The 57,671-nt window shown below is 69.4% G+C and carries 46 protein-coding genes and 1 pseudogene (2 of these 47 cut by a window edge); 22 read left to right on the top strand and 25 right to left on the bottom strand.

Annotated elements, in window-relative coordinates:
- Positions 1–548, bottom strand: partial view of a Crp/Fnr family transcriptional regulator gene (locus tag DS837_RS25450; protein ID WP_149167285.1) — the 5' portion only. 151 nt of this gene lie to the left of the window's left edge; only the first 548 of its 699 coding nucleotides appear in the window; the start codon lies at positions 546–548; the stop codon falls past the left edge of the window.
- A 145-nt stretch (positions 549–693) separates the two neighbouring features.
- Between DS837_RS25450 and DS837_RS25445 the strand changes: the two genes are divergently transcribed.
- Positions 694–2,394: an adenylate/guanylate cyclase domain-containing protein gene (locus DS837_RS25445; RefSeq protein ID WP_149167284.1), complete on the top strand. Its 1,701-nt coding sequence runs from the start codon at positions 694–696 to the stop codon at positions 2,392–2,394.
- Positions 2,395–2,450: 56 nt separating this feature from the next.
- Here the strand turns inward: DS837_RS25445 and DS837_RS25440 are convergent, their stop codons facing one another.
- The 9 genes from DS837_RS25440 to aptA form a co-directional block, all read right to left on the bottom strand.
- Positions 2,451–3,104, bottom strand: coding sequence for a TerC family protein (locus DS837_RS25440; RefSeq protein ID WP_149167283.1), 654 nt, complete (start codon positions 3,102–3,104; stop codon positions 2,451–2,453).
- 170 nt (positions 3,105–3,274) lie between these two features.
- Entirely contained in the window at positions 3,275–3,973 is a 699-nt protein-coding gene (locus tag DS837_RS25435) for a response regulator transcription factor (RefSeq protein WP_149167282.1), read from the bottom strand.
- The gene (locus DS837_RS25430; protein WP_149167281.1) at positions 3,970–6,726 is read right to left on the bottom strand and encodes a sensor histidine kinase; all 2,757 of its coding nucleotides are present in this window, start codon (positions 6,724–6,726) and stop codon (positions 3,970–3,972) included. Before DS837_RS25430 ends, DS837_RS25435 begins: the two co-directional genes overlap by 4 nt.
- Positions 6,727–6,826: 100 nt before the next feature.
- Entirely contained in the window at positions 6,827–7,435 is a 609-nt protein-coding gene (locus DS837_RS25425; RefSeq protein ID WP_149167280.1) for a K(+)-transporting ATPase subunit C, read from the bottom strand.
- A gap of 10 nt (positions 7,436–7,445) precedes the next feature.
- Positions 7,446–9,575: a potassium-transporting ATPase subunit KdpB gene (kdpB, locus tag DS837_RS25420; RefSeq protein ID WP_149167279.1), complete on the bottom strand. Its 2,130-nt coding sequence runs from the start codon at positions 9,573–9,575 to the stop codon at positions 7,446–7,448.
- Positions 9,576–9,587: 12 nt separating this feature from the next.
- A complete protein-coding gene (gene kdpA / locus DS837_RS25415) occupies positions 9,588–11,297 on the bottom strand; it encodes a potassium-transporting ATPase subunit KdpA (protein WP_149167278.1) in 1,710 nt (569 codons plus the stop codon).
- Between the two features lie 10 nt (positions 11,298–11,307).
- Positions 11,308–11,397, bottom strand: a complete 90-nt coding sequence (locus DS837_RS25410; protein WP_035680142.1) for a K(+)-transporting ATPase subunit F — start codon at positions 11,395–11,397, stop codon at positions 11,308–11,310.
- Positions 11,398–11,714: 317 nt separating this feature from the next.
- On the bottom strand, positions 11,715–13,214 hold the full coding sequence (locus DS837_RS25405; protein ID WP_149167277.1) for a CoA-acylating methylmalonate-semialdehyde dehydrogenase: 1,500 nt from the start codon (positions 13,212–13,214) through the stop codon (positions 11,715–11,717).
- 14 nt (positions 13,215–13,228) lie between these two features.
- The gene (gene aptA, locus DS837_RS25400; RefSeq protein WP_149167276.1) at positions 13,229–14,590 is read right to left on the bottom strand and encodes an omega-aminotransferase AptA; all 1,362 of its coding nucleotides are present in this window, start codon (positions 14,588–14,590) and stop codon (positions 13,229–13,231) included.
- 124 nt (positions 14,591–14,714) lie between these two features.
- Here aptA and DS837_RS25395 point away from each other — a divergent pair, with 124 nt between their 5' ends.
- The 3 genes from DS837_RS25395 (at position 14,715) to DS837_RS25385 (ending at position 16,995) form a co-directional block, all read left to right on the top strand.
- Positions 14,715–15,653, top strand: coding sequence for a LysR family transcriptional regulator (locus tag DS837_RS25395; protein ID WP_149167275.1), 939 nt, complete (start codon positions 14,715–14,717; stop codon positions 15,651–15,653).
- 102 nt (positions 15,654–15,755) lie between these two features.
- On the top strand, positions 15,756–16,316 hold the full coding sequence (locus tag DS837_RS25390) for a hypothetical protein (RefSeq protein WP_149167274.1): 561 nt from the start codon (positions 15,756–15,758) through the stop codon (positions 16,314–16,316).
- A 196-nt stretch (positions 16,317–16,512) separates the two neighbouring features.
- Positions 16,513–16,995: a DUF4112 domain-containing protein gene (locus DS837_RS25385; RefSeq protein WP_149167273.1), complete on the top strand. Its 483-nt coding sequence runs from the start codon at positions 16,513–16,515 to the stop codon at positions 16,993–16,995.
- Between the two features lie 24 nt (positions 16,996–17,019).
- On the opposite strand, the gene DS837_RS25380 is transcribed toward DS837_RS25385, so the two are convergent.
- Positions 17,020–17,745, bottom strand: coding sequence for a pyridoxamine 5'-phosphate oxidase family protein (locus tag DS837_RS25380; RefSeq protein ID WP_149167272.1), 726 nt, complete (start codon positions 17,743–17,745; stop codon positions 17,020–17,022).
- Between the two features lie 100 nt (positions 17,746–17,845).
- On the opposite strand from DS837_RS25380, the gene pdxR reads away from it, so the two are divergent.
- The 4 genes from pdxR (at position 17,846) to DS837_RS25360 (ending at position 24,327) form a co-directional block, all read left to right on the top strand.
- Complete coding sequence (gene pdxR, locus DS837_RS25375; RefSeq protein WP_149167271.1) at positions 17,846–19,288, top strand: MocR-like pyridoxine biosynthesis transcription factor PdxR; 1,443 nt, start codon at positions 17,846–17,848, stop codon at positions 19,286–19,288.
- A 313-nt stretch (positions 19,289–19,601) separates the two neighbouring features.
- On the top strand, positions 19,602–21,377 hold the full coding sequence (locus DS837_RS25370; protein ID WP_149167270.1) for an N-acetylglutaminylglutamine amidotransferase: 1,776 nt from the start codon (positions 19,602–19,604) through the stop codon (positions 21,375–21,377).
- Between the two features lie 7 nt (positions 21,378–21,384).
- Entirely contained in the window at positions 21,385–23,151 is a 1,767-nt protein-coding gene (gene ngg / locus DS837_RS25365) for an N-acetylglutaminylglutamine synthetase (protein ID WP_149167269.1), read from the top strand.
- A 30-nt stretch (positions 23,152–23,181) separates the two neighbouring features.
- The gene (locus DS837_RS25360; protein WP_425599274.1) at positions 23,182–24,327 is read left to right on the top strand and encodes an osmoprotectant NAGGN system M42 family peptidase; all 1,146 of its coding nucleotides are present in this window, start codon (positions 23,182–23,184) and stop codon (positions 24,325–24,327) included.
- Between the two features lie 166 nt (positions 24,328–24,493).
- Here DS837_RS25360 and DS837_RS25355 read toward each other — a convergent pair whose 3' ends face one another.
- The 9 genes and pseudogenes from DS837_RS25355 to DS837_RS25315 form a co-directional block, all read right to left on the bottom strand.
- Positions 24,494–25,747: an MFS transporter gene (locus DS837_RS25355; RefSeq protein WP_149167268.1), complete on the bottom strand. Its 1,254-nt coding sequence runs from the start codon at positions 25,745–25,747 to the stop codon at positions 24,494–24,496.
- 228 nt (positions 25,748–25,975) lie between these two features.
- The gene (locus DS837_RS25350; RefSeq protein ID WP_035679491.1) at positions 25,976–27,787 is read right to left on the bottom strand and encodes a carbon starvation CstA family protein; all 1,812 of its coding nucleotides are present in this window, start codon (positions 27,785–27,787) and stop codon (positions 25,976–25,978) included.
- Positions 27,788–27,914: 127 nt separating this feature from the next.
- On the bottom strand, positions 27,915–29,330 hold the full coding sequence (locus DS837_RS25345) for an amidase (RefSeq protein ID WP_149167267.1): 1,416 nt from the start codon (positions 29,328–29,330) through the stop codon (positions 27,915–27,917).
- Between the two features lie 31 nt (positions 29,331–29,361).
- Positions 29,362–30,840, bottom strand: a pseudogene (gene hydA, locus DS837_RS25340) (dihydropyrimidinase); the annotation flags it as partial.
- 160 nt (positions 30,841–31,000) lie between these two features.
- Positions 31,001–31,732, bottom strand: coding sequence for a maleate cis-trans isomerase family protein (locus DS837_RS25335; RefSeq protein ID WP_149167265.1), 732 nt, complete (start codon positions 31,730–31,732; stop codon positions 31,001–31,003).
- Positions 31,733–31,749: 17 nt separating this feature from the next.
- Positions 31,750–33,093, bottom strand: coding sequence for an amidohydrolase family protein (locus tag DS837_RS25330; protein ID WP_149167264.1), 1,344 nt, complete (start codon positions 33,091–33,093; stop codon positions 31,750–31,752).
- Positions 33,090–33,872 (bottom strand): ABC transporter ATP-binding protein, encoded by a 783-nt coding sequence (locus DS837_RS25325; protein WP_149167263.1) that lies wholly within the window; start codon positions 33,870–33,872, stop codon positions 33,090–33,092. The genes DS837_RS25330 and DS837_RS25325 overlap by 4 nt, the downstream gene beginning before the upstream one ends.
- A 3-nt stretch (positions 33,873–33,875) precedes the next feature.
- Entirely contained in the window at positions 33,876–34,682 is an 807-nt protein-coding gene (locus DS837_RS25320) for an ABC transporter permease (RefSeq protein WP_119507235.1), read from the bottom strand.
- A 98-nt stretch (positions 34,683–34,780) separates the two neighbouring features.
- Positions 34,781–35,794, bottom strand: coding sequence for an ABC transporter substrate-binding protein (locus DS837_RS25315; RefSeq protein ID WP_149167262.1), 1,014 nt, complete (start codon positions 35,792–35,794; stop codon positions 34,781–34,783).
- Between the two features lie 224 nt (positions 35,795–36,018).
- Between DS837_RS25315 and DS837_RS25310 the strand changes: the two genes are divergently transcribed.
- The 7 genes from DS837_RS25310 (at position 36,019) to DS837_RS25285 (ending at position 42,908) form a co-directional block, all read left to right on the top strand.
- Positions 36,019–36,753: a GntR family transcriptional regulator gene (locus DS837_RS25310; RefSeq protein ID WP_247890129.1), complete on the top strand. Its 735-nt coding sequence runs from the start codon at positions 36,019–36,021 to the stop codon at positions 36,751–36,753.
- Positions 36,754–37,336: 583 nt separating this feature from the next.
- Entirely contained in the window at positions 37,337–37,504 is a 168-nt protein-coding gene (locus DS837_RS32185; protein WP_170295972.1) for a hypothetical protein, read from the top strand.
- Between the two features lie 150 nt (positions 37,505–37,654).
- Complete coding sequence (locus tag DS837_RS25305) at positions 37,655–38,389, top strand: proteasome-type protease (protein WP_149167261.1); 735 nt, start codon at positions 37,655–37,657, stop codon at positions 38,387–38,389.
- Positions 38,390–38,614: 225 nt separating this feature from the next.
- Positions 38,615–39,787, top strand: a complete 1,173-nt coding sequence (locus DS837_RS25300; protein WP_149167260.1) for an ABC transporter ATP-binding protein — start codon at positions 38,615–38,617, stop codon at positions 39,785–39,787.
- Between the two features lie 181 nt (positions 39,788–39,968).
- Complete coding sequence (locus DS837_RS25295; protein WP_149167259.1) at positions 39,969–41,015, top strand: ABC transporter substrate-binding protein; 1,047 nt, start codon at positions 39,969–39,971, stop codon at positions 41,013–41,015.
- Positions 41,016–41,209: 194 nt separating this feature from the next.
- Positions 41,210–42,100 carry an ABC transporter permease gene (locus DS837_RS25290; RefSeq protein WP_149167258.1) on the top strand — a complete coding sequence of 297 codons (891 nt, stop codon included), beginning with the start codon at positions 41,210–41,212 and terminating at the stop codon, positions 42,098–42,100.
- On the top strand, positions 42,093–42,908 hold the full coding sequence (locus tag DS837_RS25285; RefSeq protein WP_040136197.1) for an ABC transporter permease: 816 nt from the start codon (positions 42,093–42,095) through the stop codon (positions 42,906–42,908). Before DS837_RS25290 ends, DS837_RS25285 begins: the two co-directional genes overlap by 8 nt.
- Before the next feature lie 112 nt (positions 42,909–43,020).
- Here the strand turns inward: DS837_RS25285 and DS837_RS25280 are convergent, their stop codons facing one another.
- Positions 43,021–43,377 carry a hydroxyisourate hydrolase gene (locus DS837_RS25280; RefSeq protein ID WP_149167257.1) on the bottom strand — a complete coding sequence of 119 codons (357 nt, stop codon included), beginning with the start codon at positions 43,375–43,377 and terminating at the stop codon, positions 43,021–43,023.
- Positions 43,378–43,406: 29 nt separating this feature from the next.
- Between DS837_RS25280 and DS837_RS25275 the strand changes: the two genes are divergently transcribed.
- From DS837_RS25275 to DS837_RS25255, 5 genes are all read left to right on the top strand, one after another.
- Complete coding sequence (locus DS837_RS25275; RefSeq protein WP_149167256.1) at positions 43,407–44,636, top strand: MFS transporter; 1,230 nt, start codon at positions 43,407–43,409, stop codon at positions 44,634–44,636.
- Positions 44,627–46,027, top strand: a complete 1,401-nt coding sequence (locus DS837_RS25270; protein WP_149167255.1) for an amidase — start codon at positions 44,627–44,629, stop codon at positions 46,025–46,027. The genes DS837_RS25275 and DS837_RS25270 overlap by 10 nt, the downstream gene beginning before the upstream one ends.
- Positions 46,028–46,294: 267 nt before the next feature.
- Entirely contained in the window at positions 46,295–49,360 is a 3,066-nt protein-coding gene (locus DS837_RS25265) for a PAS domain-containing protein (protein ID WP_149167254.1), read from the top strand.
- Positions 49,361–49,518: 158 nt separating this feature from the next.
- Complete coding sequence (locus DS837_RS25260; RefSeq protein ID WP_149167253.1) at positions 49,519–49,707, top strand: hypothetical protein; 189 nt, start codon at positions 49,519–49,521, stop codon at positions 49,705–49,707.
- 157 nt (positions 49,708–49,864) lie between these two features.
- Positions 49,865–50,830 (top strand): hypothetical protein, encoded by a 966-nt coding sequence (locus DS837_RS25255; RefSeq protein ID WP_149167252.1) that lies wholly within the window; start codon positions 49,865–49,867, stop codon positions 50,828–50,830.
- A gap of 25 nt (positions 50,831–50,855) precedes the next feature.
- Here the strand turns inward: DS837_RS25255 and DS837_RS25250 are convergent, their stop codons facing one another.
- Positions 50,856–51,470 (bottom strand): class I SAM-dependent methyltransferase, encoded by a 615-nt coding sequence (locus DS837_RS25250; protein WP_149167251.1) that lies wholly within the window; start codon positions 51,468–51,470, stop codon positions 50,856–50,858.
- Positions 51,471–51,617: 147 nt separating this feature from the next.
- Between DS837_RS25250 and DS837_RS25245 the strand changes: the two genes are divergently transcribed.
- Positions 51,618–51,947 (top strand): hypothetical protein, encoded by a 330-nt coding sequence (locus tag DS837_RS25245; RefSeq protein ID WP_149167250.1) that lies wholly within the window; start codon positions 51,618–51,620, stop codon positions 51,945–51,947.
- A 27-nt stretch (positions 51,948–51,974) separates the two neighbouring features.
- Here DS837_RS25245 and DS837_RS25240 read toward each other — a convergent pair whose 3' ends face one another.
- On the bottom strand, positions 51,975–52,304 hold the full coding sequence (locus DS837_RS25240; protein ID WP_149167249.1) for a hypothetical protein: 330 nt from the start codon (positions 52,302–52,304) through the stop codon (positions 51,975–51,977).
- A gap of 125 nt (positions 52,305–52,429) precedes the next feature.
- A complete protein-coding gene (locus DS837_RS25235; RefSeq protein ID WP_247890128.1) occupies positions 52,430–54,040 on the bottom strand; it encodes a ribonuclease J in 1,611 nt (536 codons plus the stop codon).
- Positions 54,041–54,584: 544 nt separating this feature from the next.
- Here DS837_RS25235 and DS837_RS25230 point away from each other — a divergent pair.
- On the top strand, positions 54,585–55,850 hold the full coding sequence (locus DS837_RS25230) for a BON domain-containing protein (RefSeq protein WP_149167248.1): 1,266 nt from the start codon (positions 54,585–54,587) through the stop codon (positions 55,848–55,850).
- Positions 55,851–55,908: 58 nt separating this feature from the next.
- Here the strand turns inward: DS837_RS25230 and DS837_RS25225 are convergent, their stop codons facing one another.
- Positions 55,909–57,671: the 3' portion of a glycoside hydrolase family 15 protein gene (locus tag DS837_RS25225; protein WP_149167247.1), read on the bottom strand. It continues 34 nt past the right edge of the window; the window shows 1,763 of its 1,797 coding nt (coding positions 35–1,797); the start codon falls outside the window, past its right edge — the gene reads right to left on this strand; its stop codon occupies positions 55,909–55,911.

The raw sequence follows: 57,671 nt of genomic DNA, 5'->3' as shown, positions 1-57,671 counted from the left end.
GCGAGGTCGGCATGGGGCGGCGGCGGGGAGATGGTCGCGCTGTGCTCCCCCCGCCCGTCCGGCCGGGCCAGCCGCAACAGCTCGGCGTAGATGCGGTGGCGCACGTCCAGCGTGTTGAACTCGTTCACCCGCGTGGCGAGCTTGCGGATCTCTCCGGCCAGCAGGACCATCACCTGATCGCAGACGTCGGGGTGGCGGTGGACGCAGTCGCGGAACAGCGGGGCGGGCATGCAGGCGACCGTGGCGTTGGTCACGGCGACGATGCCGGCGGAGCGCGCCTTCCCGTCGATGGCCGCCAACTCCCCGAAGAATTCCCCGGCGGGAATGTCGCGCAGGATCACCGTCCGCCCGGAGATCGCGCGGATCGTCACCCGGACCAGACCGGCGGCGACGACGAAGACGTCGGTGCCCTCATCCTCGAAATCGATGATCCATTGCCCGGCCTCCACCCGGCGCCAGAGGCAGCGGTCCTCCAGCGCCCGCAGCTCGTCGGGGGACAGGGAGCGGAACAGCGCCGCCCCGGCCAGCGTTTCGCTCCGGCGCCTCATGAACGGGAATGGGTGTCCGGCTGTGGCATGGCGTGGGATGATCTCATAGGATGCCGGTGGACGCCACGAACAAGCCGAGCCCGCCGACCGACATGGACGCCCGTCCCATCCGCCGCCCGGCCCCGTTCATGATCCGGAATCGTTCATGAAACGCCGGATCGAACGCCCGTTGCGCCTGTTCACCGGCCTGACGCTGTTCACCTTCGTCATCACCCACTTCCTCGCCCACGCCGCCGGTCTGCTGCTGCTGCCGGGGATGGAGGTGGCGCGGCGCACCCTGCTGTGGGTCTGGGACACGCCGCCGGGGCAGGCGCTGCTCGCCGGTTCCTTCGTGACCCACGCCGGGCTGGGTCTGTGGGCGCTGTACCGCCGCCGCCACCTGCGCATGCCCGCCGGGGAGGCGTGGCAGCTGGGGCTCGGCCTGTGCATCCCGCTCCTGCTGATCTCCCACGGCATGACGGGGATGCTGTCGGACGACCTCTACAACGACCCACTGACCTACCCGCGGGCGATCGTCCTCTACTGGATCACCGCGCCGGAAACCCTGCTGTGGCGCCAGCTCCTGCTGCTGGTCATCGTGTGGATTCACGGCTGCATCGGGGTGCGCGGCTGGCTGATGACGAAGCCCTGGTACCGGAGCCGGGCCGCGCTGCTCGGCGCCTTTGCCATGCTGCTGCCCCTGCTGGCGCTGGCCGGGATCGTCAACGCCGGCTGGGACGCCGAGCGCCGTGCCGCCGCCGACCCCGCCTATCTGGAGCCGTTCCGCCCGCCCGCCCCCGGCACGCCGGAAGCGGAGAACCGCGCCGCGCTGGCGGCGATCAGCGGCGGCGTGTTCAACACCTACGTCCTGCTGCTGGTCGGCACGCTGGGGCTGCGGCAGGTTCGCAACTGGCGGGCACGGGCGACCAGCCCGGTCCGCATCGCCTATCCCGGCGGGCGCACGGTGACCGTCCCGCGCGGCACCTCCGTGCTGGAGGCCAGCCGGGCCAACGGCGTCCCGCACACCGCGCTGTGCGGCGGGAGGGGGCGTTGCTCCACCTGCCGCATCCGGGTGACCGAGGGGGCGGACGCCCTGCCGCCGCCCAACGCCACGGAACGGGCGGTGCTGGAGCGGATGAAGGCGCCGCGTGCCGTCCGCCTCGCCTGCCAGCTTCGCCCGGTGGCACCGCTGTCGGTGACGCCGCTGCTGTCGGCGCGGGACAATGGGCGAACCTTTGCCGTCACCGCCCCCATGGACAGCGGGCGGGAACTGGCGATCACCGCGCTGTTCGTGGATTTGCGGGGATCGACCTCGCTGGCGGCGGAGCGGCTGCCCTTCGACGCGCTGTTCATCGTCACCCGCTACGTCCAGGTCGTCACCGACGCGATCCGGCGGCACGGCGGCTACGTCATCGCCATCGCCGGCGACGGGGTGATGGGCATGTTCGCCAACGAGCAGGACCCCGCGGTGGCGGCGGCGAGCGCGTTGCGCGCCACCGCCGACCTGTGGCGCGACATCGAGGTGCTGAGCCGCGACCTCGCGGAGGAGCTGGACCAGCCGCTGGCCTTCGGGGCCGGGGTGCATTCCGGCCTCGCCGTGGTCGGGGCGGTGGCCTGCTCGGAGGACGGATCGCTGCAGTTCATCGGCGACACCGGCAACGTCGCGGCGCGGCTGGAGGAGATGACCAAGACGCTGGGCGCCACCGTGGTCTTCTCCGACGCGGCCGCCGAACTGGCGGGGCTCCGGCGTCTGGAGCATCTGGAGCGCCAGGAGGTGGCGATCCGGGGCCGCGACGGCACGCTGGGGGTGCGGACGGTCCAGCGCCAGGAGGATTTGCGGGCGGTGCTGGAGGGCACGGGCGCCTGAAGAAAAAACCCCCGCCCGAAGGCGGGGGTTTTTCGATTGTCAGAGCAGATGGGACATCAGATCAGGTGGGCCTGGGCCAGAACCTCGTTGCCGCCGCGCCAGATCATGTCGAGCGCCACGTAGGTGATGATGGCGAGGCCGATCCAGCCGATCCAGCGATGCTTGTGCAGGACATGCGCGATCATGTTGGCCGCCGCCCCCATCAGGACGACGGAGAGCAGCAGGCCGATGACCAGGACCGTCGGATGGTCCTTGGCCGCACCGGCCACCGCCAGCACGTTGTCGAGCGACATCGACACGTCCGCCACCACGATCTGCCAGACCGCCGCGCCGAAGGTGGTCGTCGCCACCGCCGCGCCGACCGCGGCGTCGCCGGAGCCGTTCGCGGCCAGCGCCTCGTCGGGCGTCACCTCGTCCTCCCCATGGGAGCGCAGCTCGCGGAACATCTTCCAGCACACCCACAGCAGCAGGATGCCGCCGGCCAGGGTCAGCCCGATGATGGCGAGGAGCTGGGTGGTGATCAGCGCGAAGAAGATGCGCAGCATGATGGCGGCGCCGATGCCCCAGACGATCACCTTGCGGCGCTGCTCCTTGGGAACGGCGGCGGCGGCCATGCCGACGACGATGGCGTTGTCGCCGGCCAGAACGAGGTCGATGGCGACCACCTGCCCGAGGGCGGTGAGCTGCGACCAGAGATCGACGCTTTCCATATGAAAATCTCTTCGAAGGCTGCGGTTGGGCTCAATGGCGGTGTGCGGTCATCTTTTTTGTTGGGGCTTGCGCTTGAAACAGCGGCCCTGGGGCTTCTGTCGCACGAATCGAAGCATGGCGCAGCAGGTTTAGCGTGCAGCGGTGGGTTGCAACGGATGTGGGGGCGGGATCAGTCGGGCGAGCGCAGCCGGTAGCCGACGCCGGTTTCCGTCAGGATGTGCAGGGGGCGCTCCGGCTCCGCTTCGATCTTCTGGCGGAGCTGACGGATGTAGATTCGCAGATACTGCACGTCCGTGTCGGCGCCCCAGACCTCCTTCAGGATGAAGCGGTGGGTCAGCACCTTGCCGGCATGGGCGACCAGCAGGCGCAGCAGGTCGTATTCGCGGGGCGACAGCTTCACCTCGGCGCCGCGGACCGTCACGATCCGCCGGACCAGATCGACGGAAAGGTCGCCGCTGCGGAACAGCGGGCGCTCCCCCTGCTGCTGCAGGCGGTGGCGCAGGGCGGCGCGGATGCGGGCGAGAAGCTCGTCCATGCCGAAGGGTTTGGTCACATAGTCGTCGGCGCCGAGGTCCAGCGCCTCCACCTTGCCCGCCTCGTCGGCGCGGCTGGACAGCACGATGATCGGGGCGGCCACCCCGTCGGCGCGCAGGCGGCGGATCACCTCCAGCCCGCCGATGCCCGGCAGGCCGAGGTCGAGCACCAGCAGGTCCGGCGGGCGCCGCCGCACCGCCTCCAGAGCGCCCGCGCCATCCGCCGCCTCGGCGATGTCGTAGCCCTGGGCGGACAGGGTGGTGCGCAGGAAGCGGCGGATCGGCGGCTCGTCGTCCACCACCAGGACGCGCAGCGGCAGGCTGTCCGACCTCATGGCGTCATCTCCTCAATGCCTGGCTCCTCACGGCCGGGCTCCTCAAGGCCGGGCAGAGCGGCGGCGGCCGGCATGATCAGGGTGAAGACGGCGCCGGAGCGGTCCTTGCGGTTGCCGGCGGCGATGGTGCCGCCCATCGCCTCGACGAAGCCACGGCAGATCGCCAGCCCCAGCCCGGTCCCGGCGCGCTGCCGGTCCTGGGCCTGGACGCGGTAGAATTTGTCGAAGATGCGCTCGACATCCGCCGCCGGGATGCCGTCGCCCTCGTCCCGCACCTCGATGCGCACCCGACCATCCTCCCGCGACGCCCCGACCTGGATCAGCGAGCCTGTTGGCGCGTATTTGGCCGCGTTGTCCAGCAGATTGAAGAGAACCTGTTCGAACAGCACGTCGTCCGCCTCCAGCATCGGCAGGTCGGCGGCCAGATCGACGTCCACCCGGTGCCCGGCCAGGATACGGCCCGCCCGCCCCAGCGCGCTGCCCACCGTCTCGGCCAGATCGACCGGGCCGGTGCGCGGGCGGATCGCCCCCGATTCCAGGCGCGTCATGTCCAGCAGGTTGGCGATGAAGCGGTTCAGCCGCTCCGCCTCCTCCTGGATGGTGGCGGCGAGGTCGCGGCGCGACGCCTCGTCCATCCCGGCGCCGTAGGCGGTCAGGCTGGTCGCCGACCCCAGGATGGAGGCCAGCGGGGTCCGCAGGTCGTGGGAGATCGAGGTCAGCAGGGCCGAGCGCAGCCGCTCCGTCTCGGCGGCCAGACGGGCGCGGTCCACGTCCTCCGCCAGGGTGACGCGCTCGATGGCGAGTGCGGCCTGATCGGTCAGCGCGTCGAGCAGCCGGCGCTGGTCGGGGGTCAGCAGGGCGCCGGGCTTGCCGGTGCGGGCGGTGTCGGTGTCGATGCCGACCACCCCGACCGGGCCGCGCCCGGTGCGCAGGGGAAGGAACAGCCATTTGGCGCCGGGCAGCGTGTCCGAGCCGCGCCCGGCCGGCCGGTTGTTTTCCCACGCCCAGACGGCGGCGGCGAGGTCGGCCTCGCGCAGCTCGTCCTCCGGCGGGTAGCCGGCGCGGACGGACACCGTGTCGCCGTCGGGCAGCAGCAGGACCACATGCACCTTCAGCATCGCCGCGATCTGGTGGGCGGTCGCCCACAGCAGGTCGTCCATGGTGACCACCCCGGCCAGCTTGCGGCTGAAGCCGTAGAGGTCCTCGGTCGTCTTGGCGCGCAGCCGGGCGGTGACCGCCTGGGCGCGCACGCGGGCGGTCAGGTTGCTGGCGATCACCGCCACCACCGCGAAGAAGAACAGCGCGACGATGTTCTCCGGATCGGCGATGGAGAAGGTGTAGAGCGGGTTCAGGAAGAAATAGTTGAAGGCCAGGACGCTGACGACGCAGGCGTAGAGCGACGGCCCCAGCCCGCCGGTCACCGCGCTGGCCAGCACCGCCGTCAGGAACACCAGCGCGACGTTGCCGACGTCCAAGATCAGATGCAGCAGGTGCCCGACGCCCAGCGCCAGGGCGACATAGCCGGTGGCCGCGGCGTAGGGCCACCAGGACAGCGCCGGGCGCCGGGGCACCGCGGTGCGCACCGTCTTGGGCGGGATCGGCTCCTCGGCGTCGTCCGCGATGACGTGCACGCTGATGCCGCCGGCCTGCCGGATCAGCCGGAAGGCGATGGAGCTGCGCAGCAGTTCCGCCCACCGGCCGCGGTGGGACTTGGCGATGACGATGTGCGCGACGTTGTTGGTCCGCGCATACTCGACCACGGTGCCGGCGACGTCGCCGCCGGGGATGGTCACCGCCTCGCCGCCCAGCTTCTCGACCAGCCGCAGCGCGTCGGCGATGCGGTCGCGTTCGGCCTCGCTCAGGCGCAGGCTGCGCGGCGTCTCGACGTGCAGCGCGGTCCAATGGGCGCGCAGCCGCTCCGCCTGACGGCGGGCGTAGCGGACGACGGCGGCGCAGGCCGGGTCCTCGTTCACGCAGACCAGCAGCCGCTCCCCCGCCGCCCAGGGGCCGGCGATGGCGTGGGCCTGCATATGGGTCAGCAATTGCTCGTCCACCCGCTGGGCGGTGCGGCGCAGCGCCAGCTCGCGCAGCGCCGTCAGGTTGCCGGGGGAGAAGTAATGGCGGATCGCCCGCTCGGCGGTGCGCGGGACATAGACCTTGCCGTCCTTCAGCCGCTGGATCAGGTCGTCCGGCGTGATGTCGATGACCTCGATGTCGTCGGCCCGGTCGATGATGGAATCCGGCACCGTCTCGCGCACGCGGACGCGGGTGATCCGGGCGACGACGTCGTTCAGGCTCTCCACATGCTGGATGTTCATCGTCGTGTAGACGTCGATCCCGGCGGCGAGGATCTCCTCCACGTCGAGGTAGCGCTTGGCATGGCGGCTGCCGGGGGCGTTGCTGTGGGCCAGCTCGTCCACCAGCACGATGGCCGGGCGGCGGGTGAGGATGGCGTCGAGGTCCATCTCGTCGAGCCGGCGCTCCTTGTAGTCGATCTTGCGGCGGGGAATGACCTCCAGCCCGGCGAGCAGCGCCTCGGTCTCGCGCCGGCCATGGGTCTCGACCACGCCGACCACCACGTCCACCCCGTCGCGCCGCTTGGCCTGGGCGGTCAGTAGCATCTCGTAGGTTTTGCCGACGCCGGGGGCCGCCCCCAGAAACAGCTTCAGCCGCCCGCGCCCCTCCCGCGCCGCTTCGCGCAGGAGCGCTTCGGGCGAAGGCCGGGTGACGGCGGCGGTTCGGTCGTTCGGCATCGGGGAGCGGCTTTCGGAACGGATCGGCGCCCCCATCCCCTCCCCCGCCAGCAAGGGAGAGCGGACGGGAGAACGGACGGGGCCGCCTGTTGACCTTCAGCTAATGCGTCGCCGTGGCGGCGTCGAGGGCGAGATTGAGCCGCAGCACGTTGACCACCGGCTCCCCCAGCGGTCCCAGAGGCGACGGATCGGTGTTCATGGTGACCAGGGCGCGGAGTTGGGTCTCCGACAGGCCGCGGGCACGGGCGACGCGGGGGACCTGGAAGTCGGCGGCGGCGGGCGACAGATGCGGGTCGAAGCCGCTGGCCGACGTCGTCACTAGCTCCACCGGCACCGGAACGCCGGGATTCTCGGCCTCCAGCCGCTCCGTCTCCGCACGCACCCGGTCGGCCAGCGCCTGGGACGTCGGGCCGAGGTTGGAGCCGCCGGAGGCCGCGGCGTTGTAGGGCGCCGGCACGCTCTTCGACGGGTCGGCCGGGTCCGGCCCCAGCGTGGCGGAGGGCCGCCCGTGGAAATAGCCCGCCCCGGTGAAGCCCTGGCCGATCAGGGCGGAGCCGACGACCGCTCCGTTCCGCTCGATCAGGCTGCCGTTGGCCTGATGCGGGAAGATGGCCTGGGCGATGCCGGTGACGGCCAGCGGGTAGATCAGCCCGGTCACCACGGTCAGCGCGGCGATCATGACGAGGGCGGGACGCAGTTCCTTGAGCATGGCGGGGTCCTCACACGAGTCCGATGGCGGTGACGAGCAGGTCGATCAGCTTGATCCCGACGAAGGGCACGATCAGGCCGCCCAGCCCGTAGATCAGCAGGTTCCGGCGCAGCAGCCGCGCCGCGCCCACCGCGCGGTAGGCGACGCCGCGCAGCGCCAGAGGGATCAGCGCGACGATGATCAGCGCGTTGAAGATGATCGCCGACAGGATGGCGCTCTCCGGGCTGGCCAGCCCCATCACGTTCAGGGCGCCCAGCTGCGGGTAGAAGGCCAGGAACATGGCGGGGATGATGGCGAAATACTTCGCCACGTCGTTGGCGATGGAGAAGGTGGTCAGCGCGCCGCGGGTCATCAGCAGTTGCTTGCCGATCTCCACGATCTCGATCAGCTTGGTCGGGTCGCTGTCCAGGTCGACCATGTTGCCGGCCTCGCGGGCGGCGACGGTGCCGGTGTTCATCGCCACGCCGACGTCGGCCTGGGCCAGCGCCGGGGCGTCGTTGGTGCCGTCGCCGCACATGGCGACCAGCTTGCCCCGCGCCTGCTCGTCGCGGATCAGCTGCAGCTTCATCTCCGGCGTCGCCTGGGCCAGGAAGTCGTCCACCCCGGCCTCCGCCGCGATGGCGGCGGCGGTCATGGCGTTGTCGCCGGTGATCATCACCGTCTTGATGCCCATCTGGCGCAGCGCCGCGAAGCGCTCCCGGATGCCGCCCTTGACGATGTCCTTCAGGTGGATGACGCCGAGCAGTTTCCCATCGCGGGCGACGGCCAGCGGCGTGCCGCCGGACTTGGCGACGCGCTCCGCGATGGCCTGCACCTCGCGCACCGCCGCCTCCAGGGCGGGATCGGGGCGCAGCCCGATCACCGTGTTGCCGGTCACCGTATCGCCCTGGTTGGCGATGCCCTGCCCGAAGGTCCGCACATGGGCCAGCACGGCGTCCACGGCACCCTTGCGGATGGTCACGCCGTCGCTGTCGATGCCGCTCAGCCGCGTCTGGGCGGTGAAGGGCACGAACCGGGCGTGCAGCCCGGCCATGTCGCGGGCGCGGATTCCGTATTTCTCCTTCGCCAGAACGGTGATAGAGCGGCCCTCCGGCGTCTCGTCGGCCAACGAGGCGAGCTGGGCGGCGTCGGCCAAGTCGCGGTCGGCCACGCCAGAGATTGGCAGGAACTCCGCCGCTTGGCGGTTGCCCAGCGTGATGGTGCCGGTCTTGTCGAGCAGCAGCGTGTCCACATCACCCGCCGCCTCCACCGCCCGGCCCGACATGGCCAGCACGTTGAAGCGGACCAGACGGTCCATGCCGGCGATGCCGATGGCCGACAGCAGCGCGCCGATGGTGGTCGGGATCAGCGTGACGAACAGCGCCGCCAGCACCAGCACCCCGACCGAGCCGCCGGCGTAGGCGGCGAAGCTGGGGATGGTCGCCACGGCGATGACGAAGATGACCGTCATGCCGGCCAGCAGGATGTTCAGCGCGATCTCGTTGGGCGTCTTCTGCCGCTGCGCGCCCTCGACCAGCCCGATCATGCGGTCGAGGAAGGTGTTGCCCTGGGCTGCGGTGATCCGCACCTTGATCCAGTCGGAGATCACCTGCGTGCCGCCGGTCACCGCGGAGCGGTCGCCGCCGGACTCGCGGACGACCGGAGCGGATTCGCCGGTGATCGCCGCCTCGTTGACGGACGCCACGCCCTCCACCACCTCGCCGTCGGAGGGGATGAGGTCGCCGGCCTCCACCAGCACGAGGTCGCCGGGCTTCAGGAGGGTGGCCGGAACGCTCTCCCAGCCCTCGCCCGCCAGCCGCTTGGCGGTGGTCTCCGTGCGGGTGCGGCGCAGGCTGGCCGCCTGGGCCTTGCCGCGTCCCTCCGCCACCGCCTCCGCGAAGTTGGCGAAAAGCAGGGTGAACCACAGCCACAGCACGATCTGCAGGGAGAAGCCGAGGCCCCCGGCGCCCGTCAGCAGATCGCGCAGGAACAGCAGCGTGGTCAGCGCCGCCACCACCTCCACGCAGAACATCACCGGGTTGCGGGCCATCAGCCGCGGGTCGAGCTTGCGGACGGAGCCGGCAACGGCGGGCAGCAGGATGGCCGGGTCCAGCAGGGTGGAGGCCGGAGTCCGGGTGGCGGTTTTCGAATGGGTGTCCATGGTGGTCCCCGGTCAGAAGAGGAGGCCGGCGCGCATCGCCAGATGCTCGGCCACCGGGCCGAGGGCGAGCGCCGGGAAGAAGGTCAGGCCGCCGACGATCAGGATGACCCCGGCCAGCAGCCCGACGAACAGGCCGCCGTGGGTCGGGAAGGTGCCGGCCGACGCCGCGCTGCGCGTCTTGGCGGCGAGCGAGCCGGCGACCGCCAGCATCGGCACGATGACCAGGAAGCGGCCCACCAGCATCCCGGCGGCCAGCGTCAGGTTGTACCAGAGCGTGTTGCCCGACAGCCCGCCGAAGGCGCTGCCGTTGTTGGCCGCCGCCGAGACGTAGGCGTAGAGCGCCTCCGAAAAGCCGTGCGGGCCGGCGTTGGCGAGCGCGGCGAGGCCGGTGTCGAGCACCACGGCGAAGGCGGTGCCGCCCAGCATCATCAAGGGCAGGCAGAGCACAGCGAGCATGGTCATCTTGACCTCCTTCGCCTCCAGCTTCTTCCCCAGATACTCCGGCGTGCGCCCGACCATCAGCCCGGCGACGAACATGGTGACGATGGCGAACAGCAGCATGCCGTAGAGGCCGGCCCCGACGCCGCCGACGATGATCTCGCCCAGCATCATGTTGACCATCGGCACCATGCCGCCCAGCGGCATGAAGCTGTCGTGCATGGCGTTGACCGCCCCGCAGGAGGCCGCCGTGGTCACCGCGGCGAACAGGGCGCTCATGGCGATGCCGAAGCGGGTCTCCTTGCCCTCCATGTTGCCGGCGGCGTTGTCCAGGCCGAAGGCGGCGAAGGCCGGGTTGCCCTGGGCCTCCGCCCAATAGACGGCGGCGACGCCGATGACGAACAGCAGGCCCATGGCGGCCAGGATGGCCCAGCCCTGCCGCTCGTCGCCGGCCATGCGCCCGAACAGGTTGGTCAGCCCGGCGCCGATGGCGAAGATCGACAGCATCTGCACCAGATTGGTCAGGGCGTTGGGATTCTCGAAGGGATGGGCGGAGTTGGCGTTGAAGAAGCCGCCACCGTTGGTGCCCAGCATCTTGATCGCCTCCTGCGAGGCGACGGGGCCGAGCGCGATGGTCTGCTTGACACCCTCCAGCGTGGTGGCGTCCACCGTCCCGGCCAGCGTCTGCGGCACGCCCTGCCAGACCAGGAACAGCGCGTAGAGCAGGCTGAGCGGCAACAGCAGGTAGAGCGTGCCGCGGGTCAGGTCGGTCCAGAAATTGCCGACCGTCCGCGCCCCGGCGCGGGTGAAGCCGCGGACCAGAGCCACGGCCAGCGCGATGCCGGTCGCCGCCGACACGAAGTTCTGCACGGTCAGCCCGGCCATCTGCACGAGGTGGCTCATCGTGCTTTCGCCGCCGTAATTCTGCCAGTTCGTGTTGGTGACGAAGCTGGCGGCGGTGTTGAAGGCGAGGTCGGCGGGCACCGCCGCCATGCCCGTGGGGTTCAGGGGCAGGACGCCCTGCAAGCGCTGCAGCGCGTAAAGCAGCAGCAGGCCGGCGACGTTGAACAGCAGCATGGCGACGGCGTAGGTCACCCAATGCTGTTCCGCCTTCGCGTCCACCCCGGCCAAGCGGTAGAGCCCGCGCTCGACAGGGCCGAGCAGCGGCGAGAGCAGCGTGCGCTCCCCGTTGAACAGCCGCGTCATGTAGCCGCCGAGCGGGCGCGCCACGGCGGCCACGAGGGCGGCGAAGAGCAGGATGTGTATCCAGCCGCTGACGGTCATGGGAGTCTCCTCAGAACCGTTCGGGGCGGATCAGGGCGTACACGAGGTAGCCCAGCAGCCCGGCGGCGACGAGGCCGCCGAGCGCGTAATCGACGATCATGGCCCGGCCCCCCCTCACAAGCGGTCGCAGGCGTGCACATAGGCGATGGACGCGGCGAAGAAGGCCGCGGTGATCGCCAGCGCGATGATGTCCAGCATGGTTGCCTCCGGGGCGCACCCGGGAGGAGCCGGGCGCGCGTCAGCGTGTATCGGATGCCGGCACGGCTGTGTCCGGCACGATCAGGCTGCGCCCGATGCGCGTATAGATTCGAGGGGGGCGGAAGAGGGTCTGTCGTATAGACGGCGTATATGCCGGGGGGAAGGGGCGATGGGACCGATCGCCCCTGCTCCGGGGGAGGAGAGCGAGATACGCTCCGCTCACTTCATCGATGGGAAGGAGAACTGCGCGCCTTCGCGCACGCCGCCCGCCGGCCAGCGCTGGGTGATCGTCTTGCGCCGGGTGTAGAAGCGCACGCCGTCCGGCCCGTAGGCCGCCAGATCACCGAACAGCGACCGCTTCCAGCCGCCGAAGCTGTGGTAGGACACCGGCACCGGCAGCGGCACGTTGACGCCGACCATGCCGACCTTGATCGCGTCGGTGAAGTAGCGCGCGGCCTCGCCGTCGCGGGTGAACAGGCAGGTGCCGTTGCCATACTCGTGGGCGTCGATCAGGTCCATGCCCTCCTGCATCGTCGCCACGCGAACGACGCAGAGGACCGGGCCGAAGATTTCCTCCCGATAGACGCTCATGTCCGGCGTCACCCGGTCGAACAGGCAGCCACCGAGGAAGAAGCCGCCCTCGTGCCCCGGCACCACCAGCCCGCGGCCGTCGACCACCAGCTCCGCCCCTTCGGCGACGCCCCGGTCGACGAAACCCTTCACCTTCTCGAAATGGGCGCGGGTGACCAGGGGACCCATGTCGCAACCGGTGCCGGTCCCCGCCCCCACCTTCAGGCCGCGCACCTGCTCCGCCAGCATCGCCACGACGCGGTCGGCGGTCGCGTCGCCCACCGCGACGACCACGGAAATCGCCATGCAGCGCTCGCCGCAGGAGCCGTAGGCCGCACCCATGATCGCGCTGACCGCGTTGTCGAGGTCGGCGTCCGGCATGACGATGGCGTGGTTCTTCGCCCCGCCCAGCGCCTGCACCCGTTTCCCATGGGCGGTGCCGGTGGCGTAGACATACTCGGCGACCGGGGTGGAGCCGACGAAGCTGACCGCCTGGACGCGCGGGTCGGTCAGCAGCGTGTCCACCGCCTCCTTGTCGCCGTGGACGACGTTCAGCACGCCCGGCGGCAGCCCGGCCTCCTGCGCCAGCTGCGCGATGAGCAGGGAAGCGCTCGGGTCGCGCTCCGACGGCTTCAGGATGAAGGCGTTGCCGCAGGCCACGGCGACCGGGAACATCCACAGCGGCACCATCGCCGGGAAGTTGAAGGGTGTGATGCCCGCCACGACGCCCAGCGGCTGGAACTCCGACCAGCTGTCGATGCCCGGCCCGACATTCTTGGAATGCTCGCCCTTCAGCAGGTCGGCGATGCCGCAGGCGTATTCGACGTTCTCGATGCCGCGGGTCAGCTCGCCGCGGGCGTCCTCCAGAGTCTTGCCGTGCTCCCGCGTGATCGCCGCGCAGATGCGGTCGGCGTTGTCCTCCAGCAAGTGCCGGTAGCGGAACATCACCCGCGCCCGCTTGGCCGGCGGCGTCGCCCGCCACGCCGGGAAGGCGGCCTCGGCGGCGGCGATGGCCGATTCCACGGTGGCGCGGCCGGCCAGCGGAACGCGGCCGACGGTCTCGCCGGTGGCCGGGTTCACGATGTCGGCGCTGCGGCTGTCGGCGGGGGCGTCGGCCACGCCACCGATGAGGTGCGGAACGAGGGTCATGGCGTTCTCCATCCTCAAGCGGTTGCCTGGATGGCGTCGGCGACGGCGTTCATCAGCCGGTCGAGGTCGTCACGCTCGCTGATGAAATGCGGGCCGAACTGCAGCGTGTCGCCGCCGAAGCGGACGTAGAAGCCCGCCTTCCAGCAGTGCATGGCGATCTCGTAGGGTCGGCGGGCCGGCTCGCCCGGCAGGGCCGCGATCTGCACCGCGCCGCACAGCCCGTAGTTGCGGATGTCGGTGACGTGCTTCAGCCCCTTCAGCCCGTGCAGCACCGTCTCGAAATGCGGAGCCAGATCCGCCGCCTTCTCGGCCAGCTTGTCCCGCTCGAACAGCTCCAGCGCGGCAAGGCCGGCGGCGCAGGCGACGGGATGGGCGGAGTAGGTGTAGCCGTGCGGGAATTCGACCATGTAGTCGGCGCCGCCGTTGTCCATGAAGGTCTGGTAGATCTCATGGCTGGCGACGACGGCGCCCATCGGCACCGCGCCGTTGGTCAGGCCCTTGGCGACGTTCATGATGTCCGGCACCACCCCGAAGGCATCGGCGCCGAAGGCGGTCCCCATGCGGCCGAAGCCGGTGATGACCTCGTCGAAGATCAGCAGGATGTCGTGCTTGTCGCACAGTTCCCGCAGCCGCTTCAGATAGCCCTTGGGCGGCGGCAGCACGCCGGCGGAGCCGGCCAGCGGCTCGACGATCACCGCGGCGATGTTGGAGGCGTCGTGCAGGGCGACCAATTCCTCCAGCGCGTCGGCCAGTTCGGCGCCCTGCTCCGGCAGGCCCTTGGTGAAGGCGTTCTGCGGCAGCAGCGTGTGCGGCAGATGGTCGGCCTCGACGCCCGAGCCGAACAGCTTGCGGTTGCCGCCGATGCCGCCCAGGCTGATGCCGCCGAAATTGACGCCGTGATAGCCCTTCGACCGGCCGATCAGCTTGGTCTTGGTCGGCTGGCCCTTCAGCCGCCAATAGGCCCGCGCCATCTTCAGCGACGTATCGGTCGCCTCCGACCCGGAATTGACGAAGAACACATGGTCCAGCCCGGCCGGAGTCATCGAGGCCAGCTTGTGCGCCAGCTTGAAGGCGGCGGGGTGGCCGAACTGGAAGGCCGGGCTGTAGTCCAGCTCGGCGATCTGGCGGGCCACCGCCTCACCGATCTCCCGGCGGCTGTGCCCGGCGCCGCAGCACCACAGGCCGGACAGGCTGTCGTAGATCTTCCGCCCCTCGGCGTCCCAGTACCAGGCGCCTTCGGCGCGGGCGATCAGGCGCGGGTTCGCCTTGAACTCGCGGTTCGCCGTGAAGGGCATCCAATGGGCGTCCAGCTCCTCGCGCGTCAGCCCGGCGGTCGGGGCGGCTCCGGTCTTGTGGCTCTCGTCCAACGGCGGCATCGGGCGGCACTCCTGCGGGCTGGGGTGGCATGGACAATCAGGTCGGAAAACAGTGTGCGCGGAGGCTTGGCTGCGGTTAAATCCAAACCATTCAAACCTTACGCAAGCGTCCGCTTACCTATCCATGACCAAGCCCGCCCGCCCCTTAACCGCCCGCCCCCTGAGCGGCCTCAACGACGCCGACCTGCGCCTGCTGCGCGTCTTCAAGACGGTGGTGGAGTGCGGCGGCTTTTCCGCGGCGGAGGTGGAGCTGAACATCAGCCGCGCCGCCATCAGCCTGCACATGGCCGATCTGGAACGGCGGCTGGGGCTGCGGCTGTGCCGGCGCGGGCGGGCGGGCTTCCTGCTGACCGACGAGGGGCGCATGGCCTATGAGGCGGCGCTGCGCCTGTTCGCCGGCCTGGAGAGCTTCCGCAGCGAGATCAACGCCGCGCACGGGCGGCTGCGCGGGGAGTTGAACATCGGCATCACCGACAACCTCGTCACCATGCCGAAGATGCGCGTGACCGACGCGCTGCGCGGCCTGAAGCAGCAGGGGCCGGAGGTGCGGGTGAACATTCGCATGATCCCGCCCAACGAGATCGAGCGCGGCGTTCTGGACGGGCGGCTGCATGTCGGCGTGGTGCCGGCGCGGCGCGCCCTGCCCGGCCTGGACCGCTTGCCGCTGTATCAGGAGGAATCCCGCCTCTATTGCGGGCGCGGCCATTCGTTGTTCGATGCGGAGACGGTGCCCGACGCGGCGGTGGAATCCGCCGATGCTGTCGCCCCGACCGAGGCGCAGCAGGTGCCGGAGGCGGCGGGGGTGCAGCAGGCGCTGACCGCCACCGCCACCGCCACCGACCGCGAGGGCGTGGCCTTCCTGATCCTGACCGGCTGCTACGTCGGCTTCCTGCCCACCCATTACGCGCGGCAATGGGTCGAGCGCGGCGCGATGCGCGCCCTGCTGCCGGAGCGCTTCCATTACGCTCAGGAGTTCCAGGCGGTCACCAAGAAGGGTGCACAGCCCAATCTGGTGCTGGAACGGTTTCTCGACCTGCTGAGACGGACGGGGATGATGGGGTAGGCGGACCCCAAAAATCGGGGTGATTTTCATTGACGCCGGCCCGGTCACGCCCCACCGTAATTGTGGGGAATACGAACAAAGAACCGGTGGGGGAGCGCGGCCATGGTGATGCTGACCGAACAGTTCGTCATCGACTATCTGCTGTTCGCCGCCGTCCTGCTCACCGTCACCTGCTCCCTGCTCGGCAGCTTCTTTCTCAGCGCGCTCAGCCGTCAGACGGGGGCTCTGTCCCGCCTGCTGCTTTGGGGCGTTCCGGCGACCCTGCTCAGCACCGCCCTGTGGTCGCTGGCCATGCCCGCGGACCGGGCGCTGGTGGTCGGTGCGGCGACCGCCGTGGCGACGCTCATCGGACAGCATCTCCTGCCCTTCGGTCCGGTCGGCCAAGCCGGCTGCTGGTCATGGGACGCGCTGGTCTTTCGCGGTCTGTCCTGGACCGGGCGCACCGCCCTGATGCTCGCCCCCGCCGTGTGGCTCGGCGGCATGCCGTCCTGGATCTTGTGGTTCGCCCTGGCCGGGGCCGTGAACGCCGCCATCTTCGCCCTGTGCCAGTTGCGCGGCACCAACCCGGCGCTGCGCCGGTCGGTGGAGCAGGGCGACGTTCTGTGGGGTGGATCCCAAGGCGCGGTTCTGGGTGGCCTGCCGGCGTTCCTGATGCTGTTGTGACCGGGCCAGAAAACCGGGGATGAATCCACCGTACTCATACGAAAATGTACCGGGTGGGTCTTGCGCGGGCGGGACGACCGGGCCATCTGTGCGGGACTGGCTCCGGGCCCCTCTGGCGGTCCACTTGGTACGGACCGCGATGTCGGAGCCCTTCACTTGAGCGGACGGTGCAGCCGTCCCCTTCTGGAGGGTCCGTATGACCGATACGTCTTTTTCTTCTTTCCGTTACGGTTCCGCCTACGATGAGACGGCGCATGTCGCGGCGCGCCGGCGGTTGGAATGGCTGGCGCGGACGATGGACAGCGCCGTCCGCGTGCCCGGCACCAACATCACCTTCGGCGCCGACGCGGTGCTGGGCCTGGTGCCCGGCTTCGGCAACCTCGCCACCACGGCGGTGTCCGGCTATCTCATCCGCGAGGCCTGGAGGCTCGGCGTGCCGCGCGGCAAGCTGCTGCGCATGGTCGGCAATGTGGCGATGGACAGCCTGATCAGCGCCGTCCCGGTCGCTGGCAACATCGCCGACGTGTTCTGGAAAGCCAACCGCAAGAACATGGCGATCCTGGCCGAGCATCTGGATGGTCCTCCCCCGCGCGGTGAGCGGACTTTTGGCGACCGGACGCACCGTCGCCGCCGTTCGGCGCCCTACACCATCGACGGCGAGTGGCGCCGAACGCGGTGACGCCGGACGTGGTGGCGGGGCGCGTCACTCCCCGCCGAACCGGATGCGGTGGTTCTCCAGCATCAGCTCGTCAAGCGGGCGGCCGGCGGTGAAGCCCGCCAGCCCCGGCGGGACCGGCGTATCGGCGGGAAGCCGCGGACAGGGCTCGGCGGCGCCGATCACCTGAACCACCGGATAGCGGGCGGTGTAGACGGGCAGGTGCATGTCCTCGCCCTCGTCGGACAGGCCCTTGCTCCGGACCTTGGCGCTCGCCTCCTCGATCTCCATGCCGACGACCATGGTCGCCTTGATCTCCTGCGCCGTGCTGGCCCGCAAGTCGGCGCTGCGCCCCGGATAGAAGCGGTCGACCATGGCATCGAGCGCGCGGGTCTTGGCCTCCGGCTCCTCGACGATGCGCGCGGTGCCGAAGCACATGGCGGACCGGTAATCCGCCGAATGGTTGAACCCGCAGCGGGCGAGCACGAGGCTGTCGAGATGCGTCACGGTCAGGCAGACCGGCAGGCCGTCGCGCTGCGCCCGCAGCATCCGGCTGGCCGAGGACCCATGCCAATAGAGATGCTCGCCCTCCCGCCAGAAGGCCGTGGGGGTGCAGTAGGGCTGCCCGTCGATCACGTAGGCGATGTGCGCGATCATCGCGCCGTCGAGGATGGCGTGAACGGATTCCCGATCGTAGCGCCCCCGCTCGTGCAGGCGCTTCACACGGTTGCGGTCGGTGACGGGATAGCGGTCGGACGGAACGGCCTCGGACATCGCGGAACTCTCTTCGCGGCGGTGGACAACGGCGCCATTAGAGCCTAGTCATTGGTCCGGCGTGAGAGCCAATTGCGACCTCATTGACTGGACCAATCCGATGCCCGCCGATCTGTCCGACTTGATGCTCCTCCCCATCGACCGGACGGGCGGCGAGCCGCTGCTGCGGCAGGTCTACCGGGAGCTGCGCCGGGCCATCCTGTCCGGCGCCCTGCCGCCCGGCGGGAAGCTGCCACCGACGCGCGCCCTGGCCGAACGGCTCGGCGTCGCCCGCAACACGGTGGTCGCCGCCTATGAGCAGCTTCTGGCCGAGGGCTTCATCGAAGGGCGCGTCGGGGCGGGCAGCTTCGTGTCCCGCGACCTGCCGGACGGGCTGGAGAGTCCGCCGCCGGAGCCGCCCCGCCGCGTCCCCTCCCCGTTGCCATCGGCCACCCCCTTCGGCACCCTCCCGTTCAGCACGGGACGCTGCGCGCTGGACGAGCGCAGTCTGCGGATCTGGCGCAGCCTGACCCTGCGGCACCTGCAACGGCCGGACCCGGTGATGCTCGGCTATGGGGAGCCCGGCGGACCGGCGGCCCTGCGGCAGGCCATCGCCCGCTATCTGCAGACCGCGCGGGCGGTGCGCTGCGAGCCCGAGCAGGTGGTGATCACCGCAGGCGCCCAGCAGGCCATCGATCTCGTGCTGCGGGTGCTGCTGCGGCCCAGCGATCCGGTGTGGCTGGAAGACCCCTGCTACCCCGCGGTGCGCGCCGCCCTGGAGGCCGCGCGGGCGCGCGTCGTGCCGGTGCCCGTCGATGGGCAGGGCTTGGAGGTGGCGGCGGGCGTCGCCGCAGCGCCGGACGCCCGGCTGGCCTATGTCACCCCGTCCTCCCACTACCCGCTGGGGGTCGTGCTGTCGATGGCGCGGCGGATGGAGCTTCTGGCCTGGGCGCGCGCGGCCGGCGCCTGGGTGCTGGAGGACGACTACGACAGCGAGTTCCGCTATACAGGCCACCCGCTCGCCTCGCTCCAGGGGATCGATGGTGGCGGACGGGTCATTTATGTCGGCACCTTCAGCAAGGTCCTGTTTCCCGGCCTGCGGCTCGGCTACGCCGTGCTGCCGCCCGAGCTGCTGGACTCCGTGCTCGCCATGCGCCGCCTGACCGATTGGCACCCGGCGACGCTCTACACGGGCGTGGTGACCGACTTCCTGGAGGACGGTCACTTCGGCCCGCACCTGCGCCGCATGCGCCGCCGCTACACGACCGCGCGGGACGCGCTCGCCGACGCCATCGGCGCCCATCTCTCCCCCTGGATGGAGGCGGAGGTGCCGGAGCAGGGCATGAAGCTGATCGCCCGGCTGCGCCCAGGCCTGTCGGATCGCGACGTGGAGGCGGTGGCGGCCGAGCGCGGAATCGCCGTCCGCCCAGTCAGCCCGATGCACATCGCCGCCCCGCCGTTGCAGGCACTGATGCTGGGATTCACCGGCCACGAGCCGGGCGCCCTGCGCCACGCCGCCCGCGAACTGGCCACCGCGCTGACGGCAGCGCGATTAGACGTCTAATCGCCTTTATTGGGCGCAGAGGTATTAATCCCGAAAAGCCTATCCCCACCATTGCGCTGGCCGGCGCCATCCCCCTTGGCTTTCCTCAGCCGCGAGGCATTTCCAGCCCTACGGGTTAGCCCCGATACCCCGTTTTCGGGCCGCTCCCCTCCCGTCGTTCGGCGCGCCCTACCCCCGATACCCTGTGCAAGGCAGGGCCCAACCTTGCGACGATCAAGCTGCACGCCTGTTGAGGGGTGGCGCCGGTCCTTCGCCGTTTCCAGGCGTTTTTTGCCGGCCTCCAGCCCATTCGAATACGGAGATATTTCTTACAATGTGCGGCATCAGCGGGGAAATCCGCTTCGATTCTCGCCCGGCCTCCGCGTCCGCGGTCGGCTCGATGACCGAAGCCCTGGCGTTGCGCGGCCCCGACGGGCAAGGCGTCTTCGCCCATGGCCGGATGGCTTTCGGCCACCGGCGGCTGAGCATCATCGACCTGTCCGAAGCGGCGCAGCAGCCGATGACCGACCCCGAGTTGGGCCTCGGCATCGTCTTCAACGGCTGCATCTACAATTATCCGGAACTGCGGGCGGAGCTGGAGGCCAAGGGCTACCGCTTCTTCTCGCACGGCGACACCGAAGTCCTGCTGAAAGCCTATCACGCCTGGGGCCGCCGCTTCGTCGAGCGGCTTTACGGCATGTTCGCCTTCGCCATCTGGGAACGGGACAGCGGGCGCGTCACGCTGGGCCGCGACCGGCTGGGCATCAAGCCGCTCTACCTGTCCGAGACGGCGGGACGGCTGCGTTTCGCCTCCACCCTGCCCGCCCTGCTGGCCGGCGGCGACATCGACACCGCGATCGATCCGGTGGGGCTCTACCAATACATGAGCTTCCACGCCGTCGTTCCGGCGCCGGGGACCATCCTGAAGGGCGTGCGCAAGCTGCCGCCGGCCACCCTGCTGACGCTGGAGCCGGACGGGCGCCGCATCGAGGAAACCTATTGGGAGCCGGTCTTCGGCCCGCAGCCCGGCGACGAACGGATGTCGGAAGGCGACTGGCAGGACGCCGTGCTGTCCACGCTGCGCAAGGCGGTGGAGCGGCGTCTGGTCGCCGACGTGCCGGTCGGCGTGCTGCTCTCGGGCGGGCTCGACAGCTCCGTCATCGTCGCCCTGCTGGCCGAGGCCGGGCAGACCGGCCTGCAGACCTTCTCCATCGGTTTCGAGACCGTGGGGCAGGAGAAGGGCGACGAGTTCCAGTATTCCGACCTGATCGCCCAGCGCTTCCAGACCGACCATCACAAGCTGTTCATCGACAGCAACCGCGCCCTGCCCGCCCTTCAGGACTGCGTGCGGGCGATGTCGGAGCCGATGGTCAGCCACGACGCCATCGGTTTCTTCCTGCTCTCGCAGGAGGTCTCCAAGCATGTGAAGGTGGTGCAGAGCGGCCAGGGCGCCGACGAGATCTTCGCGGGCTACCACTGGTACCCGCCGATGATGGAGGCGACCGATCCGCTGTCCACCTACGCCAAGGTCTTCTTCGACCGCAACCGCGCGGAGATGGCCGAGGCGCTGAACCCGCAATATCTCACCGACGAGGACGCGGCGAGCGCCTTCGTCGCCGCCCATTTCGCCCGGCCCGGCGCCGACCGCCCGGTGGACAAGGCGCTTCGCCTCGACACCACGGTCATGCTGGTCGACGACCCGGTGAAGCGGGTGGACAACATGACCATGGCCTGGGGGCTGGAGGGACGCGTGCCCTTCCTCGACCACGATCTGGTCGAGCTGGCCGCCCGCGTCCCGCCGGAGCTGAAGCTGCGCGACGGCGGCAAATACGTGCTGAAGGAGGCGGCACGCAAGGTCGTCCCCTCCGAGGTCATCGACCGGCCCAAGGGCTATTTCCCCGTTCCGGCGCTGAAGTATCTGCGCGGCCCCTATCTGGAGCTGGTGCGCGACGTGCTGAACCAGCCCGCCGCGCGGGAGCGTGCGTTGTTCCAGCCGGCCTATCTGGACCGCCTGTTCAGCGATCCGGAAACCCACATCACGCCGCTTCGCGGTTCGAAGCTCTGGCAGGCCGCCCTGCTGGAGTTCTGGCTGCAAACCCACGGGATCTGAACACCGCATGATGACGATGCAGAATCGCACCCAGACGCCTTTCCGGATCGAACGCGCCCTGGTCTCCGCCCTGATGGACGAGGACTCGCCGCGCCCGAACCGCCGGACGGGGGCGGGGCTTGGGCCGACGCCGCGCGCGGTGGTGAATTGCGGCTGGGGCCGCCTGCTCTTCGCCAACACCTTTCCCGACGTCGGCGAGTTGATCGAGGCGATGCGCCAGGAGGGGCCGGGCCGGCGCGACATCGCGCTGTATCTGGAGGACCCGCATGTGGCGCTGGCCCAGGCGCCGACCGAGCTGTTCCTCGACCCCTCCCACACCTACCGCCTGCGGCTGGCCGGCTTCCGGCCGGGCGGCGAGACTCGCGGCTTCGTCATCGAAACGCTGCGCGGCCGCCAGGACGTCGATGCCGTGAACCGCATCTACGGCGCCCGCGGCATGGTGACCATGGACCCGGAACTCTGCTGGTCGGAGCGCGACAGCCGCGTGCTGACCCACCTGATCGCTACCGACCCGGTCAGCGGGGCGGTCATCGGCTCGGTCACCGGGGTGGACCATGTCCGGGCCTTCAAGGACCCGCAGAACGGTTCCTCCCTGTGGTGTCTGGCGGTCGATCCGCAGGCGGCCTATCCCGGCATCGGCGAGGCGCTGGTCCGCGCGCTGGCCGAGCGTTTCAAGGAGCGCGGGCGCAGCTTCATGGACCTGTCGGTCCTGCACGACAACGCGAACGCCATCGCGCTCTATGAGAAGCTGGGCTTCCGGCGGGTGCCGGTCTTCGCGCTGAAGACCAAGAACCCGATCAACGAGAAGCTGTTCGCCGGCCCGGCGGTGGAGGCCAGCCTCAACCCCTACGCCATGATCATCATCAACGAGGCCCGGCGCCGTGGCATCGGCGTGGAGGTGGTGGACGCGGAGTCCAACCTGTTCCGCCTCAGCTTCGGCGGGCGCAGCATCTTGTGCCGCGAAAGCCTCAGCGAACTGACCTCGGCGGTGGCGCTGTTCCGCTGCGACGACAAGGCGGTGACCCGGCGCACGCTGCTGCGGGCCGGCCTGTCGGTGCCGGACCAGATGACGGCGGCCGGCATGGACGACAACGCCGCCTTCCTGGAGCGCCACGGCAGCGTCGTGGTGAAGCCCGCCCGCGGCGAGCAGGGCCAGGGTATCACCGTGGATGTGCGCGACGCGGAAACGTTGGCCTGGGCCATCGGCAAGGCGAAGAAGATCTGCGAAACGGTCCTGCTGGAGCAGTTCGTGCAGGGCCAGGACGTGCGCATCCTGGTCATCGACTACCGTGTCGTCGCCGCCGCGGTGCGCCGCCCGGCGGAGATCGTCGGCACCGGCGAGCGGACGATCGCGCAGCTGATCGAGGCGCAGAGCCGCCGCCGCGCCGCCGCCACCGGCGGGGAAAGCCGTATCCCGATGGACGAGGAAACGGAACGTTGCGTGCGTGACGCCGGTTTCACCATGGACTCGGTCCTTCCGGAGGGGCAGACGCTGGCCGTGCGCAAGACGGCCAACCTGCACACCGGCGGCACGCTGCACGACATCACCGACCGCCTGCACCACCGCGTGGTGGAAGCGGCGGTGGAAGCGGCGCGCGCGCTCGACATTCCGGTGGTCGGCCTGGATCTGCTGATCCCCGACCTTCTGGGGTCCGACTACGCGATCATCGAGGCGAACGAGCGGCCCGGCCTTGCCAACCACGAACCGCAGCCGACCGCCGAACGCTTCCTCGATCTTCTCTTCCCCTACTCCGCGGTCGATCCGCGAGCGTGACGTTCAGGAGGTGGTATGGAGCAGGCAGCCTTGACACGGACCGGGATCGTCCGTCCGGTCATCGACATGGACTATCTGACGGGGCTTCTCCGCCGCCTGCTGGAGATCCCGAGCCCGACCGGTTACACGGACCAGATCGTCCATTTCTGCGGCGACGAGCTGCACCGGTTGGGCATCCCCTTCGAACTGACCCGGCGCGGCGCGATCCGCGCCGATCTTGCGGGGCGGCAGTACAGCCCGGACCGCGCCGTGGTCGCCCATCTCGACACGCTGGGCGCCCAGGTGAAGATGCTGAAGGCGAACGGCCGGCTGGAGGTCGTGCCCATCGGCACATGGTCGGCGCGCTTCGCCGAAGGGGCGCGCTGCACCGTCTACACCGACAAGGGCAGCTACCGCGGCACCATCCTGCCGCTGAAGGCGTCGGGCCACACCTTCAACGAGGAGATCGACACCCAGCCGGTGGCCTGGACCAACCTGGAGATCCGGGTGGATGCCCGCTGCGAAACCCTGGCGGAACTGCAATTCCACGGCTTCAACGTCGGCGACTTCGTGGCGATCGATCCGCAGGCGGAGTTCGACGCCAGCGGCTTCATCAACTCCCGCCATCTCGACGACAAGGCGGGGGTGGCGGTGATCTTCGCCGCCGCCAAGGCGGTCCTCGACGCCAAGCTGCCGCTGCCGGTGGACTGCCACCTGCTGCTGACCATCTCGGAGGAGGTCGGCTCCGGCGCCTCGTCGGTGCTGCACAAGGACGTGGCGGAGATGGTGACCATCGACAACGGCACCACCGCCATGGGCCAGAACAGCCGCGAGTTCGGCGTCACCGTCGCCATGGCCGACAGCACCGGTCCCTTCGACTATCACCTAACGCACAAGCTGCTGTCGCTGTGCCAGCAGCACGACATCGAGCACCAGCGCGACGTCTTCCGCTACTACCGCTGCGACAGCGCCGCCGCCATCGAGGCCGGCAACGACATCCGCACGGCGCTGGTCTGCTTCGGCATCGACAGCTCCCACGGCTACGAGCGCATCCACGCGGACTCGCTGCGCTCGCTGGCCGAGCTGATCGCGCTCTACATGCAGAGCGATGTGGCGATCCCGCGCGACCGCGTCGGCATGGGACCGATGGGCGCCTTCCCCTGGCAGCCCACCGCCCCCGCAAAGGTCGAGGAGTGATCTTCTCCCCCTCTCCCGCCCCGGGAGAGGGTGCCCGCACAGCGGGCGGGTGAGGGTCGTTCAAGGATCAAGGCGTTTATTCTCAGCGGCACCCTCACCCTTCCCACGCTTCGCGCGGGTCCCTTCCCTCTCCCGGGGCGGGAGAGGGCTTCACACCGCACCCCCCTCAATTCCCCGCCGCCAATTCCGGCCGGGGTGGACCCAGCGGGTCGAGCGGGGTGACGGTCGGCGTCGTCTGGGGCAGCGGGCGGAAGCTCGCCTGCGCCTCGGCGGGCGGCGGCGGGCGCATGCGTGTGCGCCACAGGCCGTAAAGCGTCGCCGACCCCGCCCCCGCCGCGATGAAGCCGAACAGCGCCTCCGGCCCCGCGAAGCCCATGGCCGCGGAGGCCAGCGGCGGGCCGATGATCGCCCCCACCGAGTTGGCGAGGATCAGCCCGCCGCTGACCGACACCACATTGTCCGGCCCGGCGTGGTCGTTGGTGTGGGCGGCGCAGACCGGGTAAAGTGTGAAGGCCAGCCCGCCGAACAGCGGCGCCACCAGCAGCAGCGTCTCCTGCCGCCCGCTGCCCTCCGCCAGGATCATGCCGACGCTGACCAGTGCCAGCGCCGCCGACAGGCCGATGATGACGGCGCGGCGGTCGAAGCGGTCGGACAGCCGCCCCAACGGCCATTGCAGCGCCACCCCGCCCAGGATCAGGGTGCTCATGAACAGCGCCGTCCCCGACACCCCGAAGCCGGAGGTCGCACCGAACACCGGGGCGAGGCCGTAGATGGAGCCGGTGACCGTCCCGCTGATGAAGACGCCGACGACGCCCAGCGGCGATGCCTCGTACAGCCGCCGCAGCCCGTAGGATTCCACGTTGGGCAGGGTCGGCGGCGTGGTCCGCGTCAGCGCCACCGGCACCAGGGCGAGCGTCAGCAGGATGGCGATCAGCATGAAGATGCGCACGCCCGCCGCGTCGTCCAGTTGCAACAGCTGCTGGCCCACCGCCGAGGCGGCGTAGAGCGTGACCATGTAGAGCGACAGGATCTGCCCGCGCGTCTCGTTGTTGGCGGTGCCGTTCAGCCAGCTTTCGATGCAGATGTAGAGGCCGGCCATGCAGAAGCCCTCGGCCAGTCGCAGCACGGTCCACAGCGGCACCGCGGCGAACAGGGCGTGCGACAGTGCCGCCGCCGACAGGACGGAAGCGAAGGCGGCGAAGGCGCGGATGTGGCCGACCCGCGTGATGACCCGGTGGGCGAACAGCGAGCCGCCGGTCAGGCCGGTGTAGAAGGCCGCGGTGATCAGGCCCACCGCGACCGCTCCGGACTCCGTACCGGCCAGCCGCAGGCCGATGAGCGTGCTGAGCGCGCCGTTGCCCAGCATCAGGAATGCGACCCCGAGCAGGAGCGAAAGTACCGACCGTGCAACCTGCGGCATGTGTCCAACCACCCGTTCCATCCACGACAAACCGGCGCCGCAGCCTGGAGGCCACGGCGCCGGCCCTTGGATGGCACCCGCCGGATGGCGAATCAACCCTTGTAATTCACGGAATCGGGGCCGTCCCAACCATTCCACAGAAACGCAGAAGAGGCACCGCTGGGGGAGCAGCGATACCTCTTCCGGTTGAGCGCTTGGTCGTCTCCGGGCGGCTTGCCCGGTGTCCGGCTATTCCGCCGGGGTGGCGATCAGCGTCTCAGGCAGGGTGTCCTTGCGGATGCGCAGGAGTTCCTTCCACTTCTTGAGGGCGGCGATCAGGATCACGAAGCCGAGCGACAGCATGATGATCGAGATGCCGGCGTTGAAGACGTTGTAGCCCTTAGCCAGCGGGTTCAGATAGACGTTGGTAATCATCCAGTAGCCGGCGTAGTTCACCGTCACGAACAGGTAGGCCAGGGGGACGAGGCAGGTCAGCATGTAGACCCGCTTCTGGCCGAGGCGCAGGATGATCGTGGCGCCGATGATCAGGCCGACCGAGGCCATGAGCTGGTTCGACACCCCGAACAGCGCCCACACCGAGTTGATGTCGCCCGACGTCAGCAGGTAGCCCCAGGCCACGCAGGCCAGCACACTCGCGGCGATCGAACCGGGAACCCAGTCGAGACGCTTCAGCGGGGCATAGAGGTCGCCACCCAGGTCCTGGATCAGGTAGCGGGCCACGCGGGTGCCGCTGTCCACCGCGGTCAGGATGAAGACCGCCTCGAACATCACGACGAACTGGAAGAAGTAGGAGGCCAGCGTGCCGAACCACGGGATGCGGGTGAAGATTTCCGTCATGCCGACGGCCAGAGTCACAGCACCGCCGGTGCGGCCGTAAAGGTCGAGGCCGATTTCCTGGCTGAGCCGCGGCAGATCGACGACCTGCATGTTCAGGGCCTGGAAGGCGGCGGGCGAGGAGTTGATGGCGAAATAGTCGGCGGGGTGCAGGGAGGTGGCGGCGATCAGCGCCATGACGCCGACCACGCATTCCGCCAGCATGCCGCCGAAGGCCACGGTGCGGATGTCGCTCCATTTGTCGATCAGCTTCGGCGTGGTGCCCGAGCCGATGAAGGCGTGGAAGCCGGAGATGGCGCCGCAGGCGATGGTGATCGAGATGAACGGCCACACCGGGCCGGCCAGCACCGGGCCGCCGCCATGGATGAAGTCGGTGAGCGCGGGGAAGCGGATTTCCGGGTTGATGAAGACGACGCCGACGACGAGCGCGCCGAACACGCCGATCTTCATGAAGCTCGACAGGTAGCCGCGCGGGGTCAGCAGCATCCACACCGGCAGGGCCGTGGCGAAGAAGGCGTAGATCGGCAGGATCAGCGCGACCGTCTCGGCGTGCAGCGTCAGCCAGCTGCCCAGCACCGTGCCCTGGATGTAGGGGCCGGCGAAGACGGAAGCGGCGATGGCGGCGATGCCGACCTGGGTGGCGCCCTTGGACGAGCCGGTGATCTTCTCGTAGAGGCCGAGCGCCACGGCGATCGGGATCGTCATGAAGACCGCGAAGGCGCCCCAGGCGTTGCGCTCCAGCGCATGGACGACGACCATCGACAGGCCGGCCATGGTGATGGTGATGATGAACAGCATCGCCAGACCGGTGCACCAGCCGGCGACCGGGCCGAGTTCGGCCTTGGCGACCTCCGACAGGGACTGGCCCTTGTGCTTCATCGAGGCGAACAGCACGACGGTGTCGTGCACCGCACCGCCGATGACGCAGCCGATCAGCAGCCACAGGAAGCTCGGCAGATAGCCGAACTGCGCGGCCAGCACGGGGCCGACCAGCGGGCCGGCGGCGGCGATCGCCGCGAAATGCTGGCCGGCGTTCACCCACTTCTTGGTGGGAACATAGTTTCGCCCGTCGGCCAGGATGTGGGACGGCGTCACCTCGGAATCATCGGCACGGAGCACCTTGCGCACAAAGAACACGCCGTAGAAGCGGTAGCAGAGGGCGAGGATGCAGAGTGTCGCGATCACAAATGTTAGGGCGTGATCCATGACAGCTCTCCTTGGAAGGAACTGCCGTCACGGTAGGCCGGGTTTCATCCTCCGTGTGGTGCTCTCCCCGGAGCGGCGCCAGGGCGTGGCGAGCGGTCGGATTGCGGGGGCGAGCGGCGGGCCGGCGCTACAGCCCCGCCGGCCAGCGATGGCGGAACCCCAGCTCCCGCTCCAGGAAACGGGCGCAGCGCAGCAGCCGGTCCTCCTCGTAGGGGCGGGCGATCAGTTGCAGGCCGATGGGCAGGCCGTCGGCCGTCCAGCCGCAGGGGATCGACAGGCAGGGAAAACCGATCAGCGACACCGTGTAGGTGATCGCCAGATAGTCGATGATGGTGGACAGGCGGAAGCCGTTGATCTCTGTCACGTCGCCCTGGGCGTTGGGAAAGGGCGGCACGCTGGCGCTCAGCGTCATCAGGATGTCGTGGTCGCGGAAGAAGGCGGCGAAGCGGCGGTAGAGCGCGCTGCGCTGGGCCTCCGCCCGCAGATAGTCGGCGGCGGTCAGCCCCTTGCCCCGCGCGATGTTCCAGGCGACGGACGGGCTCAGCCGGTCGCCGTCCTGCTCCAGCGTCCGGCCGTAGGTGTGGAAGATGTGCGCGGCGCGCAGCGTGCCGAAGGCGGCGCCGGCCTCCCGGCAGTCGGGGGTGGCTTCCACGAAGTCGCCGAAACGGCCCTCCAACCCGCGCATCACCGCCTCGAAGCGCTCTGCCAGCTCGAGGTCGATCAGGGCGGAGCCGAGGTCGGTGCTCCAGGCCACCCGCAGCGATGACGGGTCGAGCGCGTCGAGGTCCGGCACCGTCCATTCCGGCACAGGAAGGGAGGTCGGGTCGCGCGGGTCCGGCCCGCTGACCGCGGCCAGAGCCAGCGCGGCGTCGGCCACGTCGCGGGCGAGGAACCCTTGGGTCGCCAGCCCGTCCCAGGCCAGCGCGCGGCCCGGGCTGGGGATGCGTCCCGGCGTCGGGCGCAAGCCCACCACCCCGCAGAAGCTGGCCGGCGTGCGCACCGACCCGCCGAAGTCGGTCCCCTGGGCCAGCGGCACCAGCCCGGCGGCCACCGCGGCGGCGCTCCCGCCGCTCGACCCGCCGCTGGTCTTGTCGGGGTCGTAGGGGTTGGCGGTCGGGCCGCACAGCTCGTTGCCGGTGATGGCGCCGAAGCCGAACTCCGGCGTGTTGGTCTTGCCGATGATGATGGCGCCGGCCGCCTTCAGCCGGGCGACGCTGAGGTCGTCGGTGTCGGGGATCAGGTCGGCGTAGAGGGTGGAGCCGTAGGTGGTGCGCAGTCCCGCCGTCAGCGTCAGGTCCTTGATGCCCACCGGCACGCCGTGCAGCGGGCCGAGCGGCGCCTCGGCCTCGACCCGCCGGTCGGCCTCCTCCGCAGCGGCGAGGGCTGCGTCGGGGGCCACGGTGATGAAGGACTTCAGCCCGCCGTCCAGCGCCGCGATGCGCTCCAGGCTCGCCGCCACGAGGTCGCGCGCCCGGAAGCGGCGGGTGCGCACGCCCTCCACCATCTCGGTGGCGCTGAGGCGGAAGAGGTCGGGTGTGCTCACGGGCAAGGTCTCCGGTTGCGGCGGGCCGAGTTTAGAACGGCAGGACCGGGGCGGGCGAGCCCTTGGGCCGCGCCGGGGCGGGCAGACCGCAGGGCAGGAACTCGCCGCGTCCCGGTTCGGCCAGCAAGGCACCGTCGCGGCAGATCACCTCGCCGCGGGACAGCGTGACGACCGGCCAGCCGGTGACCTCGATCCCCTCATAGGGCGTGTAGTCCACATTGTGGTGCAGGATGCCGTTGGTGATGGTGACCGTGCGCGACGGGTCCCAAAGGGCGATGTCGGCGTCCGCCCCCACGGCGATGGTGCCCTTGCGCGGGTGCAGGCCGTACATGCGGGCGGGGTTGGCGGCGGTCAGTTCGACGAACTTGGTCAGCTCCATCCGGCCCTTCATCACGCCCTCGGAGAACAGCAGCGGCAAGCGCGTTTCCACGCCGGGGATGCCGTTGGGGACGCAGCGGAAGGGCGCCTGCTCGCCATGCACCTTCTTGCCGCCCGGCCCGTCGAAGCGGAAGGGCGCGTGGTCGGAGGAGAAAACCTGGAAGGCGCCGCCGGTCAGCCCGTCCCAGATCACTTTCTGGTTCGCGGCGTCGCGCGGCGGCGGCGAGCAGATGCACTTGGCGCCCTCGAACCCCTCACCGCCGAGGTCGTCGGCGGTCAGGAACAGGTACTGCGGGCAGGTCTCGGCGTAGATGCGCAGGCCGCGGCCCTGCGCCCAGCGGATCTGCTCCACCGCGTCGGCGCCGGAGACGTGGACGATCAGGATCGGCACGTCCACCAGCTCCGCCAGGGAGATGGCCCGGTGGGTGGCCTCGCGCTCGGCCACGCGGGGGCGGGAGACGCCGTGAAAGAAGGGGGCGGTCTGGCCGGCGCGCTCCAGCTTGTCGGTCAGCCAGGCGATGCAGTCGGCGTTCTCCGCGTGCATCATGACCATGGCGCCCTCGGAGCGGGCGATGTCCAGCACCTCCAGGATCTGGCGGTCGTTCAGCTTCAGCGCGTCGTAGGTCATGTAGATCTTGAAGGACGTGTAGCCTTCGCGGATCAGCGCCGGCAGCTCCTGGCCCAGCACCTGCTCGGTGGGGTCGGTGACGATGAGGTGGAAGGCGTAGTCGATCAGCGGCTTCCCGGCGGCGCGGCGGTGATAGTCGTCCACCGCGGCGCGCAGCGTCTTGCCCTTCTCCTGGCAGGCGAAGGGCAGCACGGTCGTGGTGCCGCCGAAGGCCGCGGAGCGGGTGCCGGTCAGGAAATCGTCGGCCATGACGGACTCGTCGCCGGTCGGCTGGTCGAAATGGACGTGGCCGTCCACCCCGCCGGGCAGAACGAGCAGGCCGGCGGCGTCGATCTCCTCCCGCCCGGCGGCCAGCCCCTCGCCGAGCGCGGCGATCCGCCCGCCGCGCACGCCGACGTCGGCCTTGAACACGTCCGACGCGGTGGCGACCGTGCCGTTGCGGATGACCAGATCGAAGTTCATCGTCGTTTCTCCCATCGTGACGCATTTGCCCCGCGTGACGCATCGGCCCCCTCCCTAACCCTCCCCCGCCGATGGCGGTGGAGGGGACTGATCTCCCTCTCCCGCGAAGCTCTCTCGCAAACCAAAAGTTTGCGCTGACGCGGCAGGCGGACCTTCGGTCCGCCGAGAGCGGGGGAGGGTCGGGGAGGGGGCGGCATTTCCCTCAGCCATGCAGCTCGCGGAACAGGCTGCCCCAGCCTTCGACGCGGCGGGTGTCCACGCCGGTCATGCGCAGCGCCTTCCACACCACCGTGGACACCGTGTCATAGACAGGGATGCCCAGCGCCTTCTCCATGCGCTCCGCCACCGGGGCGCCGCGCATGTTGGTGCAGATGATGGCGATGGCCTCCGGCTTGGACTCCGCCACCTCCAGGCACATGCGCTCGATGGTCTCCTCTTTCACTTCAGAGAAGGAGAAGTTGCCGCGATCGTTCAGGTGCCGCTCCGCCACCACCTCGAAGCCGGCGGCGTTGTAATTGGCGACCATCTTCTCCTGGATCTCGTCCAGATAGGGGCTGACGATGGCGAAGCGCTTGCGCCCGGTCGTCTCCAGGATCTCGTTCAGCGCGAGCATGGAGGTGCAGGCGGGAATGCCCGTCTCCGCTTCGATGGAGGCGCATAGCTTCTCGTCGGCCGCGAAGCCGAGCCAGCCGGCCGAGGTGCCGTTCCAGCCGATCACGTTCAGCCGGGCGTCGGCCAGCAGCCGGGCGGCGTCCAGGAAGGGCGCGTCGGTGAACTGGTCCAGAGCAGCGGCGCGCAGCGAAATCTCCTTCACCGTGAAGCGCCCGAAATGGGCGGTCACCTCCGGCAGGCCGCTCAGCATCGCGGAGGTGACGGGCTCCAGCACCGTGTTGGAGGAGGGGGTCAGCATGCCCAGAAGGACGCGGTTGCTCATATCCATGGTTCTTTCGGTCAGGCGCGCGCCCACAGCGCGCGGGCGGCCTTGTCGGCCTCGGTGCAGATGTCGTTCAGGTCGGCGCGGACGGGGCGCCCGTCCTCGACCAGGGTTTCGCCGTCCACCAGCACCATCTCCACGTCGCGCCCCTGCGCAGTGTGGACGAGCGTGCCGAGTGGGTTGATCAGCGGGCGCAGATGCGGACGGCGGGTGTCGAAGACGACGAGGTCGGCCTTCTTGCCCAGGGCCAGCGTGCCGATCTCGTCGGCCATGCCGACCGCCTGTGCGCCGCCCAGCGTCGCCATGCGGAAGACGTCGGCGGGCTGCCAGGCGGCGGTGACCCCGCCCTGCTGGATGCGCGCGGTGGCAAGCGCCCAGCGCATCGCCTCCACCATGTCGCCGTGCTGGGTGTCGGTGCACAGCGCCAGATTGACGCCCGCCTCCTTCAGCGTCGGCGTCGGGGCGAGCCGGCCCGAGGCGGCGTTGCATTTCGGCACATGGACCGCGTGCGCCCCGGCGCGGGCGAGCCGGGCGATGTCGGCATTGTCCACATAGAGGCAGTGGGTGGCGAGCAGCCGGTCGTTCAGCAGCCCGCACGCGTCCAGCAGTTCCGCCGGGGTCAGGCCGGTGGAGGCCTTCACCCGCTCCACCTCCACCCGGCTCTGCGCCAGATGGGTGTTGACGCGCATGGAGCGCTTGGCGGCCTCGTCGGCGAGGGTGCGCAGGAAGGCGGGGGAGCAGGTGTCGGGCGCGTGGGCGGCCATCTGCACGCGGATGCGCCCGTTGTTGGCGCTATCCCAGCGGTCGTGCAGGTCGAGCGTCCGTCGCAGCAGGTCGCTGCCGATGGCGGCGTCGAAGCGCCATTCGCCCTGGGCCACGCGGGCGAAATCCACGTCGTGGACGCGCCAGCTCGCATGGACGCGCAGGCCGAGGTCGGCGATGGCGTCCAGCGTCGCGTCGGCGTGGACGAAATGGTCGCAGATCAGCGTGGAGCCGGAGAGCAGGGCCTCCACCGCGCCCAGCCGGGCCAGCGCGCGGGCCTCCTCCGGCGTGGCGTCGGTCCCCTTGGGCACGCCCGGCGTGTAGGAGGGGGCGAAGCCGAGATCGGCGGCGACGCCGCGCACCATCACCAGGACGGCGTGCAGGTGCGCGTTGACGAAGCCCGGCGTGACCACCCGCCCCGGCAGGTGGCGGGTCTCGGCGGCGGCGGGAAGTCCCTCCGCTTTCGGGCCCGACGCCGGGGCGAGGTGGACGATGCGCCCGTCGCGGATGCCGATGGCGGCGTCCTCGATGACGCTGCCGACGGCCTCCCCGGTCAGGGCGGTGACGCCGGTCAGCAGCAGGTCGAGCCGGCCGGTCAAGCGACGGCGGCCTGCCGTTGCTGCATGCCCTCCTCGCGGATCAGGTTGAGGATGTGGCGCTTGTGGTCGTTGAAGCGCGGGCCGGTGGTGTCGCGCGGGCGCGGCAGGTCGAGCGCGATCAGCTCGCGGATGCGGCCCGGACGGCTGGTCATCACGGCGACGCGGGTGCCCAGCACCAGCGCCTCGTCCACGCTGTGGGTGACGAAGACGACGGTGCAGCGCTGCTTCTGCCAGATGGCGACCAGCTCCTCCTGCATGTCCATCTTGGTCTGGGCGTCGAGCGCGGCGAAGGGCTCGTCCATCAGGATGACCTGCGGGTTCAGCAGCAGGGCGCGGGCAATGCCGACGCGCTGGCTCATGCCGCCCGACAACTCCGCCGGGAAATGGTTCTCGAAGCCGCGCAGGCCGACCATGTCGATGTATTCCTGGGCGGCGTCGCGCCGGTCGGCCTTGCGCCAGCCCTTCAGGCGCAGGTGGAAGGCGACGTTCTCCCACACCGGCAGCCAGGGCATCAGGTTGGCCTGCTGGAAGACCATGCCGCGGTCGGCGCCCGGCCCATTCACCGGCTTGCCGCCGACCGTCACGCTGCCTTCGGTCGGCTTCTCGAAACCGGCGATCATGTTCAGCAGGGTGGACTTGCCGCAGCCCGACGAGCCGAGCAGGCAGAGGAACTCGTTCTTTTCCACCGACAGGCTGACGTCGTCGATGGCCAGCAGGTCGCGCTTGCGCTTGGCGTCGCGGAAGATCTTGGTGATGTTCTGAAGCTCGATGGAAGCCATCGCTCAGCCCTCCCGGCTCTGGAGCGTGGAGCCGTGCTGCCAGTGCAGCGCGGCGGACATCAGGACCTTGATAAGCGCGTCGGTCGCGTAGCCGAGCAGGCCGATGCTGGCCATGGCCGCGAGCACGAGGTCGTAGCGCAGGAAGTAGTAGCTGTCCCACAGCACGTAGCCGAGGCCGCTCTTCACCGCGACCATCTCCGCCGTCACGGTGAGCATCCAGGCGGCGCCGATGCCGATGCGCAGGCCGGCGAAGATGCTGGGCAGGGCCGCCGGGAACACGACGTGGCGCAGCAGTTGCTGCTCCGTGGCGCCCATCATCGAGGCGGCGCGGATCAGGTTGCGGTCGGCGGTCTTCACCCCGTGGATGGTGTTCATCAGGATCGGGAAGAAGGCGCCGAGGAAGACCAGGAAGATGGCCGGCTTGTTGGCGATACCGAACCAGATGATCGCCAGCGGAATCCACGACACCGGCGGCACCGGGCGGAGCATCTGGAGCGTCGGCTCCACCGTCCGCTCAACCCAGCGCCACCAGCCGATGGCGATGCCCAGCAGCACGCCGCTGACCACCGCGATGCCGTAGCCGGCGGCGACGCGGGTGGCGCTGGACAGGGCGTCGGCGAGCCAGCGGCCGGTGTTGCCCTGCGAGGTCTCGTCGAAGCCGAAGATCCAGTCGCCCCAGGTGTGCAGAACCACCGACGGGGCCGGCAGCAGCGCCGCCGGCAGGAAACCGGACCGGGAGAACACCTCCCAGGCGGCCAGGATGAAGAGAGGAACGACGGCGCGCTCCCAGGATTTCGACAATGCCGTCATGGCCCGGTTTCCCTATCCCGTCGAAGATGTTCGTGGGTTTCGCCCTAACCCTCTCCCCAGAGGGGAGAGGGAACTGGGCTTCGTGGAGAAAAGTGCTCTTAAAAGCCCAGCTCGCTCTTCGGCTTCTTGGTCACAGCTTCGAGGAAGGTGTAATCCAGGTTCTTCTCCGCGGCGGCGGTGACGTCGTTGGAGATGTACTTGAGCTCACGCATCATCGTGGCGATGGCGAGCGTGCTGTCCTTGTGGATAGCGTAATCCGGAGAGGCGTTCTTCAGCGCCTCGGTAGCGACGGCCTTGTCCATGCCGGTGTATTTGTTGATGACGTCCACCCACACGGTCTGGTCGGACTTCAGCTTGTCCACCAGGGCGACGACCGAGCCGACGGTGGCCTCGACCGCCTTCGGATGGTCCTTGATGACGTCGGAGCGGGTGACGATCAGGTTGGTCAGGTTGCCGGCGGCCTGGTCATAGGGCATGGCGAAATGCGTGCCGACGCCGGTCTGGCGGATCTGCGAGGCGAAGGGCTCCACCGTGCAGATCACATCCACCTCGCCGCGCTGGAGGGCGGCGGCGTGATCGGACGGGTTCGGGATGTTGATGAACTGCACGTCCTTGTTGACGTTGATGCCGTGCTTCTGGAGGGCGCCGCGCATGTGGATGTCCTGCGCGTTGCCGCGCGACGCCGCGACGCGCAGCGGCTCGCCCTTCTCCTTGCGCTCGGCGATCAGCTTTTTCAGCCCGTCCCAATCATCGGCCTTCAGGGCGATGCCCTTGCCGACGACGATCTCCGACCCACCGTTCACCTGACCAGACACCGCCACCACGTCGAAGCCCTTATCGAGCGCCGTGATGTAATGCAGGTAGGTGACCTGGGCCATGTCGATGCTCTTCGACACCAGCGCAGTCAGCACGTCGTTGCCGGAGTTGAAGTTGATCGCCTCGATCTCCACGCCCTTGGCGAGTTCCGGGGTCAGCGCCATCGGCAGGCAATGGGCGCATTTGGCGAAGCCCAGCTTCAGCTTCTCCGCGTCGGCGGCCTGCGCCGTCGCGGCGGCGGAGAGGGCGAGGAAGGCGGCGGTGACGGTCGTCAGGGTGAGGGACCGGAACGTCATGAAAGAGGTGCTCCCGATGCGGTTGCGTCCCTCCTCCTTTCGCAAAGCCCGTGCCAAATTGTATACAATATTATAATCGTCAATTTATTGGCTGTTTTCAGCCGTTTAGGACATATTGAAGGAGGCTGGCCGCGCGGAGGCGGACTTGCCTGTTTTTTGGGCGCGACGCATCTTTTCGGTATGCATGCCCAAGTATGCAGCACTTTCGGGGGTGGTGGGTCAGGATGGACAGGATCAAGACCATGAAGGCGCCGGCCCGGCCGATCCGCCGCGCAACGCTGCATCATTCCGCGGTGGAGGAACTGCGGGCGATGATCCTAGATGGGGAGCTGCCGCCCGGCGTCCGCGTCCCGGAGGTGCAACTCTGCGAGCAGTTGGGAATCTCCCGCACGCCGCTGCGCGAGGCGCTGAGGGTCCTGTCGTCGGAAGGGCTGGTGGAGCTTCGCCCGCACCGTGGGGCCATCGTCGCCCCCGTGGACCCCGGCGAGATCGGCGCGATCTTCGAGGTGATGGACGCACTGGAGCGGCTGGCCGGGACGCTCGCCTGCCGCAACGGCTCCGACGCGGAGTTCGCCAAGCTCGACCGCATGCACGACCAGCTGGTCACCCAGCACGAGGCGGGGGAGCGCGCGGCTTACTTCCTGACGAACCGGCAGATCCACGCCCAGATCGTCGCCATGGCCCGCAACCCGGCGCTGGAGGCGACCTACGCGGGCTTCGCCGCCAAGATCCTGCGCGCCCGCTCGCTCGCCAACTACGACACCGGCCGCTGGCAGGAGTCGGTGGACGAGCATGAGGGCTTCATGGCGGCGTTCCGCCGCCGCGACGCCGAGGAGGCCGGCGCCCTGCTGGCCGACCACAGCCGCCGTACCGCGGTGGCGGTCATTCAGGCGCTGCGCCAGCCGGCGGTTCAGGAGGGCGGGGCAGTCGCCAGCGCCGCGCCGATGGACGTAGACTGATTCGTTCGATTAAGGCTTGAATTATGCTGCGCTGCGGAATATATTAGTTTCACTGACGCCTTTTCGGGCGTTTCCTCCCTAGACTCAAGGCCGCCGGAGCAATCCTGGCGGCCTTTTTCTTTGCCCGGAACGCGCCATCGGCGCTGTGTGCGGCGCGGCAATGGATTGCAATGTCTGGTGGTGAAGCAAGGTCCTGAAAGTGAAACACGCTGCCGCCGTCAAAGCCCTGCGGGGGTGCTGGGGCTTGAGGCATGCAGCGTGTCGCATTGTGTGCGCGCCTTTGTTTTTATGCGGCGCGCCCCTTGCTTTCACGGACTACCGAGTCCTCCCTAGACTCCGGCCTGACGCTGTTCGCAGCGCTACGAAAGATAGACCATACGTACCCGCATGATGTCAATGGGCACAGCGGCCGGAGGAGTATGTTTTTTCGCCTATGACCTTGCGCTGGAGCCCATAAGTTCCAAGCGAATCGGAACATGACCGCCTGCCATTGTAGGGCCGGGCCGATTGCAGCGCGTACCATCGCCGCCTTGGTTCAGTCATGCCCGCCGGGCATCGGAACCGACAACGCGGAGGAAGCACCATGGCCGACGAACGGAACCCGAACCAGATGGGCAGCCAGGACGAGCGGAAGCAGGGGCAGCAGACCCAGGACAATCCGAAGAACCGGCAGCAGGGGCAGGACCAGGCGAACCGGCAGCAGCAGGACATGGACCGCGACCGGGACGAGAAGGGCGGGCAGCAGCGCTGACCGCGCATCGCGGGAGGCGGGACATGATGTCCCGCCCCTGCGGCGGGTTTGCGGCGTGCCGGTTTTTTCGGCATACACTGGGGCGGCCGACCGGCCGCCCCTTTTTCGTGTGGACGGTCCGGCTTCCGCTGGGAGGAGAGAGGACGGACCATGACCTACTGCGTCGCCCTGTATCTGGAGGACGGCTTGGTGATGCTGTCGGACACGCGCACCAACGCGGGGGTGGACCACATCTCCATCTTCAGCAAGATGCACGTCTTTGAAGAGCCGGGCGACCGCATGATCGCCCTGATGACCGCCGGCAACCTGTCGCTGACCCAGTCGGTGATCGCGCTGATCCAGGAAGGGGTGGAACTGGACGGCGAGATCCGCACCATCTCCAGTGTGAACAGCATGTTCCAGGCCGCCCAGCTCGTCGGCGCCGCCGTCCGTCAGGTGTGGAAACGGGACGGGCACGCTCTGAAGGAGCAGCGGGTGGATTTCGACCTGTCCATCATCCTGGGCGGCCAGATCCGCGGGGACCGGGTGCGGCTGTTCCATGTCTACGCCGCCGGCAATTTCATCGAGGCGACCGCCGACAACGCCTTCTTCCAGATCGGCGAGCACAAGTATGGCAAACCGATTCTCGACCGGGCGCTGAATCACAACACGCCGATCGAGGAAGGGATGAAGCTGGTGTTGATTTCCATGGACAGCACGCTGCGCTCCAACCTGACGGTGGGACTGCCGCTCGACCTGATCGCCTACCGTCGCGATTCCCTGAAGCTGGAGACGCGGCGGCGGATCGGCGAGGACGATCCCTGCTTCAAGGAGATCAGCGACGGCTGGTCCCAGGCACTCCGCGAGGCGTTCCGCTCCCTGCCGCCGCCGCGCTGGGCCGACTGAAGAAAGCGGGCCAAGGCGCAGCTGAAATTTTAGGCACATTCGGCGGGCAGTCTGCCCAGCTTAGCGCCGCGCCCGAACGATGACCTTGGGGTGAACACCAGAGTATGCGGGGGTGCGGGGCCGGATCGTCCTCGAACCCATGGGATTGGCACGCGGGTTGCTCTCCCTCTGTCCTGTGACGCGCCACCGGGGTCCCCGCCGGTGCGCCCTACCAGGACACGCCCCATGGCCGCACTCCAATCCGCCCGTTCGCACCGCCACCCGTTCCCGCAGCCCGCCGCGGAGGCTCCCGCAACACCGGCGGGCGTCGCGGTGACGCTGGACGGCATCACCCACCGTTTCGACGCCTCCACCGCCGTGGACAACGTGACGCTGGAGATAAAGGCGGGCGAGCTGGTGGCCCTGCTGGGGCCCTCCGGTTGCGGCAAGACCACGCTGCTGCGCATTCTCGCCGGTTTCCAGGCGCAGACGCTGGGCCGCGTCGTCATCGGCGACCGGGTGGTCGACAGCCTGCCGCCCGCCGGGCGCGGCGTCGGCATCGTCTTCCAGAACTACGCGCTGTTCCCGCACATGACCGTGGCGCAGAACGTCGCCTACGGGCTTGAGGCGCGGGGGGCCGCCCGCGACGCCGTGCGGGCGCGGGTGGAGGCCATGCTCGGTCTGGTGAAGCTGGACGCCATGCGCGACCGTTTCCCCAAGCAGCTGTCCGGCGGGCAGCAGCAGCGCGTGGCGCTGGCCCGCGCCCTGGCGATCCAGCCGAGCATCCTGCTGCTCGACGAGCCCTTTGCGGCGCTCGACAAGAATCTGCGGCTGGACATGCAGATCGAGATCAAGCAGCTCCAGCGCCGCTTCGGCATCACCACCATCATGGTCACCCACGACCAGGAGGAGGCGCTGAGCATGGCCGACCGCATCGCCGTGCTGAGCCGGGGCAAGCTGGAGCAGTTCGGCACGCCGGAAGACGTCTACGACCGTCCCGGCACCCTGTTCGTCAACGGCTTCGTCGGCAGCGCCAACCAGTTGCGGGGCCGCGTCGTCCGCGCCTCCGGCAGCGTCGCCGAGGTGGCGCTGGAGGCCGGCACCGTGCTCTCCGCCGTCACCCCGGATGCCGCGCTGGCCGCCGGTGATCCCGCCATCCTCTGCGTGCGCCCGGAGAACCTGCGGCTCGCCACCGAGGCGACGCCCCAGCAGATCGCTGGCACCGTCGAACTCGCCCTGCCGCTCGGCCCCGTGGTCGTCTACGAGGTGCGCACCGCCGACGGCGGGCAGGTGAAGGTGACCGAGCCGCGCGTGGCCGGCGCCGCTCTGCGCACCCCCGGCACGCCGGTCCGGCTGCAACCCGTCTCCCCCCAGACCTGCCGCGCCTTCGCCGTTCCGGCGGGCGCCGACAGTCGATGATCCTGCCCCCTCCCTAACCCTCCCCCTCTTCGAGGTGGAGGGAACTGCCGCCGTCCCACGGAAAAGCCCCCTCTCCCGCAAAGCGGGGGAGGGTCGGGGAGGGGGCAGAAGCTGCCGACGTCAGCGCCTATGCGCGCAAGCCCAAGTCCTCTCCCCACCCCTCCCCCTGGAGTGTCCGCCGATGACCCTCGACCGCCGCCAGATCCTCGCCGCCGGCCTCACGCTCGGCGCCATGTCCCTGTTCCCCGGCATGAGCTGGGCGCAGGCGCGCAAGCTGGTGTTCGCCACCTTCACCGGAAGCTGGGAGGAAGCCCACCGCGACGTGATCGTCCCGCATTTCCGCAAGGCCACGGGCAACGCCGACATCGCGCTGGACCCGATGCTGTCGGTGGACATGATCGCCAAGGTGTCCGCCGCCAAGGCGAACCCGCCGATCGACGTGATGCTGATGGACCCTGGCCCGCGCTTGTCGGTGATCGGCCAGGACCTAGCCGCCCCCTTCCCCGTCGCGGACAGCAAGAACTACCAGGACCTGCTGCCGGTGGCCCAGTTGCCCGAAGGGCCGGGCATCTTCTTCCAGGCGGTCGGCATCACCTACAACCCGGAGAAGGTCAAGACCCCGCCGACGAGCTGGGACGACCTGTGGAAGCCCGAATACAAGGGCCGTGTCGGCATCACCAACATGAACTCGACGCTCGGCACCGCCTTCATGGTCGAGCTGGCGAAGACCCGCGGCGGCAGCGAGAACGACATCGAGCCGGCCTTCGCCGCGCTCAAGGAGCTTCAGCCGAACCTCGGTGCCGTGGCCCCAAACCCCGGCGCGCTCGCCACCCTGTTCCAGCAGGGCCAGATCGACATCTCCCCGGGCAACTTCAACGCCATCCAGATCCTGCGCGCCCGCGGCGTGCCGGTGGAGTTCGCCAAGCCGAAGACCGGCACCATCGCCTTCCTGACCACCGCCCACATCACCAAGAACTCGCCCAACGCCAAGCTGGCGGCGGCGCTGATCGAATCCGCCATGGCGCCGGAGGTCCAGACCAAGCTGATGCAGGCGCCCTTCTACGTCATTCCGACGAATTCCAAGGTGCAGATGGACGGCGACATCGCCCGCATGATCGCCAAGGACCAGGAGGAGCTGAAGGCGTCCTTCGTGTTCCACGACTGGTCAGTGATCAACCGGAACCGCGCCGGCTGGATCGAGCGGTTCAACAAGGAAATCAAGGTGTAAGTGCGGGATACAGGCCCCCCTTACCCTAATGGCCAATCTTAGCCCTCTCCCCTCTGGGGAGAGGGTGGCCCGCAGGGCCGGTGAGGGGGGCGCGCCTTTGCCGGACGCACCGCCATGCGCAACCCCCTCACCCTAACCCTCTCCCCGGAGGGGAGAGGGGACTAAAGAATGCGATTGCCACAGGACCCCACCCCATGACCGCCATCACCGCCCCCGGCCTTGCCGGACCCGCGACCGCCGCACGGCCCCGCATCGGGCGGGAATGGACGCTGGCGCTGCCGCTGGCCGCCTTCTTCGCGGTGTTCTTCGTGACGCCGCTGCTGCTGCTGGTCGCCGTCAGCCTCTACGCCGACGCGGAGATGACGCGGTTCGGGCTGGACCAGTACATCCGCTTCTTCGGCGACAGCTTCAATCTGGCCGTGCTCGGCAGCACGCTGCTGCTGGGCGTGAAGGTCACGGCGCTGACGCTGCTGTTCGGCTATCCGCTGGCCTGGCTCTACACCCGCAGCGGGCCGCGGATGCAGTCGGCGCTGATCCTGGTCATCATCCTGCCGCTGCTGACCTCCGTCGTGGTCCGCACCTTCGCCTGGATCGTCATCCTGGGGCGCGACGGCATCGTCAACAACCTGCTGCTGTCGCTGGGTCTGGCGGAAACGCCGCTGCGCCTGCTCTACACCGAAGGCGGTCTGGTTGCCGCCCTGGTGCAGGTGCAGATGCCGCTGATGGTGCTGCCGCTCATCACCACCCTGTCGCGCCTCGACCCCAACCTGCTCGACGCCTCGGCGGCGCTGGGCGCCGGGCCGTGGCGGGGCTTCCTCAAGGTGACGCTGCCGCTGAGCCTGCCGGGAATCGTCGCCGGCTGCCTGCTGACCTACGCCGCCGCGGTCACCGCCTTCATCACCCAGTCGCTGGTCGGCGGCGGGCAGATGCTGTTCATGCCGCAGTACATCTATCAGCAGACAATCACGCTCCACAACTGGCCCTTCGCCGCCGCCATCTCCATCGTCTTCATGGTGTCGGTGCTGGGGGTCGTGATGCTGTTCAATCTGCTGGGCCGCGCCAGCAAGGGGTACGTCCATGCCTGACATGCAGCGCCCGACCCTGGGAAGCGCCTCCTTCGGCCTCGTCATGGGCACGCTCGCCGGTGCGGCGCTGCTGCTGCTGGCGGCGCCGACGCTGGTGGTGCTCGTCACCTCCTTCACCGACGGCTACTCGCTGAAGTTCCCGCCGCCGTCCTACAGCCTGCGCTGGTACGCCTCGCTGATCGACGCGTGGCAGCTCCAGGACGCCGCCCTGGTCAGCCTGAAGCTGGGCGCCGTGGTCACCGCCGTGTCGGTGGTGCTGGGCACCGCCGCCGCGCTGGCCATCGGGCGCAGCCGCCGCGCCTGGGCGCGCGGGCTGGACGCCCTGTTCATGTCGCCGCTGGTCCTGCCGGCGCTGGCCTTCGGCCTCGCCTCGCTGGTGTTCTTCAGCACGGCGGGGGTGGAGCTGTCCTTCCTGACGCTGGCGATCGGCCACATCGTGGTCAGCGTGCCCTATGTCCTGCGCACCACACTGGCGAGCCTCGCCCAGCTCGACCCGGCGCTTCTGGAAAGCTCCGAGAGCCTGGGGGCCGGGCGCCTCTACACCTTCCGCCGGGTGACCCTGCCGACCATCCGCAACGGCATCGGCGCCGGGGCCTTCATCGCCTTCATGTCGAGCTTCGACAACATCCCGGTGTCGCTGTTCATGGCCGACGCCCGCAACGAGGTGCTGCCCATCCGCATGTGGCAGATCCTGGAGAACAGCCTGGACGTCCGCGCCGCGGCGGTGTCCGGCGTGCTGATCGCCGTCACCGTCCTGGCGATGGTGGTGATGGAACGGGTCGCCGGCCTGTCGCGCCAGCTCCGCTAAAGCGGATTGCAATCCGCTTTGGACCGCGACGGCGGTCCCGGCCGCACATGCGGCCGAAGCCCGCCGGCGAGTGAGGCGATGTGAATTGAAAGCGAACGAAGTTCGCTTTCAATCACGCCCCGCGGAACAGGGAATAGCCCCAGGGGGTGAATTTCAGCGGCAGATGGTAGTGCTGATCGACGTCGGTGACGGTGAAGCGGAACGGCGCCTCCTCCAGGAAGGCCGGTTCCGCCCCTCCCGCCCCTTGCGCGCGCAGCCAGGGGCCGATGTGGAACACCGCCTCGTAGACTCCCGCCGTCACGCCCGCGCCGCCGACCACCGGATGGTCAAGCGCGCCATTGGCACACAAACGGCTTTCCGCTAGCCTGTCCCGCTGTCCGTCCCGCAAAGCATAGAGTTCCACCCGCATCCCCTCGGCGGGCACACCGCGCGCCACATCCACCGCATGCAACGAAATCCCGCCGGCCATCGGCCCGTTCCTTTCCCTGTGGAGTGCTCATGAACGTCTGGTTGCTGCCTCTGATCGCCATGGCGGCGGTTCAGGCGTTCGTCGGGCTGTGTCTCTTCGCCATCCCGGTGATCGCGCCGCAGGCGGCGCCCGACCTGGGGGTCGATCCGGGGCTTCTCGGCCTTTATACCGCGGTCGTCTTCACCGCCGCCATCCCCGCGTCGCTGGGGGCGGGCGGGCTGATCGCGCGCTGGGGGGCGATCCGCACCTGCCAAGCCTGCCTGCTCGCCGCCGCCGGGGCCGCGCTGCTGTCGGCCAGCGCCCTTCCCATCGCCTTCCTGCTGGGCGCGCTGGCGCTGGGCTTCGCCTTCGGGCCGGAGACGCCGGCCAGCACGCAGCTGCTGTCCCGGCTGACCCCGCCGGAGAAGCGGCCGCTGGTCTTCTCGCTGCGCCAGACCGGCAACCAGTTCGGCGGCATGGCCGCGGGATTCGCCGTGCCGCTGCTGGTCCTGTCCGTCGGCTGGCAGGCCAGCCTGATGGTCGTGGCGGGCGCCACCGCCCTCCTGGCGCTCGTCCTGGAGCCGCTGGCCCGCCGCCACGACGGCGACGACCGCGCCGCTCCCCGCCCCGCCGGCCGCGGCACGCTGAAGCGCGCCCTCGATCTGGTCGCCGGGGAGCCGGCGCTGCGCCGGCTGGCCATGGCGGTCTGCGCCTTCTCGGCCATGCAGCTCTGCCTGAACGGCTTCCTGGTCAGCTTCGCGGTGACCGGACTGGGCTGGAGCCTGCCGCTGGCCGGGACGGCGCTGGCGGTGGCGCAGGGCGCCGGGTTGATCGGGCGCGTCGGCTGGGGCCTCGTGGCGACGCGCTGGGCGCCGCCCCGAGTCATCCTCGCCGGGCTGGGCGTCGCCATGAGCGTGGCCGCCGCCCTCGTCGCCATCGCCTCCCCCGGCTGGCCGGTTCCCGCCTTCCTGGCCGTCTGCGCCGCCTTCGGCCTGTCGGCGAGCGGCTGGAACGGCCTGTTCGTTTCGGAGGTCGCCCGTCTCGCCCCGACGGGCCGGGCGGGCGAGGCGACGGGCGGCATGCTTGCCATCGCCTACGCCGGGCTGGTCATCGGGCCGGCGCTGTTCAGCCTGCTGGTCGCCGGGGGCTTCGGCTATTCCGCCGGCTATCTGGCCGCCGCCGCCGTCGCGCTGGCCGGCGCCGCGGCGCTGGTCGTCCCCCTGCCGCCGGCCTCCACCCCGGACCTTTCCACCGCTGCCGAGGACACCCCATGCGCATGATGAGCGCCCGTTGGATCGCCGGACAGGTCGCCGCCCGCAAGGTGAGCGCCGTCGCCCTCTACGACGACCTGCTGGAGCGGATCGCGGTGGAGAACCTGCGGCTGAACGCCATCGTCCATCTCGACCCGGCAGCCGGACGGGCGGAGGCGCGGGCCGCCGACGAGCGTGCCGCGCGGGGCGAGGCGCTGCCGTTGCTGGGCGTGCCCTTCACGGTGAAGGACAACATCTGGGTGCGCGGCCAGCCGGTCCGCCAGGGATCGCGGCTGTTCGAGGGTTTCGTGGCGCCGGAGGACGCGGTGGCGGTGGCCCGGCTGCGCGCCGCGGGCGCCGTCTTCGCGGGAATCACCAACTGCTCCGAATTCGCCTGCAAGGGGGTGACGACCAATCGCCTGCATGGCCCGACCCGGAACCCCTGGGACGTGGCGCTGACGCCCGGCGGTTCCTCGGGCGGGGCGGCCAGCGCTGTGGCGGCGGGGCTGGCGCCTTTGGCGCTCTGCACCGACGGCGGCGGCTCCACCCGCCGGCCCGCCGCCCATGTCGGGGTGGTCGGCATGAAGCCGTCGGCCGGAGTCGTCCCCCACCCCATCGGCTTCGCCGAACCGGTGTTCGGCAACTCGGTGATCGGTCAGATGGCCCGCTCCGTCGCCGACGTGGCGCTAATGCTCGACGCGCTGGCCGGGCCGGACCCGCGCGACCCGCAATCGGTGGTCCTGTCCGATTCCTTCGTCCGCGCCGCCGCCGACCCCGACCCGGCGGGCCTGCGCATCGCCTACAGCCGGCGGCTGGGGCTGGACGCCCCCGTGGACCCGGAGGTCGCGGCCTGCGTGGAGCGCGCCGTCCACCGCCTCGCCGACGCCGGGGCCATCGTCGAGGAGGCCGACCCGGTCTGGCCCGAGGGCGCCGGGGAGAACGGCCTGATGCCCCTCCAGTTCGCCGGCCTCGCCGCGCTCTACGGCGAGCGCTACCGCGCGACGCCGGATCTGTTCGATCCCGACATCGGGCAGCAGATCGACGCCGGCCTGCGGACCAGCGGCACGGAGGTCGCCCGCGCCCTGCAACTGCGGGAGGAGGCGTACCGCGCGCTGGCCGCCCTCTTCGCGCGGTACGATCTGCTGGTCTGCCCGACGACGCCGGTCACGGCATGGCCGTTCGACCGGCTCGGCCCCGCCGCCATCGAAGGACGTCCGGTGACGCCGCGCGGCCACGCGGTCTTCACGCCACTGTTCAATCACTGCTATGCGCCGGCCTGCTCGGTCCCCTGCGGTGTGACGGAGAGCGGCGGGCTTCCCGTGGGGCTCCAGATCGCCGGCCCGCGCCTGTCCGACGCGATGGTGCTGCGGCTGGCCGCCGCGGTGGAATCCACCTGCGGTTACACTGCCTTCGTATCGTAACAGCCTTTCGAAGAAAAGGAGAAGCGGCGATCGGGATAGAACGGACAGCCTGTTTCCATTACCATCGTATTCTGGCAATCTTCGCCCGAAGAAGGGTGGAGTAAGGAGATACGGGTGAAGACCAACGAGCCGGACCAGCGGCCTGGATGGTCGGCGCGTCGGTTGTCGATTCTTTTCCTTTTGGTTGCGTTACCGCTGATCGCCTTCGAGGTGTACAACATCCTTGAATTGCGCAAGTCGCGGGAAACAGAAATCCGCCTGGAGTCAATGCAGCTTTTGGATCAGGTCGAGTCCGAACAGAAGCGCATCGCCGACGACATCGAACACGTTTTGGTTGCTCTTACCGAGATGGGCATGGGGCGGCTTTCCCCGGCGGCCTGCCAGGATACGCTTCTTCGGATCAAGGCAAAGTTTCCCCCATATCTGGCGGTGAGCATCAGCAACCGGTCCGGAACCATCTGGTGCTCCACCGAACCTCGGGCACGTGGCCTGTCGGTCGCCGACCGCAGCTATTGGCAGGAGGCACTGACCACCGGAGAACAGACCAACGGGGCCACCCTGACCTCCCGCACCACGGGGCGCCCCTCCATTCCCTTCGCTCTCGCCTACAAGGACGAGAACGGAGTTCCGGCCGGGGTGGCGACGGTGCTCCTCGACACCACTTGGCTGAATCTGTTCCTTCGCGAGAAGAGTCTGCCGGACAACGCGGAGGTGGTGATCGCCGACCGCTCCGGCATCGTCCTGGCGCACCAGCCCGAAACGCCGGACACCGTCGGCCGGCCGCTGCACACGCCCTATCAGGCTCTGCTGGAACGGGGCGAGCGGCGTGTGGTCGAAACGCCCGGGCCGGAGGGCCGGATGCGGATCACGGCGGTGTCGCCGCTGGCCGCCGGCGTCCCCAACCTCTACGTCCATGTCAGCCTGGACAAGGACGAATCCATGCGGCCGGTCAACGCGGCGGCCCGGCGCACGCTCATGATCTTCGCCGGGCTTTTCCTGTTCGCCGGGCTGACCGCCGGCTGGAGCCTGTGGCGCTTCCTGCGCGCGCATGAGCTGGCGCGCAGCAACGCGTTGCGCATGGCGGCGGTGCTCGGAAGCACGGTGGATGGCGTGATCGAACTGGACCGCGATTGGCGCTTCACCTCCCTGAACGACAAGGCGGTCACCCTGATCGCCCAGGGCCGCGACCTGCGCGGACGATCGCTGTGGGATGCCTTTCCGGAGCTGGTCGACACGCCGCTGTGGCACAAGGCTCATCAGGCGATGGTCGAGCAGGTGCCCACCGACGCCGAGTTCCGAGGCATGCGCACCGGGCGTTGGTTCTGGATGCGGGCCTTTCCCAGCGCTGACGGCATGTCGGTCTATCTTCTCGACATCACCCGGCGCCGTCAGGCCGAGGACGATCTGCGCAAGAGCAAGGACCGGCTGAGCCTCGCCCTGGAATCGGCCATGGCGGGCTCCTTCGATTGGGATCTGACGACCAACAAGGGGCATTGGTCGGAGGAAACCTACCGCATCTTCGGCCTCGATCCCGCCGTGCACGAATCGACGAGCGCCGTGTGGCGGTCGGTGGTCCACCCCGACGACTTCGACATCGCCACCCTGAAGGCGCAATCGGACATCCTCTCCAAACAGCAGACCTACGTCCAGCTGGAATACCGGATCGTCCAACCGGGCGGCGCCGTCCGCTGGGTATCGTCGATCGGGCGCGTCAATTATGGTCCGGACGGCACACCGCTGCATTTCAGCGGCCTGAACCTCGACATCACCGAGCGCAAGGCGCTGGAGGAGGCGCTGCGCCGCAGCGAGGAGCGGCTGACCATCGCGCTGGCGGCATCGGAGGCCGGGATCTGGGATTTCGATCAGCGCGACCGCACGCTGGCTTGGTCGGATGGGATGTACCGGCTGTACGGCGTCACTCCGGACAGCTTCAAGCCCGGCGAGGACAGCTTCTTCGCGCTGGTGCACCCGGCGGATCGGGACTCGGTGCGCCGGTTCACGAAGGACGTGCTGGAGGCCCGGCGCTCCGACTACCGCGGGGAGTTCCGCATCCTCCATCCGCGCGACGGGGTGCGCTGGATCATGGCGATCGGGCGCCCCGTCTACGAGAATGGTCGTCTGGTCCGGCTCTGCGGGTTGAACATCGACATCACCGGGCGCAAGGCGATGGAGGAGGCCCTGCGCGACGCCAAGGCCAAGGCCGACGATGCCAACATCTCCAAGTCGAAGTTCCTGGCCGCGGCCAGCCACGACTTGCGGCAGCCGCTGCAATCCGCCCTGCTGTTCGCCGGGGTCCTCCACCATCATGTCGACCCCGACAAGGGGCGCCCCCCGCTGGCCTCGCTGGAACGCGCGCTGGAGACGCTGAAGAACCTTCTCGACAGTCTGCTCGACGTGTCCCGCTTGGATGCCGGCGTCATCACCCCGCAGATCGGCACCGTGCCCCTGTGCCCGATGCTGGAGGAGATCGAGGCCGCCTACGTCCCCATCGCCGCCAGCAAAGGGCTGGAGTTCTCAGTCGTCCAACCCGCTCCCGATCTGGCGGTGCGCAGCGACCGGCTGCTGCTCGGCCGGATGCTCCGCAATCTGGTGGAGAACGCCATCCGCTACACCGAGGCGGGCTTTGTCCGCGTGTCCTGCCAAGCCCGGAACGGCACGGTCCGCATCACCGTGCAGGACAGCGGCATCGGCATCTCGGCGGAGCAACAAACCAAAGTTTTCGAAGAGTTCCATCAGGTCGGCAACCCGGAACGCGACCGCAGCCAGGGGCTCGGCCTGGGGCTGGCCATCGTGAAGCGGCTGTCCCGGCTGCTGAACCATCCGGTATCGGTTCGCTCCGAACCGGGCCATGGCTCGGTCTTCGCCATCGAGGCGCCGCGCGCCACCGCTCCAGCCGTCCCCCTACCCGCTCCGGAAGCCGAAACCACCCCGACCGGCGACGGCCGGCTGGCCGTTCTGGTCGAGGACGACGTGATCGTCCTGATGGGTCTGCGGACCATCTTCCAGGAATGGGGATACGAGGTGGCCGTCGCCGGCTCCGCGGAACAGGCGCTGGAGCGACTGCGCGGATTGGACCGCCGCCCGGACCTGATCATCGCCGATTACCGGCTGCGCAACGGCCGGATCGGAACGGAGGCCATCGCGCAAATCCGCGGGCTGGTCGGATCGCCGGTTCCGGCGATCATCCTGACCGGCGAGATCGGCACCGACTGCGACCGCGACGCGGCGGCGCTCGGGCTGGCCGTGGTGCGCAAGCCGGTCACACCGAGGCAGCTTCAACGCGCCATCCAGGATCTTCTGAACCACGATCCGTTGAGCCGGACCGGCGACTGAGCCCCCTCCCGGCCAGGGACTGTACAGCGGACACGGCGGACAAAAAGCGGACCCGCCTTGACGGGGCAGTGGCGCTGCCCCATATTGTGCACTGCAACATAACGATAAGCCCTTTCCCGAGGGGGAGACGCCTTCTCATTCCTTTGAGGAGGTCCCTTATGAACACGCCTTCGCACTTCGCTTCCGCCCTTCCCTCCGAACGCGACCTGCAGATCATCCGCCGCAAGGCCGCGCGGATGCGTGCCGACCATCTCCGGTCCCTGCTGGGCCGGCTGGCCGCGTTTCTGAAAGGGCGGACGGCCGATCTTGATCCCCGCCGCCTGAATGGCGGCCGGGCCGCCGGCTGACGCCGGACGGGCCGCATTTTTCCCTGACACATCGGCAGTAACGCCACGCCGCGCCCGGCAGACCCGTCTGCAAAGGCGCGGCTGCTGGTCTTGCCCGGCGGCGGTCCGCGACAGCGGCGCCGCGCGGGCCGGTTGTTCATTGGTTGGAGTCTTTGACATGCAGAAACGAGCGGTCGCCCTGGGCGGCTTCGGTGGGTTCAACCTGCACGGCGCGGGCGTGCTGACGGCGCTCGACCGCCTGGAGCGGATGCCCGACCTGTTCACGGTGACCTCCGGGCAGATCGTCGTGCTGGCCGCCTGGCTGCGCGGCGAGGACGTGCGCCGCCTGCTTCTCGAACACAAGGGGGCGTCCGGTGGGCTGCTCCAGGCCTGGCAGACCGCCATGTTCGGGCACAAGGGCGTGTTCCGCCCGGTGCTGGGCGAGCACGCGCGGCGCTGGCTGGATGTTCCGCTGTCGCCCTCGGCGGTGCTGGAGCGGCTGATGCCGGCCCGCCAATACGCCCCGGTGCGCGACCGCGACACCGTGGCCGAGATCGCCCGCACCCTGAACGAGGCCGAGGTCGGCGTCGTCTTCAACACCTATGATTTCCGCTCCGGCAACGGACTGCTTCACGGCAACCCCGCCGCCCGGCGCCTGATGGCCGGGGAGGTCGGGCTTGAGGACATCACCGCGGAAGCGGTGGAAAGCGCCCTCTGGCTGTATCTCTACGGCTTCGAGGAGGCCCCCGGCGGGCTGATCGACGGTGCCTATCACCGCAGCATCATCCTGTCGGAGCTGCATGGCTTCGACGAGGTGACGGTGGCCGCTCCCTTCCCCGTCTCCTGGATCGGGCCGGTGCCGCGCAACCAGTTGGAGGTGGAGAACTGGAAGATCCGTCAGTGGTTCGCCAACTCCTACAAGGCGGAGGTCGCGCGGCTGCGCCGGGTGATCGAGCTGATGGAGCGCGGCACGCTGAACGACCCGGCCTACCGCATCCGCTCGCTGAGCGAGCTGCCGCTGCGCCGCCATTACGGCTACTTCGACTATTTCACCGAGAAGGCGGAGGTGTTCGACGACGCGCTCGCCCAGGCGCTCGACCATTTCGGCGGCGGCCCGGCGCACGAGCAGCGGCGCGCCGGCTGACCGGCCGAGGGAAAGGCCCGACGGCTCAGCCCGCGCGGGCCTCCACCAGCTTCACGCAGTCGCCCAACACGAAGCGGCTGTCCACCGCCCCCATGCCGGCCTGCGGCAGATGGGCCTCGTAGCCGGCGGTGTAGCGGGCGCCAAAGGCGAAGCTCAGCCAGGGTGACACCACGCGCATCCACAACCGGGCCGGCGAGCGCTCCGACTGGGTGTAGTCGAGGATGCGCAGCGTCCCCTCCGGCTTCAGGATGCGCCGCATCTCGCCCAGCACCGGCACCTGAAGCTCCTCCGGCAGGACGCAGAAGACGAAGGTCGCCACCACATGGTCGAAATGGCCGTCGGGGAATCCGGTGGCGGCCAGATCCATCACCCGGAACTCCACCGCCCGCCTCAGCCTGTCCGCCCGCCTGGCGGCGCGGGCCAGCATGGCCGGGCTGGCGTCCACCGCGGTCACGCGGGCGGCGGCGGGGTAGAAGGGAATGTTGCAGCCAGTGCCCGCACCGGCGTCGAGGATGCGCCCGGACAGGCCACGGAAGGTGCTTCGCCGCAGGCGCCGCTTCCACATCACCTCATAACCGAAATCCAGCGCGTCGTAGAGCGGGGCGATGCGTTCGTAAGTGCGCACATAGCCGGTCTGCATGGTTGGAGACTCCTCCGAAGCGGCCGGCTCGCACCGTGAGCGCGGAGGGCCGGAAGCGCGTTTCGCCTGTTCTTCCTTTCATAGCAGGCGAATGTGACGGATCATCGCGCCTGGGCTCCAAAGCCCGACAAACTGAATGGAGATGGCATGGATGCGCTGAACCCGGCGGCGGAGGCCCGCCGTCAGGCCGGACTGGAAATCCAGGCGCTGGCCGAGGATTTCGAACAGAGCGACGAGGCCGCCTTCCTGCGGATGCGCATCATCGGCGGGGTGGTGGCAGGGGTGGTGACGCTGGTCCTGCTGGTTCTGCTGACCGCGGGGGCGGACTGGCGCTACCTGTTCGGCTTCTGGGTGGTGATCGTCGGCTTCATTGGGATCGGCTACGCCGTGTCGGTCTACCGCCAGCGGCAGCAGACCGCGCGGCTGCGCGCCCTGGCGACCCGCTGGCTGAGCGGCGGAACCGTCCCGCCAGTTTGAGAGAAGGGTTCTGAGAGAAGGGCGGAATCAGGAGGCGCGCGAACCGCGGCGCTTGCGGCGGCGCTGGAAATTCTGGATGCGCTCGATCACTTCGCCCATGTCCGCCGCCTCCTCCACCTCGCCGAGATGCAGGAGGACGCGGATGTAGGTGTCGATCAGGCCGAGGACGGCCTCCTCGTCGGTCACGCCGTAGGCCGCCTGGCCCAGGGCATCGACGATCAGGGTCCCGCTGTCGGCCAGCGCCTCGGCCACCTCGTTGATGGCGCGATCGAGGGCGGTGTCGTCCCCGTCCGGCGCTTCCAGCACCGGGTCGAGGATGTCGGGAAAGGAAAGCCGGTCGGCGGGATAGCCAGCCATGGGCAACTCTCCAAGAAAAAACAGGGCCGTGAGCCGGCCCCTGGTGCGCGCGAACGGAGGGCGGGTGTCCCCCTTCTGGTGATTCGTGGCCCTATGAAACGTGACGGTGGGAAAGGATGGCCGCGTCAGGCGGCCATCGATTCCATGGCTTCGGCCAGGGCCTCCGCATCCTCCGCAACGGGCAGGCCCGTCCAGGGGATCAGTTCCCGCCCGGTGTTGGCGAGGCGCTTGGCCTCCATATGGCCGATCACCGCAGTGCCTTCCCGCGCGATCCGCAGGATGTCGCCGTCCTCCGGAACCAGAGCCCGCTCCACGCCGCAGGCGCGGGCGAGACGGGCGTGGGCCTCCAGATGCTCGATGGTGCCGTGCACCGGCACGGCGAAGCGCGGGCGGATCAGGTCGTACATGCGGATCAGGTCGTCCCGCTTCGGGTGGCCCGACACATGCACCGGCGCGTCGGCGGGAGTCACCACCGTCACGCCCTTGGCCTTCAGATGGTCCTGCACGTCGGCCAGCACCACCTCATTGCCGGGGATGGCGCGGGCGGAGAAGATCACCGTGTCGCCGCTTTCCAGCCACAGCTCGCGGTGGCCGTCGCGGGCCAGCCGGCTGAGCGCCGCCCGCTCCTCGCCCTGGCTGCCGGTGCACAGGAACACGAGATTCCGGCGCGGCGTCCAGGAGGCCTCCATGATGGAGATGAACTCCGGAGCCTTCTCCAGGTACCCGCTGGCGCGGGCCGCCTTCTCCATGCGCAGCATCGACCGGCCGACCAGCACCACCTTGCGGTCGTGGGCGGCCGCGGCCTCGGCCACCGCCTGCATGCGGGCGACGTTGGACGCGAAGCCGGTCACCGCGATGGCGCCCTTGCGTCCGGCGAAGGCCTCGATCAAGCCGGCGCGGGCGTCCGCCTCCGACCCCGTGGTGCCGTCGACGTTGGCGTTGGTGCTGTCGCACATCATCGCCAGGACGCCGCGGTCGCCCAGACGCTTCAGCGCGTCCAGGTCCATGGTCGGCCCGACCAGCGGGTGCGGGTCGAACTTCCAGTCGCCGGTGTGCAGGACCGTGCCGGCCTTGGTGTGGATCGCCACCGACACCGGCTCGGGGATCGAGTGGGTGACGGTGATGGTCTCGATGCCGAAGGGACCGATTTCGAAGGAGGCGCCCGGCTCGAACACCCGGATGCGGGCGTGGCGCAGGCCGCCGGACTCCTTCAGCCGTTCACGGATCACGTGCGCGGCGAAGGGAGTCGCGTAGATCGGGCATTCCAGCCCCGGCCACAGGTGGTGAATGGCGCCGATATGGTCTTCGTGAGCGTGGGTGACGACCAGCCCGACCACCTCGTCCATCCGCTCCTCGATGAAGGAGGGGTCTGCCATCAGGCTGTCGACGCCCGGCGCCTCGTCGCCCATGAAGGCGACGCCGGCGTCCACGATCAGCCATTTCCCGGCATGGCCGTAGAGGGCCATGTTCATGCCGATGCGCGAGCAGCCGCCGAGCGGGATGAACAGAATTTCGTCGTTGCCCGGCACCGGGCCGGGAACCGGCGCACCCGGCGGGCGGGTTGCCTTCGGGCGCTCGTAGGGCTTGGGGTTTTGGTTCTTCTGGAAACGCGGGCCGCCGGACTTGCCGCTGCGCACATCGCCAACAATCGTGTTCGGGCGGTTGCCGCCAAAATTCGAGTTCGGGCGGTTGCCGCCCTTGGGCGCCGCGCGGCGGCGCTTGTTATCAAACGTCATACGTCCTTCTTGCTTCACAACATCTCAGCCGGCATTCAACGCTGCCGGACGGGCGTGCATCGCGTGTCGATGCGGATCTCGGGGGTCTCCCCGGCCATCGGCAGCGCCAGGACCATGGGGATGGGTCGAGGCAGCCGGCCGAACCGGCCAGGGAGAGCAGTGTTCGAGCCAGTAATCCAGATGGCGACGCCGGTCAACCGCTGAATCACGACCCGGAAGGGGGTTCGCCGGTCGGTCACCCGAAGGTTACGGCCATCCGCCGGCGATGTTGCACATATGTTTCCTTCGCCGCGGCGTTCAAGGGGGCGCCTTCGCCTGATTCCCCGCGGCCTCCACGCGACGCGCCGGCCGAGCGCAAGAATGCTGGAATTGCGGGCGCTCGCGGCCTCCCGAGGGCGCTCCGGTTGGCTGGCCTGTGCGGGGCGCATGGCAAAGACGTGACCAATGGCATGGCAAAGCCACCGCCGGTCCGCGATCCTTCGCCGCCTCCCCTGTTGTTTGCGGACGCCCGGTGAACGGGCACCGTCCAAATGGGGAGTATCCCATGTCCGACTATGAATCCAGGTGGAGGAACGACCAGGGCACCCGCCGCGACGACGACCGGTGGGAGCGCGACCGCGAGCGCGGCGAAGGCCGTGAGTGGAGCGCCGGTTCATACCAGAACCGTGGCCAGAACCGTGGCCGTGACGAGTTCGGTCAATCGAATTGGGGCCAATCCGGGTCGGGCCAGTCCGGCCGCTCCGGCATGATGGGTGGCGGCGGCCGCCAGCCCGGATACGGCTATGAGGGCCAGGGCCGCGAAGGCTTCGACTACGGCCGCGACTATTGGCGCCAGCAGGAAGGCCGGGGCGATTACGGCCAGGGGTCCTATGGTCAGGGCTCCTATGGTCAAGGCTCCGGCAGTCGCGACTACGGCCGCGATTACGGGGCCCGCGGTTCCTACGGCCAGGGCCAACGCGACTGGCGCTCCCGCGAGGATCGTCAGAGCTATGAGGACCGTGGCGACTACGGCCAGGACTTCGGCTACCGCGGCGGCTTCGGGCGTTCCGATTACGGCAGCGGAGCCTATGGCGGCCGTGATTACGGCAGCCGCGACTATGGCGGCATGGATTACGGGTCGCGCGGCACCGGGAATCGTGACTACAGCAGCCGGGACTACGGCAACCGCGACTATGGCCGGATGGGCTATGGCGGCGGCAGCGGCTACGGCCGCAACGAGGAGCGCGGATTCTTCGAGCGGGCGGGCGACGAGATGGCCTCCTGGTTCGGCGACGAGGACGCGGAACGCCGCCGCCGCATGGACGCCCGCAACGACGATCCCGGCGCCCAGCACCACCGGGGGCGCGGCCCGCGCGGCTATACCCGCTCCGATGACCGCATCCGAGAGGATGTGAACGACCGCCTGACCGACGATCCCTACATCGACGCGTCGGAGATCGACGTGACCGTCAGCAATTGCGAGGTCACGTTGAGCGGCAGCGTGGACGACCGCCGGACCAAACGCCGCGCCGAAGACATGGCCGAGACCATCTCCGGCGTCCGCCACGTGCAGAACAACCTGCGCGTCCGCGAGCGGACGTTCGGCGGCACCGGCACCACCGCCGGAGCATCGGCCATGGCCGGGCTCGGCACCACCGGGTCATCGAACACGGGGATGAGCGGCACGGGGATGAGCGGGTCCGGAACAAGCTCCTCCGGAACCTCCGGCACGTCCGGCACCGGCATGTCCGGCACTGGGATGAGCGGAACGACGGACAGCACCAGCCGCACCAGCACCACCGGCACCACCACGGGCAGCACCAGCCGCTGACCGTGCCAAACACGCCCCTCCCGCCCCCGTCGGCGGGAGGGGTTTTCCTTGTCCGCCGTCAGTCCCCGTCCTTGCGCTGCTCCGCCGGCTTCTCCGCACGGGTCAGGTTGAAGGCGGTGTTGATGAGCGCGATGTGCGAGAAGGCCTGCGGGAAGTTGCCGACCAGCCGCTTCGCCGTCGTGTCGTACTCCTCCGACAGCAGGCCCAGATCGTTGCGCAGGGCGAGCAGCCTGTTGAACAACTCCTCGGCCTCCGCCTGACGCCCTTGCAGCACATAGACGTCGGCCAGCCAGAAGGAGCAGGCCAGGAACACCCCCTCCCCGTCGGGAAGCCCGTCGTCGGTCCTTTCCGTCCGGTAGCGCATGACGAGGCCATCCTGCATCAGTTCCTGTTCGATGGCGGCGATGGTGCCCCGGATGCGGGGATCGTCCACCGGCAGGAAGCCGAGCATCGGCAACATCAGCAGCGCCGCGTCGACGTGGCTGGCTCCGTAATATTGGACGAAACTGTTCCGCTCCTTCGAATAGCCGTTGGCGCAAACGTCCTCGCATATGGCCTGCCGCAGCGCCTTCCAGCGGTCAAGTGGCGCATCCAGGCCGAACTTTTCCGCGCTCTTCACCATGCGGTCCACGGCGACCCAGGCCATCACCTTGGAATGGGTGAAATGCCGCGCCCCGCCGCGCACCTCCCAAATGCCCTCGTCGGGCTGGTCCCACACCGATTCCATGTGGTCGAGCAAGGCGCACTGCACGTGCCAGGCTTCCGGCTGGATCTCGATGCCGCGCATCCGCGCCTGATGCGCCGCGTCCATCATCTCGCCATAGACGTCGAGCTGGAGCTGGGGGGCCGCGGCGTTGCCGACGCGGACCGGGCTCGCCCCCTCGTAGCCCGGCAACCAGGGCACTTCCCATTCCAGCAGGCGGCGCTCCCCAGCGATGCCGTACATGATCTGGATCTGCTGCGGGCTGCCGGCGATGGTGCGCAAACCCCAGTCGCGCCAGTCGCGCGCCTCCTGCAGATAGCCGGCGTTCATCAGCGCCAGCAGGGTGAGGGTGGCGTCGCGCAGCCAGCAATAGCGGTAGTCCCAGTTCCGCACCCCGCCGAGCTGTTCGGGAAGGGAGGTCGTCGGCGCCGCGACGATGCCGCCGGTGGGGCGGTAGGTCAGCGCCTTCAGCGTGACCAGCGAGCGCATCACCGCGTCCCGCCAAGGGCCGCTGTAGGCGCAACGCCCGCTCCACTCCTGCCAGAAATGGTCGGTTTCCGCCAGCGCCTGTTCGGCATCGACCGGTTGCGGCAGCGGCAAGTGCGAGGGGCAATAGGTCATCACGAAGCTGACGCTCTCGCCCTCCGCGACGGTGAAGTCGGCGACGGTGCTCAGATCCTCGCCGTGGATCGGGGCGCTGGTGTGCAGGACGACCATGTCCGGCCCGGCGATGGCGCGCAGGGTGTGCGGGCCGATCCGCGTCACCCACGGCACGACGTGCCCGTAGCCGAAGCGCAGCGTCAGGTCCATCCGCATGGCGACGCGCCCGCGCCGCCCGCGCAGGATGCGCACGATGTCGGACGCCTCGCCGCGCGGCGGCATGAAGTCGATCATGGTGACGGCACCCTCCGCCGTCTCGAAATCCGTTTCCAGGATCAGGCTGTCGCCGCGGTAACGCCGGGTCGTGCGGGCGTCGGGATCGCTCGGGCGCAGCAGCCAGCGCCCGTTCTCGGGCGTGCCCAGCAGGGCTGCGAAGCAGGCATCGGAATCGAAGCGCGGCCAACACAGCCAGTCGATGGAACCTTCGGCGGACAGAAGGGCTGCGGTCTCGCAGTCTC

The sequence above is a fragment of the Azospirillum brasilense genome (assembly GCF_008365405.1).
Classification (GTDB): Bacteria; Pseudomonadota; Alphaproteobacteria; order Azospirillales; family Azospirillaceae; genus Azospirillum; species Azospirillum brasilense_D.
The sequence above is the reverse complement of the archived record's forward strand: the minus strand, read 5'-3'. Positions and strand labels throughout refer to the sequence as shown.

Excerpts from the sequence above, each read along its gene's own strand:
- DS837_RS25445 (WP_149167284.1), top strand. The coding sequence starts at position 694 with ATGAAACGCCGGATCGAACGCCCGTTGCGCCTGTTCACCGGCCTGACG.
- DS837_RS25440 (WP_149167283.1), bottom strand. The coding sequence starts at position 3,104 with ATGGAAAGCGTCGATCTCTGGTCGCAGCTCACCGCCCTCGGGCAGGTG.
- DS837_RS25435 (WP_149167282.1), bottom strand. The coding sequence starts at position 3,973 with ATGAGGTCGGACAGCCTGCCGCTGCGCGTCCTGGTGGTGGACGACGAG.
- DS837_RS25430 (WP_149167281.1), bottom strand. The coding sequence starts at position 6,726 with ATGCCGAACGACCGAACCGCCGCCGTCACCCGGCCTTCGCCCGAAGCG.
- DS837_RS25425 (WP_149167280.1), bottom strand. The coding sequence starts at position 7,435 with ATGCTCAAGGAACTGCGTCCCGCCCTCGTCATGATCGCCGCGCTGACC.
- kdpB (WP_149167279.1), bottom strand. The coding sequence starts at position 9,575 with ATGGACACCCATTCGAAAACCGCCACCCGGACTCCGGCCTCCACCCTG.
- kdpA (WP_149167278.1), bottom strand. The coding sequence starts at position 11,297 with ATGACCGTCAGCGGCTGGATACACATCCTGCTCTTCGCCGCCCTCGTG.
- DS837_RS25410 (WP_035680142.1), bottom strand. The coding sequence starts at position 11,397 with ATGATCGTCGATTACGCGCTCGGCGGCCTCGTCGCCGCCGGGCTGCTG.
- DS837_RS25405 (WP_149167277.1), bottom strand. The coding sequence starts at position 13,214 with ATGACCCTCGTTCCGCACCTCATCGGTGGCGTGGCCGACGCCCCCGCC.
- aptA (WP_149167276.1), bottom strand. The coding sequence starts at position 14,590 with ATGCCGCCGTTGGACGAGAGCCACAAGACCGGAGCCGCCCCGACCGCC.
- DS837_RS25395 (WP_149167275.1), top strand. The coding sequence starts at position 14,715 with ATGACCAAGCCCGCCCGCCCCTTAACCGCCCGCCCCCTGAGCGGCCTC.
- DS837_RS25390 (WP_149167274.1), top strand. The coding sequence starts at position 15,756 with ATGGTGATGCTGACCGAACAGTTCGTCATCGACTATCTGCTGTTCGCC.
- DS837_RS25385 (WP_149167273.1), top strand. The coding sequence starts at position 16,513 with ATGACCGATACGTCTTTTTCTTCTTTCCGTTACGGTTCCGCCTACGAT.
- DS837_RS25380 (WP_149167272.1), bottom strand. The coding sequence starts at position 17,745 with ATGTCCGAGGCCGTTCCGTCCGACCGCTATCCCGTCACCGACCGCAAC.
- pdxR (WP_149167271.1), top strand. The coding sequence starts at position 17,846 with ATGCCCGCCGATCTGTCCGACTTGATGCTCCTCCCCATCGACCGGACG.
- DS837_RS25370 (WP_149167270.1), top strand. The coding sequence starts at position 19,602 with ATGTGCGGCATCAGCGGGGAAATCCGCTTCGATTCTCGCCCGGCCTCC.
- ngg (WP_149167269.1), top strand. The coding sequence starts at position 21,385 with ATGATGACGATGCAGAATCGCACCCAGACGCCTTTCCGGATCGAACGC.
- DS837_RS25355 (WP_149167268.1), bottom strand. The coding sequence starts at position 25,747 with ATGCCGCAGGTTGCACGGTCGGTACTTTCGCTCCTGCTCGGGGTCGCA.
- DS837_RS25350 (WP_035679491.1), bottom strand. The coding sequence starts at position 27,787 with ATGGATCACGCCCTAACATTTGTGATCGCGACACTCTGCATCCTCGCC.
- DS837_RS25335 (WP_149167265.1), bottom strand. The coding sequence starts at position 31,732 with ATGAGCAACCGCGTCCTTCTGGGCATGCTGACCCCCTCCTCCAACACG.
- DS837_RS25325 (WP_149167263.1), bottom strand. The coding sequence starts at position 33,872 with ATGGCTTCCATCGAGCTTCAGAACATCACCAAGATCTTCCGCGACGCC.
- DS837_RS25320 (WP_119507235.1), bottom strand. The coding sequence starts at position 34,682 with ATGACGGCATTGTCGAAATCCTGGGAGCGCGCCGTCGTTCCTCTCTTC.
- DS837_RS25315 (WP_149167262.1), bottom strand. The coding sequence starts at position 35,794 with ATGACGTTCCGGTCCCTCACCCTGACGACCGTCACCGCCGCCTTCCTC.
- DS837_RS25310 (WP_247890129.1), top strand. The coding sequence starts at position 36,019 with ATGGACAGGATCAAGACCATGAAGGCGCCGGCCCGGCCGATCCGCCGC.
- DS837_RS32185 (WP_170295972.1), top strand. The coding sequence starts at position 37,337 with ATGGCCGACGAACGGAACCCGAACCAGATGGGCAGCCAGGACGAGCGG.
- DS837_RS25305 (WP_149167261.1), top strand. The coding sequence starts at position 37,655 with ATGACCTACTGCGTCGCCCTGTATCTGGAGGACGGCTTGGTGATGCTG.
- DS837_RS25300 (WP_149167260.1), top strand. The coding sequence starts at position 38,615 with ATGGCCGCACTCCAATCCGCCCGTTCGCACCGCCACCCGTTCCCGCAG.
- DS837_RS25295 (WP_149167259.1), top strand. The coding sequence starts at position 39,969 with ATGACCCTCGACCGCCGCCAGATCCTCGCCGCCGGCCTCACGCTCGGC.
- DS837_RS25290 (WP_149167258.1), top strand. The coding sequence starts at position 41,210 with ATGACCGCCATCACCGCCCCCGGCCTTGCCGGACCCGCGACCGCCGCA.
- DS837_RS25285 (WP_040136197.1), top strand. The coding sequence starts at position 42,093 with ATGCCTGACATGCAGCGCCCGACCCTGGGAAGCGCCTCCTTCGGCCTC.
- DS837_RS25280 (WP_149167257.1), bottom strand. The coding sequence starts at position 43,377 with ATGGCCGGCGGGATTTCGTTGCATGCGGTGGATGTGGCGCGCGGTGTG.
- DS837_RS25275 (WP_149167256.1), top strand. The coding sequence starts at position 43,407 with ATGAACGTCTGGTTGCTGCCTCTGATCGCCATGGCGGCGGTTCAGGCG.
- DS837_RS25270 (WP_149167255.1), top strand. The coding sequence starts at position 44,627 with ATGCGCATGATGAGCGCCCGTTGGATCGCCGGACAGGTCGCCGCCCGC.
- DS837_RS25265 (WP_149167254.1), top strand. The coding sequence starts at position 46,295 with ATGCAGCTTTTGGATCAGGTCGAGTCCGAACAGAAGCGCATCGCCGAC.
- DS837_RS25260 (WP_149167253.1), top strand. The coding sequence starts at position 49,519 with ATGAACACGCCTTCGCACTTCGCTTCCGCCCTTCCCTCCGAACGCGAC.
- DS837_RS25255 (WP_149167252.1), top strand. The coding sequence starts at position 49,865 with ATGCAGAAACGAGCGGTCGCCCTGGGCGGCTTCGGTGGGTTCAACCTG.
- DS837_RS25250 (WP_149167251.1), bottom strand. The coding sequence starts at position 51,470 with ATGCAGACCGGCTATGTGCGCACTTACGAACGCATCGCCCCGCTCTAC.
- DS837_RS25245 (WP_149167250.1), top strand. The coding sequence starts at position 51,618 with ATGGATGCGCTGAACCCGGCGGCGGAGGCCCGCCGTCAGGCCGGACTG.
- DS837_RS25240 (WP_149167249.1), bottom strand. The coding sequence starts at position 52,304 with ATGGCTGGCTATCCCGCCGACCGGCTTTCCTTTCCCGACATCCTCGAC.
- DS837_RS25235 (WP_247890128.1), bottom strand. The coding sequence starts at position 54,040 with ATGACGTTTGATAACAAGCGCCGCCGCGCGGCGCCCAAGGGCGGCAAC.
- DS837_RS25230 (WP_149167248.1), top strand. The coding sequence starts at position 54,585 with ATGTCCGACTATGAATCCAGGTGGAGGAACGACCAGGGCACCCGCCGC.